At 60.8% G+C, this 54,481-nt stretch carries 53 protein-coding genes, 4 tRNA genes and 1 pseudogene; 35 read left to right on the forward strand and 23 right to left on the reverse strand.

Annotated features, from left to right (window positions below; all coding sequences use genetic code 11):
• The first annotated feature begins 268 nt into the window (after positions 1-268).
• The 3 genes from JMN22_RS24585 (at position 269) to JMN22_RS24595 (ending at position 2,035) form a co-directional block, all read left to right on the forward strand.
• Positions 269-610 carry a PA4575 family protein gene (locus JMN22_RS24585; protein ID WP_030140291.1) on the forward strand — a complete coding sequence of 114 codons (342 nt, stop codon included), beginning with the start codon at positions 269-271 and terminating at the stop codon, positions 608-610.
• A 121-nt stretch (positions 611-731) separates the two neighbouring features.
• Positions 732-1,220 carry a TIGR00645 family protein gene (locus JMN22_RS24590; RefSeq protein ID WP_003205748.1) on the forward strand — a complete coding sequence of 163 codons (489 nt, stop codon included), beginning with the start codon at positions 732-734 and terminating at the stop codon, positions 1,218-1,220.
• Between the two features lie 197 nt (positions 1,221-1,417).
• Positions 1,418-2,035, forward strand: a complete 618-nt coding sequence (locus tag JMN22_RS24595) for an FKBP-type peptidyl-prolyl cis-trans isomerase (RefSeq protein WP_003205746.1) — start codon at positions 1,418-1,420, stop codon at positions 2,033-2,035.
• A gap of 134 nt (positions 2,036-2,169) precedes the next feature.
• On the opposite strand, the gene JMN22_RS24600 is transcribed toward JMN22_RS24595, so the two are convergent.
• From JMN22_RS24600 to JMN22_RS24610, 3 genes are all read right to left on the reverse strand, one after another.
• Positions 2,170-2,427 carry a PA4570 family protein gene (locus JMN22_RS24600; protein ID WP_003205743.1) on the reverse strand — a complete coding sequence of 86 codons (258 nt, stop codon included), beginning with the start codon at positions 2,425-2,427 and terminating at the stop codon, positions 2,170-2,172.
• Positions 2,428-2,630: 203 nt separating this feature from the next.
• Entirely contained in the window at positions 2,631-2,972 is a 342-nt protein-coding gene (locus tag JMN22_RS24605) for a zinc ribbon domain-containing protein YjdM (protein ID WP_030140290.1), read from the reverse strand.
• A gap of 236 nt (positions 2,973-3,208) precedes the next feature.
• Complete coding sequence (locus JMN22_RS24610) at positions 3,209-4,177, reverse strand: polyprenyl synthetase family protein (RefSeq protein WP_030140289.1); 969 nt, start codon at positions 4,175-4,177, stop codon at positions 3,209-3,211.
• Positions 4,178-4,429: 252 nt separating this feature from the next.
• Here JMN22_RS24610 and rplU point away from each other — a divergent pair, with 252 nt between their 5' ends.
• The 5 genes from rplU (at position 4,430) to JMN22_RS24635 (ending at position 8,353) form a co-directional block, all read left to right on the forward strand.
• Positions 4,430-4,744, forward strand: a complete 315-nt coding sequence (rplU, locus tag JMN22_RS24615; RefSeq protein WP_003176051.1) for a 50S ribosomal protein L21 — start codon at positions 4,430-4,432, stop codon at positions 4,742-4,744.
• 35 nt (positions 4,745-4,779) lie between these two features.
• The gene (gene rpmA / locus JMN22_RS24620) at positions 4,780-5,037 is read left to right on the forward strand and encodes a 50S ribosomal protein L27 (RefSeq protein ID WP_003205738.1); all 258 of its coding nucleotides are present in this window, start codon (positions 4,780-4,782) and stop codon (positions 5,035-5,037) included.
• Positions 5,038-5,227: 190 nt separating this feature from the next.
• Complete coding sequence (gene cgtA / locus JMN22_RS24625) at positions 5,228-6,451, forward strand: Obg family GTPase CgtA (protein ID WP_039593902.1); 1,224 nt, start codon at positions 5,228-5,230, stop codon at positions 6,449-6,451.
• 309 nt (positions 6,452-6,760) lie between these two features.
• Positions 6,761-7,879 (forward strand): glutamate 5-kinase, encoded by a 1,119-nt coding sequence (gene proB / locus JMN22_RS24630; RefSeq protein WP_198798113.1) that lies wholly within the window; start codon positions 6,761-6,763, stop codon positions 7,877-7,879.
• Between the two features lie 9 nt (positions 7,880-7,888).
• Positions 7,889-8,353 (forward strand): CreA family protein, encoded by a 465-nt coding sequence (locus tag JMN22_RS24635; RefSeq protein ID WP_198798114.1) that lies wholly within the window; start codon positions 7,889-7,891, stop codon positions 8,351-8,353.
• Positions 8,354-8,556: 203 nt separating this feature from the next.
• Here the strand turns inward: JMN22_RS24635 and rpsT are convergent, their stop codons facing one another.
• Positions 8,557-8,835 (reverse strand): 30S ribosomal protein S20, encoded by a 279-nt coding sequence (gene rpsT / locus JMN22_RS24640; RefSeq protein ID WP_003185593.1) that lies wholly within the window; start codon positions 8,833-8,835, stop codon positions 8,557-8,559.
• A 254-nt stretch (positions 8,836-9,089) separates the two neighbouring features.
• Between rpsT and murJ the strand changes: the two genes are divergently transcribed.
• The 6 genes from murJ (at position 9,090) to ispH (ending at position 16,598) form a co-directional block, all read left to right on the forward strand.
• Positions 9,090-10,628, forward strand: a complete 1,539-nt coding sequence (gene murJ / locus JMN22_RS24645; protein WP_030140285.1) for a murein biosynthesis integral membrane protein MurJ — start codon at positions 9,090-9,092, stop codon at positions 10,626-10,628.
• Positions 10,629-10,757: 129 nt separating this feature from the next.
• Positions 10,758-11,696: a bifunctional riboflavin kinase/FAD synthetase gene (ribF, locus tag JMN22_RS24650; protein ID WP_198798115.1), complete on the forward strand. Its 939-nt coding sequence runs from the start codon at positions 10,758-10,760 to the stop codon at positions 11,694-11,696.
• A gap of 13 nt (positions 11,697-11,709) precedes the next feature.
• The gene (gene ileS / locus JMN22_RS24655; RefSeq protein ID WP_198798116.1) at positions 11,710-14,541 is read left to right on the forward strand and encodes an isoleucine--tRNA ligase; all 2,832 of its coding nucleotides are present in this window, start codon (positions 11,710-11,712) and stop codon (positions 14,539-14,541) included.
• Entirely contained in the window at positions 14,534-15,046 is a 513-nt protein-coding gene (gene lspA / locus JMN22_RS24660) for a signal peptidase II (RefSeq protein ID WP_198798117.1), read from the forward strand. Before ileS ends, lspA begins: the two co-directional genes overlap by 8 nt.
• A complete protein-coding gene (gene fkpB / locus JMN22_RS24665; RefSeq protein ID WP_030140281.1) occupies positions 15,039-15,476 on the forward strand; it encodes an FKBP-type peptidyl-prolyl cis-trans isomerase in 438 nt (145 codons plus the stop codon). Before lspA ends, fkpB begins: the two co-directional genes overlap by 8 nt.
• A gap of 174 nt (positions 15,477-15,650) precedes the next feature.
• Positions 15,651-16,598: a 4-hydroxy-3-methylbut-2-enyl diphosphate reductase gene (gene ispH, locus JMN22_RS24670; protein ID WP_030140280.1), complete on the forward strand. Its 948-nt coding sequence runs from the start codon at positions 15,651-15,653 to the stop codon at positions 16,596-16,598.
• On the opposite strand, the gene JMN22_RS24675 is transcribed toward ispH, so the two are convergent.
• Entirely contained in the window at positions 16,552-17,091 is a 540-nt protein-coding gene (locus tag JMN22_RS24675) for a GspH/FimT family pseudopilin (protein ID WP_030140279.1), read from the reverse strand. The genes ispH and JMN22_RS24675 overlap by 47 nt on opposite strands.
• A 126-nt stretch (positions 17,092-17,217) precedes the next feature.
• On the opposite strand from JMN22_RS24675, the gene JMN22_RS24680 reads away from it, so the two are divergent.
• From JMN22_RS24680 to thiO, 7 genes are read left to right on the forward strand one after another with little or no spacing between them, the layout of a single operon-like run.
• Positions 17,218-17,697, forward strand: a complete 480-nt coding sequence (locus JMN22_RS24680; protein ID WP_030140278.1) for a GspH/FimT family pseudopilin — start codon at positions 17,218-17,220, stop codon at positions 17,695-17,697.
• A complete protein-coding gene (pilV, locus tag JMN22_RS24685; protein WP_030140277.1) occupies positions 17,694-18,155 on the forward strand; it encodes a type IV pilus modification protein PilV in 462 nt (153 codons plus the stop codon). The genes JMN22_RS24680 and pilV overlap by 4 nt, the downstream gene beginning before the upstream one ends.
• Entirely contained in the window at positions 18,152-18,865 is a 714-nt protein-coding gene (locus JMN22_RS24690; protein WP_198798118.1) for a PilW family protein, read from the forward strand. The genes pilV and JMN22_RS24690 overlap by 4 nt, the downstream gene beginning before the upstream one ends.
• A gap of 11 nt (positions 18,866-18,876) precedes the next feature.
• Positions 18,877-19,356 (forward strand): pilus assembly PilX family protein, encoded by a 480-nt coding sequence (locus JMN22_RS24695; RefSeq protein ID WP_198798119.1) that lies wholly within the window; start codon positions 18,877-18,879, stop codon positions 19,354-19,356.
• Positions 19,343-22,441, forward strand: coding sequence for a pilus assembly protein (locus JMN22_RS24700; RefSeq protein ID WP_198798120.1), 3,099 nt, complete (start codon positions 19,343-19,345; stop codon positions 22,439-22,441). The genes JMN22_RS24695 and JMN22_RS24700 overlap by 14 nt, the downstream gene beginning before the upstream one ends.
• A gap of 8 nt (positions 22,442-22,449) precedes the next feature.
• Entirely contained in the window at positions 22,450-22,854 is a 405-nt protein-coding gene (locus tag JMN22_RS24705) for a type IV pilin protein (protein WP_198798121.1), read from the forward strand.
• A 51-nt stretch (positions 22,855-22,905) separates the two neighbouring features.
• Positions 22,906-24,006 (forward strand): glycine oxidase ThiO, encoded by a 1,101-nt coding sequence (thiO, locus tag JMN22_RS24710; RefSeq protein ID WP_198798122.1) that lies wholly within the window; start codon positions 22,906-22,908, stop codon positions 24,004-24,006.
• A gap of 690 nt (positions 24,007-24,696) precedes the next feature.
• Here the strand turns inward: thiO and JMN22_RS24715 are convergent.
• The 4 genes from JMN22_RS24715 to JMN22_RS24730 all read right to left on the reverse strand — a co-directional run bounded on the left by JMN22_RS24715 (position 24,697) and on the right by JMN22_RS24730 (position 28,991).
• A complete protein-coding gene (locus tag JMN22_RS24715; RefSeq protein ID WP_030140271.1) occupies positions 24,697-26,043 on the reverse strand; it encodes a sigma-54-dependent transcriptional regulator in 1,347 nt (448 codons plus the stop codon).
• The gene (locus JMN22_RS24720; RefSeq protein ID WP_198798123.1) at positions 26,040-27,629 is read right to left on the reverse strand and encodes a two-component system sensor histidine kinase NtrB; all 1,590 of its coding nucleotides are present in this window, start codon (positions 27,627-27,629) and stop codon (positions 26,040-26,042) included. The genes JMN22_RS24715 and JMN22_RS24720 overlap by 4 nt, the downstream gene beginning before the upstream one ends.
• Entirely contained in the window at positions 27,619-27,852 is a 234-nt protein-coding gene (locus JMN22_RS24725) for a PP0621 family protein (RefSeq protein WP_030140269.1), read from the reverse strand. Before JMN22_RS24725 ends, JMN22_RS24720 begins: the two co-directional genes overlap by 11 nt.
• 122 nt (positions 27,853-27,974) lie before the next feature.
• The gene (locus tag JMN22_RS24730; RefSeq protein WP_030140268.1) at positions 27,975-28,991 is read right to left on the reverse strand and encodes an outer membrane protein assembly factor BamD; all 1,017 of its coding nucleotides are present in this window, start codon (positions 28,989-28,991) and stop codon (positions 27,975-27,977) included.
• Between the two features lie 151 nt (positions 28,992-29,142).
• Here JMN22_RS24730 and rluD point away from each other — a divergent pair, with 151 nt between their 5' ends.
• The 9 genes and pseudogenes from rluD to JMN22_RS26935 all read left to right on the forward strand — a co-directional run bounded on the left by rluD (position 29,143) and on the right by JMN22_RS26935 (position 36,013).
• Positions 29,143-30,105 (forward strand): 23S rRNA pseudouridine(1911/1915/1917) synthase RluD, encoded by a 963-nt coding sequence (rluD, locus tag JMN22_RS24735; RefSeq protein ID WP_030140267.1) that lies wholly within the window; start codon positions 29,143-29,145, stop codon positions 30,103-30,105.
• Positions 30,102-30,827, forward strand: a complete 726-nt coding sequence (pgeF, locus tag JMN22_RS24740) for a peptidoglycan editing factor PgeF (RefSeq protein WP_198798124.1) — start codon at positions 30,102-30,104, stop codon at positions 30,825-30,827. The genes rluD and pgeF overlap by 4 nt, the downstream gene beginning before the upstream one ends.
• Before the next feature lie 131 nt (positions 30,828-30,958).
• Positions 30,959-33,523: an ATP-dependent chaperone ClpB gene (clpB, locus tag JMN22_RS24745; protein ID WP_198798125.1), complete on the forward strand. Its 2,565-nt coding sequence runs from the start codon at positions 30,959-30,961 to the stop codon at positions 33,521-33,523.
• A 299-nt stretch (positions 33,524-33,822) separates the two neighbouring features.
• A tRNA-Asn gene (locus JMN22_RS24750) sits at positions 33,823-33,898 on the forward strand.
• Positions 33,899-33,905: 7 nt separating this feature from the next.
• A tRNA-Pro gene (locus JMN22_RS24755) sits at positions 33,906-33,982 on the forward strand.
• Positions 33,983-33,987: 5 nt separating this feature from the next.
• A tRNA-Lys gene (locus tag JMN22_RS24760) sits at positions 33,988-34,063 on the forward strand.
• Between the two features lie 94 nt (positions 34,064-34,157).
• Positions 34,158-34,234: transfer RNA gene (locus tag JMN22_RS24765), tRNA-Pro, on the forward strand.
• 153 nt (positions 34,235-34,387) lie between these two features.
• Positions 34,388-35,158 (forward strand): annotated as a pseudogene (locus tag JMN22_RS26930) (MCP four helix bundle domain-containing protein); the annotation flags it as partial.
• Positions 35,150-36,013 carry a methyl-accepting chemotaxis protein gene (locus JMN22_RS26935; RefSeq protein WP_375154625.1) on the forward strand — a complete coding sequence of 288 codons (864 nt, stop codon included), beginning with the start codon at positions 35,150-35,152 and terminating at the stop codon, positions 36,011-36,013. The pseudogene JMN22_RS26930 and the gene JMN22_RS26935, both read left to right, overlap by 9 nt.
• Positions 36,014-36,223: 210 nt before the next feature.
• On the opposite strand, the gene JMN22_RS24775 is transcribed toward JMN22_RS26935, so the two are convergent.
• The 5 genes from JMN22_RS24775 to JMN22_RS24795 all read right to left on the reverse strand — a co-directional run bounded on the left by JMN22_RS24775 (position 36,224) and on the right by JMN22_RS24795 (position 39,929).
• Entirely contained in the window at positions 36,224-37,522 is a 1,299-nt protein-coding gene (locus JMN22_RS24775) for an NAD(P)/FAD-dependent oxidoreductase (protein ID WP_198798127.1), read from the reverse strand.
• 69 nt (positions 37,523-37,591) lie between these two features.
• The gene (locus JMN22_RS24780; RefSeq protein ID WP_003185543.1) at positions 37,592-37,765 is read right to left on the reverse strand and encodes a DUF3094 domain-containing protein; all 174 of its coding nucleotides are present in this window, start codon (positions 37,763-37,765) and stop codon (positions 37,592-37,594) included.
• Between the two features lie 52 nt (positions 37,766-37,817).
• A complete protein-coding gene (locus JMN22_RS24785; protein WP_198798128.1) occupies positions 37,818-38,345 on the reverse strand; it encodes an MOSC domain-containing protein in 528 nt (175 codons plus the stop codon).
• Positions 38,342-38,968, reverse strand: a complete 627-nt coding sequence (locus JMN22_RS24790) for a DUF1780 domain-containing protein (RefSeq protein WP_030140261.1) — start codon at positions 38,966-38,968, stop codon at positions 38,342-38,344. The genes JMN22_RS24785 and JMN22_RS24790 overlap by 4 nt, the downstream gene beginning before the upstream one ends.
• Before the next feature lie 67 nt (positions 38,969-39,035).
• A complete protein-coding gene (locus JMN22_RS24795) occupies positions 39,036-39,929 on the reverse strand; it encodes a LysR substrate-binding domain-containing protein (RefSeq protein ID WP_030140260.1) in 894 nt (297 codons plus the stop codon).
• Between the two features lie 141 nt (positions 39,930-40,070).
• Between JMN22_RS24795 and JMN22_RS24800 the strand changes: the two genes are divergently transcribed.
• From JMN22_RS24800 to JMN22_RS24810, 3 genes are all read left to right on the forward strand, one after another.
• On the forward strand, positions 40,071-40,484 hold the full coding sequence (locus JMN22_RS24800; protein ID WP_030140259.1) for a tautomerase family protein: 414 nt from the start codon (positions 40,071-40,073) through the stop codon (positions 40,482-40,484).
• A gap of 71 nt (positions 40,485-40,555) precedes the next feature.
• A complete protein-coding gene (locus JMN22_RS24805; RefSeq protein ID WP_030140258.1) occupies positions 40,556-41,242 on the forward strand; it encodes an energy-coupling factor ABC transporter permease in 687 nt (228 codons plus the stop codon).
• Positions 41,243-41,305: 63 nt separating this feature from the next.
• Complete coding sequence (locus JMN22_RS24810; protein WP_030140257.1) at positions 41,306-41,521, forward strand: hypothetical protein; 216 nt, start codon at positions 41,306-41,308, stop codon at positions 41,519-41,521.
• 71 nt (positions 41,522-41,592) lie between these two features.
• Here the strand turns inward: JMN22_RS24810 and yacG are convergent, their stop codons facing one another.
• Genes yacG through pilB form a run of 5 tightly spaced genes read right to left on the reverse strand, consistent with a single transcriptional unit; the run spans position 41,593 to position 46,210 of the window.
• Positions 41,593-41,799 (reverse strand): DNA gyrase inhibitor YacG, encoded by a 207-nt coding sequence (yacG, locus tag JMN22_RS24815; protein ID WP_030140256.1) that lies wholly within the window; start codon positions 41,797-41,799, stop codon positions 41,593-41,595.
• Positions 41,796-42,419: a dephospho-CoA kinase gene (gene coaE / locus JMN22_RS24820; RefSeq protein WP_030140255.1), complete on the reverse strand. Its 624-nt coding sequence runs from the start codon at positions 42,417-42,419 to the stop codon at positions 41,796-41,798. Before coaE ends, yacG begins: the two co-directional genes overlap by 4 nt.
• A complete protein-coding gene (locus tag JMN22_RS24825) occupies positions 42,419-43,288 on the reverse strand; it encodes a prepilin peptidase (protein WP_030140254.1) in 870 nt (289 codons plus the stop codon). Before JMN22_RS24825 ends, coaE begins: the two co-directional genes overlap by 1 nt.
• Position 43,289: 1 nt before the next feature.
• Positions 43,290-44,507 (reverse strand): type II secretion system F family protein, encoded by a 1,218-nt coding sequence (locus JMN22_RS24830; RefSeq protein WP_030140253.1) that lies wholly within the window; start codon positions 44,505-44,507, stop codon positions 43,290-43,292.
• A 2-nt stretch (positions 44,508-44,509) separates the two neighbouring features.
• Positions 44,510-46,210: a type IV-A pilus assembly ATPase PilB gene (pilB, locus tag JMN22_RS24835; RefSeq protein WP_030140252.1), complete on the reverse strand. Its 1,701-nt coding sequence runs from the start codon at positions 46,208-46,210 to the stop codon at positions 44,510-44,512.
• Positions 46,211-46,436: 226 nt separating this feature from the next.
• Between pilB and JMN22_RS24840 the strand changes: the two genes are divergently transcribed.
• Together JMN22_RS24840 and JMN22_RS24845 are read left to right on the forward strand one after the other, a co-directional pair.
• The gene (locus JMN22_RS24840) at positions 46,437-46,859 is read left to right on the forward strand and encodes a pilin (RefSeq protein WP_030140251.1); all 423 of its coding nucleotides are present in this window, start codon (positions 46,437-46,439) and stop codon (positions 46,857-46,859) included.
• Positions 46,860-47,203: 344 nt separating this feature from the next.
• Positions 47,204-47,557: a BON domain-containing protein gene (locus tag JMN22_RS24845; protein ID WP_030140250.1), complete on the forward strand. Its 354-nt coding sequence runs from the start codon at positions 47,204-47,206 to the stop codon at positions 47,555-47,557.
• 315 nt (positions 47,558-47,872) lie between these two features.
• Here JMN22_RS24845 and JMN22_RS24850 read toward each other — a convergent pair whose 3' ends face one another.
• The 4 genes from JMN22_RS24850 to acs form a co-directional block, all read right to left on the reverse strand.
• Positions 47,873-48,172 carry a DUF2845 domain-containing protein gene (locus JMN22_RS24850; RefSeq protein ID WP_198798129.1) on the reverse strand — a complete coding sequence of 100 codons (300 nt, stop codon included), beginning with the start codon at positions 48,170-48,172 and terminating at the stop codon, positions 47,873-47,875.
• Position 48,173: 1 nt separating this feature from the next.
• Positions 48,174-51,107 carry a DUF748 domain-containing protein gene (locus JMN22_RS24855; RefSeq protein ID WP_030140248.1) on the reverse strand — a complete coding sequence of 978 codons (2,934 nt, stop codon included), beginning with the start codon at positions 51,105-51,107 and terminating at the stop codon, positions 48,174-48,176.
• Between the two features lie 118 nt (positions 51,108-51,225).
• A complete protein-coding gene (locus tag JMN22_RS24860) occupies positions 51,226-52,242 on the reverse strand; it encodes a class I SAM-dependent rRNA methyltransferase (protein ID WP_030140247.1) in 1,017 nt (338 codons plus the stop codon).
• 158 nt (positions 52,243-52,400) lie between these two features.
• Entirely contained in the window at positions 52,401-54,338 is a 1,938-nt protein-coding gene (gene acs / locus JMN22_RS24865; protein ID WP_030140246.1) for an acetate--CoA ligase, read from the reverse strand.
• Positions 54,339-54,481: the final 143 nt, after the last annotated feature.

Here is a 54,481-nt window from a genome sequence, read left to right on the forward strand (position 1 = left end):
CGCGAAAGCGGATTGTCAGTCGACATTGTCGTTGGCTGACACACCGCTTTCGCGAGCAAGCCCGCTCCCACAGTTCTTGTGGCTTCCTTAAAAAGTGTCACCAGTTTGGCGTCAATATTCACACTATGACCGCTCGGCGTATTCTGGTCTCGAAATCCTTCGGTGCCGGAACTTTTCTCCTATCCTCAGTTCAAGGATAACGAGAGCCATCATTGGATCGAAACAGCCCCTCCCGGGCTGAATACCGGATCTACCGAGGGGCGCCGCCATGTCGCGCAACCTTTGCCTTACTCGTCAATGCCTCGGGCTTGTCACCCGCATCGAATGCGCTGTTCGCCCCCTTGCCGGCGATACCGGCATGTGGACCGTGCTCTTCGCCGCTGGAATGGCCGGTGAGCAACCCTCCGCCATCAAGGCCCAAGGGCCGTTCCCCGGGCCGACAGCCGCTGAAACCATCCTCGATACCATCGTCCAGAGCCTGACGACCCATGGCTATGAGCTGGCGGATGATCCGCAGATCTGGTCCCTGCATATGCAGGCACAACTGCGGGAAATCAACGGAGGCCGTTGTCGCAACGTCGGCGGCTTCGAGTACCGTCCGCTTCAGTGACGCATGCCTGGGCAGTAAAAAATTGACACAAGCGCCGGACCCCGAGGGAGGGGGCGGCGTTTGTGGGGCGGATCGTGGCTGATATACTCGCCGCGTTTTTTCAGCCCTGGTATGAGATTCAATGGAACGCTTTATCGAAAATGCAATGTATGCCTCCCGTTGGCTGCTGGCGCCGATCTACTTCGGGCTGTCCCTGGGCTTGCTGGCCCTGGCGCTGAAATTCTTCCAGGAAGTCTTTCACGTCATTCCCAACGTCTTTTCCATGGCCGAGTCGGACCTGATCCTCGTGCTGTTGTCGCTCATCGACATGGCGCTGGTGGGCGGCCTGCTGGTGATGGTGATGATTTCCGGCTACGAGAACTTCGTCTCGCAACTGGATATCGGCGATGACAAGGAAAAGCTCAACTGGCTGGGCACCATGGACTCGTCTTCGCTGAAGATGAAAGTCGCCGCGTCGATCGTGGCCATTTCCTCGATCCACTTGCTGCGTATCTTCATGGACGCCAAAAACGTCGATCCCGAACACCTGATGTGGTACGTGATCATCCACATGACCTTCGTGGTGTCGGCGTTTGCCATGGGCTACCTGGACAAACTGACCAAGCACTGAGCCATCCTCAGTGCCGACGCAGCGCCCGCCTGTCGAGAAACAGGCGGGCGTTGTCGTTTGGAGGGGAGGGCGCGTGAGCGGTTCGTCCGCGCCATGGCATCTGTGCTAGTCTGCTCGCCCTTTTGGTTCCGGGCGCTCCGGGAGGCGCTGTGGCACACACGGCAACTCTCGAGCCGTCCGCACAGCGGAGCAGCATCATGTCCGAAGTTAACCTGTCCACCGACGAAACCCGCGTCAGCTACGGCATTGGCCGTCAGTTGGGCGACCAACTGCGCGACAACCCGCCACCGGGTGTGAGCCTGGACGCGATCCTGGCTGGCCTGACCGACGCGTTCGCCGGCAAGCCTAGCCGTGTGGGCCAGGACGAGATGTCCGCCAGCTTCAAGGTCATTCGTGAAATCATGCAGGCCGAAGCCGCCGCCAAGGCTGAAGCCGCTGCGGGCGAAGGCCGTGCGTTCCTGGCTGAAAACGCCAAGCGCGAAGGCATCACCACCTTGGCCTCCGGCCTGCAATTCGAAGTGCTGACCCAGGGTGAAGGCGCCAAGCCGACCCGTGAAGACCAGGTGCGCACGCATTACCACGGCACCCTGATCGACGGCACTGTGTTCGACAGCTCCTACGATCGTGGCCAGCCAGCCGAGTTCCCGGTAGGCGGCGTGATCCCAGGCTGGACCGAAGCGCTGCAACTGATGAACGCCGGCAGCAAATGGCGCCTGTACGTGCCGAGCGAGCTGGCCTACGGCGCTCAAGGCGTTGGCAGCATCCCGCCGCACAGCGTGCTGGTGTTTGACGTCGAGCTGCTGGACGTACTGTAAGACCCTGCCCGGTTTTACAGCCGGACAAATAAATGTGGGAGCGAGCTTGCTCGCGATGGCGGTCAGTCAATCGATATCGATGTTGAATGACACACCGCTTCGCGAGCAAGCTCGCTCCCACAGGGTCAGGTGCTTCATCCGTGGAACCTGCCGCTGAAATCACCCGTCGGGCGCAACGCCCGGGCGTAGCAGAACAGGAACAGGTTTCGCACCAACTCCTTGAGCACCAGCGGTTCGCTGGAGTTGAGGCTGTTAAGGTCCAGGTCTCCCTGGTCCTGCAGCTCATTCAAGGCTTCTTCTTCCAGTACCGCGCAGACTTCCCCGGTTTCCCGATGCAGGATCCTCAGGTAGGGATGTGGGCGGTCCAGCCAGGCATCGATCAAATAAGTCATGGTTCTCATCTCCTTGATGGGTTTGATGAGAATAATTCTTATTCGCTAAATAGCAAGTCTCTATTGGCGTGGCGATTGTTTTTCTGACGATGGGTCGTGATAGCGCGAATTGGCGCGGATTGGCCGAGCTTGCGCAAGAAGGGCTTAAGCGGGAAGGGCGGGGAGCCATCCCACGCGGGGCGCGGGATGGGATTACAGCAGGATCAGACTTTTCTGACGAACTCGGATTTCAGCTTCATCGGGCCGATGCCGTCGATCTTGCAGTCGATGTCATGGTCGCCATCGCACAGGCGGATGTTCTTTACCTTGGTGCCGACCTTGACCACCAGCGACGTGCCCTTGACCTTTAGGTCCTTGATCACGGTGATGGTGTCGCCGTCCTGCAGGACGTTGCCGACCGAATCTTTCTTCACGGTGTCGTCGGAAGGCGCTTCAGCTTCGCCGCTGGCAGACCATTCGTGGGCGCACTCCGGGCAGACCAGCTGGGTGCCGTCTTCGTAGGTGTATTCGGAATTGCATTTAGGGCAGGGAGGCAACGTGCTCACTAGGGTTCCTTGAGTATCAGGAGGGCAAAAGGGCGCACATTATATAGGGTTTTGTCGCGAAAGAGGGGGGGTACTGCGTTCGGAGAACCTGTAGCGAGGGGATTTATCCCCGCTGGGCTGCGCAGCAGCCCCAAGAGAGCTCAAACCAATCTACCTGGAACACCGGAATGTAGCTTTTAGGGCTGCTTCGCAGCCCAGCGGGGATAAATCCCCTCGCCACAAAAAAGGCCGGTGTGTCAGTGAGTACGGGCGACCGCAAACTCGCTCAGTTCCACCAGTGCATCGCGATACTCGCTGGCCGGCAGCGCATCGAGGCACTTGATCGCGCGGGCGACATAGTCCCGGGCCAGTGTCGCGGTGTATTCCAGCGAGCCGGAGGCTTCGACCGCGGCACGGATACGCTCCAGGTCTTCGATCCCGCCTTTCTGGATCGCCTGGCGCACCAGCGCTGCTTGTTCCGGCGTGCCTTCGCGCATGGTGTAGATCAGCGGCAGGGTCGGCTTGCCTTCGGCCAGGTCGTCACCGACGTTCTTGCCCAAGGTCTCGGCATCGCCCTTGTAGTCCAGCAGGTCGTCTACCAGTTGGAACGCAACGCCCAGGTGATCGCCGAAGGTGCGCAGGGCTTCGCTCTGCTCGGCGGTGGCGCCGGCCAGGGCTGCGGCGCTGTGGGTCGAGGCTTCGAAAAGCATCGCGGTCTTGCCGCGAATGACTTCCATGTAGGTTTCTTCGGTGGTGCTGGCATCGCGCACCTTGGACAGCTGCAGCACTTCGCCCTCGGCGATGATGCGCGTGGCCTGGGACAGGATCTTCATCACCGGCATCGAACCCAGCTCGACCATCATTTCGAACGAGCGCGAGTACAGGAAGTCGCCCACCAGCACGCTCGGGGCGTTGCCCCACATGGCGTTGGCGGTCGAGCGGCCACGGCGCATGCCGGACATGTCGACGACGTCGTCATGCAGCAGCGTCGCGGTGTGCAGGAACTCGATGGTGGCGGCCAGCAGGCGCATGTCGTCGCCTTCGCGACCCAGGGCCTTGCCGCACAGCAGCACCAATAAAGGACGCAGGCGCTTACCGCCAGCCGAAGTGATGTAGTCGCCGATTTTCGATACCAGCGGCACGCGGGAAGTCAGCTGCTTCTTGATGATACCGTCGACGGCACTAAAATCGTCCGCCACTGCGCGGTAGAAAGCTTGGGGTTGCATCAGCGACAGGCGCTCCAGAAGGGTTGCGCGGCATGCTAGGACCCACGTCCTGGCCTGTCAAGGCGCATGCTTCTGCAGTGCGGGGCGGCTACTTGCAAGGCTCGGTCAGCTTGCGTACAATCGCGCACCCTGAACTTCCTGGGCAGCACCTGCCTTACGCAATTGCATCCGGGCCTTCCAGCCCATGCAGCCATGCCAGCCAATACCTCTTCTTATAAAGCGCTGGGTGAGCAGGATTATCGGAGAAATACCATGTCGTACGCAGTAATTGTTACTGGTGGCAAGCAATACAAGGTCGCCCCAGGTGAATACCTGAAGATCGAAAAACTGGAAATCGCTACCGGCGAATCCGTGACTTTTGATCGCGTTCTGTTGGTCGCCAATGGCGATGACGTGAATATCGGCGCTCCAGTCGTTGCTGGCGCTACCGTTGTGGCTGAAGTGATCTCCCAAGGTCGTCACGATAAAGTCCGCATCATCAAGTTCCGTCGCCGTAAGCACCACATGAAGCGTATGGGCCACCGCCAGTGGTACACCGAGATCAAAATCACCGGTATTCAGGCTTAATTTCAGCCTAATTCCTCACTAGGAGAATTGAACTCATGGCACACAAAAAAGCTGGTGGTAGTACCCGTAACGGTCGCGACTCAGAAGCCAAACGCCTTGGCGTGAAGATGTATGGCGGCCAGGCTATCAAAGCGGGCAACATCATCGTGCGTCAGCGCGGCACCCAATTCCACGCTGGCTACGGCGTTGGCATGGGTAAGGATCACACCCTCTTCGCTAAAGTCGAAGGCGTGATCAAGTTCGAAGTAAAAGGCGCCTTCGGTCGTCGTTACGTAAGCGTTATCGCAGCTTAATTGCGAGACCGCTGGAAAAGCCCTGTCTTGCGACGGGGCTTTTTCGTTTGTGGGGTGAGTCTCTTGCAAAACTGTTTGTATGGGCTGTCGGCGCTGCTGTTGGGCGTTTTTTGAGGTCGCTGCGCTCATTTTTGCAAGAGTCTTATGTCTTGTTTTTTTCGGCTCGTCCGTACGGCGAGAGGCGTGTGTCATGAAGTTTGTTGATGAAGTATCGATTCGAGTAAAGGCTGGCGACGGCGGCAATGGCTGCATGAGTTTCCGTCGGGAAAAATTCATTGAAAACGGTGGTCCGAACGGTGGTGACGGGGGCGATGGCGGCTCGATCTACATGCTCGCCGACGAAAACCTCAACACCCTGGTGGACTACCGTTACACCCGGCACTTCGATGCCGAGCGTGGCTCCAACGGCGGCAGCACCGACTGCACCGGCAAGAAAGGTGAAGACCTGATCCTGCGCGTGCCGGTCGGCACCACGGTGATCGACTCCGCCACCCAGGAAGTGATTGGCGACCTGACCAAGGCCGGCCAGCGTCTGCTGGTGGCCCATGGCGGTTGGCACGGCCTGGGCAACACCCGTTTCAAATCCAGCACCAACCGTGCGCCGCGCCAGACCACCCCTGGCAAGCCCGGCGAGCAGCGTGACCTGAAACTGGAGATGAAAGTGCTGGCCGACGTGGGCCTGCTGGGCTTGCCGAACGCCGGTAAAAGTACCTTCATCCGTTCGGTCTCTGCAGCCAAGCCGAAAGTCGCCGATTACCCGTTCACGACCCTGGTGCCGAACCTGGGTGTGGTCAGCGTTGATCGCTGGAAGAGCTTCGTGATCGCCGACATCCCGGGGTTGATCGAAGGGGCTTCCGAAGGTGCGGGCCTGGGGATTCGCTTCCTCAAGCATTTGTCTCGTACCCGCCTGTTGCTGCACCTCGTCGACATGGCGCCGCTGGATGAAACCAGTGCTGCCGATGCTGCCGAAGTCATCGTCAACGAGCTGACCAAGTTCAGCCCGGCCCTGGCCGAGCGCGACCGTTGGCTGGTGCTGAACAAGTGCGACCAGATCCTCGAAGAAGAGCACGAGGAGCGGGTCAAGGAAATCGTTGATCGCCTGGAGTGGGAAGGTCCGGTCTATGTGATCTCGGCCATTGCCAAGGAAAACACCGAGCGCCTGTGCCACGACATCATGCGTTACCTGGAAGATCGCGCCGACCGCCTGGCCAACGACCCGGCCTACAAGGAAGAGCTGGCAGAGCTCGACCAGCGCATCGAAGACGAGGCTCGCGCGCAGTTGCAGGCGCTGGACGACCAGCGTGCGTTGCGCCGCAGTGGCGTCAAGTCGGTCCATGACATCGGCGACGACGATTGGGACGAAGAAGATGTGGATGACGAGGACGGTCCGGAAATTATCTACGTCCGCGACTGATCGTGTGCCGATGCAAGTTGCTTGAGATCAAAACCTGTGGGAGCGAGCTTGCTCGCGAAGGCGGTGCGTCAGCCAGCATCCATGCTGCTGACCCAATGCAATCGCGAGCAGGCTCGCTCCCACACGGATTCTCGGGGAGGCTGGCATCCAGGGCAGGTTTAACTGGATCAGTGCGGTGTTATCATCGTAACCAGCCGGTTTCCAAGGCGCCGCTCAATCGAGCGGCGTTTTGGTATCTGTAGAACGCAAATACGAATAATCCCATGGGCGGCGCTGGGTCGCGCCGTTCGCTGGCAAAGGTTGAAGAAAATGCGGAGCAAGGTGACGGGTGCGCAGCGCTGGGTCGTGAAGATCGGCAGTGCACTGCTGACAGCGGATGGCAAAGGCCTGGATCGCCAGGCAATGGCGGTGTGGGTCGAGCAGATGGTGGCCTTGCATGAGGCTGGCGTCGAACTGGTATTGGTCTCGTCCGGGGCCGTGGCCGCCGGTATGAGTCGCCTGGGCTGGACGTCGCGACCCAGCGCGATGCATGAGCTGCAGGCTGCTGCCGCCATCGGCCAGATGGGCCTGGTCCAAGCCTGGGAGTCGAGCTTTGCCGAGCATGGCCGCCACACGGCGCAGATCCTGCTGACCCATGACGACCTGTCCGACCGCAAGCGCTACCTCAATGCCCGCAGTACGTTGCGAGCGCTGGTGGAGCTGAAAGTCATCCCGGTGATCAACGAGAACGACACCGTAGTCACCGACGAGATCCGTTTTGGTGACAACGACACCCTGGCTGCATTGGTGGCGAACCTGGTGGAGGCGGACCTGCTGGTGATTCTCACGGACCGCGACGGCATGTTCGATGCCGATCCGCGCAACAACCCTGACGCCAGGCTGATCTACGAAGCCCGTGCCGACGACCCGGCGCTGGATGCGGTTGCCGGTGGTACGGGCGGGGCGCTGGGGCGCGGTGGCATGCAGACCAAGCTGCGCGCTGCGCGTCTGGCGGCCCGTTCCGGTGCTCATACCATCATTGTCGGCGGGCGCTTGGAGCGGGTGCTGGATCGCCTGAAGTCAGGCGAGCGCATCGGCACCTTGCTCTCGCCAGAGCGCGGCATGCTGGCGGCGCGCAAGCAATGGCTGGCTGGGCATCTGCAAACCCGTGGCACGTTGGTGCTGGACGCGGGTGCCGTGTCGGCCTTGTCCCAAGGCAACAAAAGCCTGCTGCCGGTAGGTGTGAAGCTCGTCCAGGGCAGTTTCCGCCGCGGTGAAATGGTCGTGTGCGTGGCGCCGGACGGTCGCGAGATCGCCCGTGGCCTGGCTAACTACAGCGCGCTGGAGGCGCAGAAAATCATCGGTCAGTCGTCTGATGCGATTGTCGGCTTGTTGGGTTACATGGCGGAGCCCGAGCTGGTCCACCGTGACAACCTGATCCTCGTCTAAGGAAAAATCATGGGTTTGGCAAAAGGATTGATCGGCTTGCTGTTGGCAGTGCCGCTGCTGGCTTCGGCTGAAGAAATCGGTCAGGTGTCCACCGTGTTCAAGTTTGTCGGGCCGAACGATCGGATCGTGGTCGAGGCGTTCGACGACCCTAAGGTGGATGGTGTGACCTGCTACCTGTCGCGAGCCAAGACTGGGGGTGTAAAAGGCGGCCTGGGTCTGGCCGAGGATCGCGCCGAGGCGTCCATCGCCTGTCGCCAGGTTGGGCCCATCAGCTTCAAGGGTGAGCTCAAGGATGGTGAGGAGGTGTTCCGCGAGCGCACTTCGCTGGTGTTCAAGACCATGCAAGTGGTGCGGTTCCTCGACAAGAAGCGCAATACCCTGGTGTACCTGGTCTACAGCGACCGCGTTATCGAGGGCAGCCCGCAGAATGCGGTGACCGCTATTCCGATCTTGCCTTGGGTTCGGGCTCAATAACCTGCACTAAATGCCCTTGTGTGGGGGCGATGGTGCGGCAATCCGACCTGCTCGCGAATACGGTGTGTCAGCTAGCATCAATGTCACTGGCAGATCGCATTCGCGAGCAGGCTCGCTCCCACAGTTTTTATTTGAGGTGCGGCTGGTAAATCCCAGGCAATAAAAAACCGACCCTGAGGTCGGTTTTTTAATGAGCGCGTCGCTTAGGCAGCAGCGGCAACGTTCAAGGCCTTTACGTGGCCATTCAGGCGGCTCTTATGGCGAGCAGCCTTGTTCTTGTGGATGATGCCTTTATCGGCCATGCGGTCGATAACTGGCACAGCCAGAACGTAAGCAGCTTGTGCTTTTTCAGCGTCTTTTGCGTCGATGGCCTTGACTACGTTCTTGATGTAGGTACGGACCATGGAACGCAGGCTGGCGTTGTGGCTGCGACGCTTCTCAGCCTGTTTTGCACGTTTTTTGGCGGAAGGTGTGTTGGCCACCGTCGAGCTCCTCGAAAGACTTTTTAGGAAATAGCAAACAAAATAGGCCGCGAATCATGCCGATGAGTTGAGGTCTTGTCAAGGGCGGGTGACACGTTCCGCTGAATGGCAGGTGCGGCGCACCGAATGATTTCTTTCCGGCGTGCGACCTGTAAACTCGCGGGCTTTGGCGCTGTGCTGTTTAGCGGCGCGGAGTATCGCACAAGTGGGCGCATTGTTCGCCTGCTGTTTATCGACAGGCAAAAACTCTTTTCATGAACCTGCTCAAATCGTTGGCTGCCGTCAGCTCTATCACGATGCTTTCCCGCATCCTGGGATTCGTTCGCGATACGTTGATCGCCCGGATATTCGGTGCCGGAATGGCCACCGACGCCTTCTTCATTGCGTTCAAGTTGCCCAACCTGTTGCGGCGGATCTTCGCCGAAGGGGCGTTTTCCCAGGCCTTCGTGCCGATCCTGGCGGAATATAAAAGCCAGAAGGGCGACGAAGCGACCCGTACCTTCATTGCCTACGTCACCGGTCTGCTGACGCTGGTGCTGGCCTTGGTCACGGCCGCCGGCATGCTCGCCGCGCCCTGGGTGATCTGGGCCACTGCACCAGGTTTCACCGACACGCCGGAAAAATTCCAGCTCACCTCTGACCTGTTGCGGGTGACCTTTCCTTATATATTGCTGATTTCCCTGTCGTCCCTGGCCGGCGCGATCCTCAACACCTGGAACCGTTTCTCCGTGCCGGCCTTCGTGCCGACGCTGCTCAACGTCAGCATGATCATCTTCGCGGTGTTCCTGACGCCGTACTTCGATCCGCCGGTGATGGCGCTGGGTTGGGCGGTGTTGGCGGGCGGCCTGGCGCAGTTGCTCTACCAACTGCCGCACCTGAAGAAGATCGGCATGCTGGTGCTGCCGCGGCTGAACTTGCGCGACAGCGGCGTGTGGCGGGTCATGAAGCAGATGCTGCCGGCCATCCTCGGCGTCTCGGTGAGCCAGATTTCCCTGATCATCAATACCATTTTTGCCTCGTTCCTGGTGGCGGGCTCGGTGTCGTGGATGTATTACGCCGACCGCTTGATGGAGTTGCCATCCGGCGTGCTGGGCGTGGCGCTGGGCACGATCCTGCTGCCGACCCTGGCCAAGACCTACGCCAGCCAGGATCGCCATGAGTATTCGCGGATCCTCGATTGGGGCCTGCGCCTGTGTTTCGTACTGGTCCTGCCTTGTGCCCTGGCGCTGGGGATCCTGGCCGAGCCGCTGACGGTTTCGCTGTTCCAGTACGGTCAATTCAATGCATTCGATGCCCTGATGACCCAACGGGCGCTGATCGCCTACTCGGTGGGGCTGCTCGGGATCATCGTGATCAAAGTCCTCGCGCCGGGCTTCTACGCCCAGCAGAACATCCGTACGCCGGTGAAAATCGCCATCTTTACCCTGTGCATGACCCAACTGTTCAACCTGCTGCTCATCGGTCCGCTGGCCCACGCCGGCCTGGCGCTGGCGATCAGCGCGGGTGCCTGTCTAAACGCCGGGCTGCTGTTCTATCAACTGCGCAAGCAGAAGATGTATCAACCGATGCCGGGCTGGGGCAAGTTCGGGCTCAAGTTGCTCGTCGCCGTGGCGGTGATGTCGGCGGTGCTGCTGGTCGGGATGCATTTCATGCCGGCTTGGGGCGAAGGCGTGATGCTCGAGCGTTTCCTGCGCCTGGGTGTGCTGGTCGTGGCGGGCGTGGTGGCGTATTTCGGCATGTTGCTGTTGATGGGCTTCCGTTTGCGCGACTTCAATCGCAAGGCCTTGAGCTGACAGGTTGCCCCTGATAATCCAGGGGCGGGCGGCGGTTTTGTCGGTTCGATCACTTTGGGTTACGGTGTTGCCTGTCACCGACCGCCGGGTGTGGTTATAATCGGCCACTTTATGAGCAAGAAGCGCGTTATGCAGCTGGTTCGAGGCCTCCACAACCTGCGTCCCCGGCATCGGGGCTGTGTCGCCACTATTGGCAACTTTGACGGTGTTCACCGTGGCCACCAGGCTATCCTGGCGCGGCTGCGCGAGCGTGCGCTGGAATTGGGCCTGCCCAGTTGCGTGGTGATCTTCGAGCCGCAACCCCGGGAATTTTTCGCCCCGGACACCGCTCCGGCCCGGCTGGCCCGGTTGCGGGACAAACTGCAATTGCTTGCGGCCGAAGGCGTCGACCGGGTCCTGTGCCTGGCTTTCAACCAGCGCCTTAGCCAGCTCAGTGCCGCCGAATTCGTCGATACCATCCTGGTGGATGGCCTCGACGTGAAGCATCTGGAAGTCGGTGACGATTTCCGTTTCGGTTGCGACCGGGCAGGGGATTTCGATTACCTGCAACAGACCGGCGTCGCCCGGGGCTTCACCGTCGAAGCGGCGCAGACCGTCGAGATGGATGGTTTGCGCGTCAGCAGCACCCAGGTCCGCAACGCCCTGGCGGCTGCCGACTTCGCATTGGCCGAGCGCTTGCTCGGCCGGCCGTACCGGATTGCCGGGCGGATCCTGCACGGACAGAAGCTGGCGCGCCAATTGGGCACGCCAACGGCCAACGTGCAACTCAAGCGCCGTCGTGTGCCGCTGACCGGGGTGTTCCTGGTGAGTGTCGACATCGACGGCAAGACCTGGCCCGGCGTCGCCAACATTGGCGTTCGTCCTACGGTGCAGGGGGATGGCAAGGCCCATCTCGAAGTACACATTCTGGATTTTGCCGGCGATCTGTATGACCGGCGTTTGACGGTGGTTTTCCACCAGAAGCTGCGTGAAGAGCAGCGTTTTGCCTCTCTGGAGGCGCTCAAGACGGCGATCCATGCAGATATCGCCGCCGCCCGTGCCCTTGTCGCAACCAGCGCCAATCGCTAATGAAGAGCCTTAAATGACCGACTATAAAGCCACGCTAAACCTTCCGGACACCGCCTTCCCAATGAAGGCCGGCCTGCCTCAGCGCGAACCACAGATTCTGCAGCGTTGGGACAGCATTGGCCTGTACGGAAAGTTGCGCGAGATTGGCAAGGATCGTCCGAAGTTCGTCCTGCACGACGGCCCTCCGTACGCCAACGGCACCATCCACATCGGTCACGCGCTGAACAAGATTCTCAAGGACATGATCATCCGCTCCAAGACCCTGTCGGGTTTTGACGCGCCGTATGTCCCGGGCTGGGACTGCCATGGCCTGCCGATCGAACACAAGGTCGAAGTGACCCACGGCAAGAACCTGGGCGCGGACAAGACCCGCGAGCTGTGCCGTGCCTACGCCACCGAGCAGATCGAAGGGCAGAAGTCCGAATTCATCCGCCTCGGCGTGCTGGGTGACTTCGCCAATCCGTACAAGACCATGGACTTCAAGAACGAAGCCGGCGAAATCCGTGCCCTGGCGAAAATCGTCGAGGGCGGCTTCGTGTTCAAGGGCCTCAAGCCGGTAAACTGGTGCTTCGATTGCGGTTCGGCCCTGGCCGAGGCGGAAGTCGAGTACGAGAACAAGAAGTCCTCGACCATCGACGTCGCGTTCCCGATCGCCGATGAAGACAAGCTCGCCGCGGCTTTCGGCCTGGGCAAGCTGGCCAAGCCGGCCTCGATCGTGATCTGGACCACCACCCCGTGGACCATCCCGGCCAACCAGGCGCTGAACGTCCACCCGGAATTCAACTACGCCCTGGTCGATGTCGGCGACAAGCTTCTGGTGCTGGCCGAAGAGCTGGTCGAATCCTGCCTGGCCCGCTACAACCTCGAAGGTTCGGTGGTCGCCACCGCGCCAGGTTCGGCGCTGGAACTGATCAATTTCCGCCATCCGTTCTATGACCGCTTGTCGCCGGTGTACCTGGCCGACTACGTGGAACTGGGCGCGGGCACCGGCGTGGTCCACTCCGCGCCGGCCTATGGCGTCGACGACTTCGTGACTTGCAAGAAATACGGCATGGTCAACGACGACATCCTCAACCCGGTGCAGAGCAATGGCGTGTACGTGCCGTCGCTGGAGTTCTTTGGCGGCCAGTTCATCTGGAAAGCCAACCCGGCCATCGTCGACAAGCTGACCGAAGTCGGCGCGCTGCTGCACACCACCGTCATCGAACACAGCTACATGCACTGCTGGCGCCACAAGACCCCGCTGATCTACCGCGCCACCGCGCAGTGGTTCATCGGCATGGACAAGCAGCCCACCAGCGGCGACACCCTGCGCCAGCGTTCGCTCAAGGCCATCGAAGAGACGCAGTTCGTTCCGGCCTGGGGCCAGGCGCGCCTGCACTCGATGATCGCCAACCGTCCGGATTGGTGCATCTCCCGCCAGCGCAACTGGGGCGTGCCGATCCCGTTCTTCCTGAACAAGGAAAGCGGCGAGCTGCACCCGCGCACCGTCGAGCTGATGGAAGTCGTGGCCCAGCGCGTCGAAGCCGAAGGCATCGAAGCCTGGTTCAAGCTCGATGCCGCCGAGCTGCTGGGCGACGAAGCACCGCTGTACGACAAGATCAGCGACACCCTGGACGTCTGGTTCGACTCCGGCACCACCCATTGGCACGTACTGCGCGGTTCGCACCCGATGGGTCATGAGACCGGCCCGCGCGCCGACCTGTACCTGGAAGGTTCGGACCAGCATCGTGGCTGGTTCCACTCGTCCTTGCTGACCGGTTGCGCCATCGACAACCACGCGCCGTACCGCGAGCTGCTGACCCACGGCTTCACCGTCGACGAGTCCGGCCGCAAGATGTCCAAGTCCCTGGGCAACGTGATCGCGCCGCAGAAAGTCAACGACACCCTCGGCGCCGACATCATGCGCCTGTGGGTCGCGTCTACCGACTACTCCGGCGAGATGGCCGTTTCCGAGCAGATCCTGCAGCGCAGCGCGGACGCCTACCGGCGCATCCGTAACACCGCGCGCTTCCTGCTTTCGAACCTGACCGGCTTCAACCCGGCCACCGACCTGCTGCCGGCCGAAGACATGCTCGCGCTGGACCGCTGGGCCGTGGACCGTACCCTGTTGCTGCAACGCGAATTGCAGGAACACTACGGTGAGTACCGTTTCTGGAACGTGTATTCCAAGATCCACAACTTCTGCGTCCAGGAGTTGGGTGGTTTCTACCTCGACATCATCAAGGATCGCCAGTACACCACCGGCGCCAACAGCAAGGCGCGCCGTTCCTGCCAGACCGCGCTGTTCCACATCAGCGAAGCGCTGGTGCGCTGGATCGCGCCGATCCTGGCGTTCACCGCCGATGAGTTGTGGGAATACCTGCCGGGCGAGCGCAACGAGTCGGTGATGCTCAACACCTGGTACGAGGGCCTGACCGAACTGCCGCAAGGCTTCGAGCTGGACCGTGCGTATTGGGATCGCGTGATGGCGGTCAAGGCTGCGGTCAACAAGGAAATGGAGATCCAGCGGGCGGCCAAGGCCGTCGGCGGCAACCTGCAAGCCGAAGTGACCCTCTATGCCGAAGATGCCTTGAGCGCCGACCTGGCCAAGCTGGGCAACGAACTGCGTTTCGTGCTGATCACCTCCACCGCCAGTGTCGCGCCGTTGGCGCAGGCTCCGGCCGACGCCGTGGTGACCGAAGTGAGTGGCCTGAAGCTCAAGGTGGTCAAGTCGAGCTTCGTCAAGTGCGCCCGTTGCTGGCATTGCCGCGAAGACGTCGGTGTGAACCCGGAGCACCCGGAAATCTGCGGTCGTTGCGTCGACAACATCAGCGGCAGCGGCGAGGTTCGCCACTATGCCTAATGCAGCGGGCCGTTTCGGTCGGTTGGGCTGGCTCTGGTTGAGCTTGCTGGTGCTGGTCATCGACCAGGCCAGCAAGTACTACTTCGAGAACGCGTTGACCATGTACCAGCAGATCGTGGTCATTCCCGACTACTTCAGCTGGACCCTGGCCTACAACACTGGCGCGGCGTTCAGCTTCCTGGCCGACAGTTCGGGCTGGCAGCGCTGGCTGTTCGCGCTGATTGCCGTGGTGGTCAGTGCCGTGCTGGTGGTCTGGCTCAAGCGCCTGGGGCGTGACGAAACCTGGCTGGCCGTGGCGCTGGCGCTGGTCCTCGGCGGCGCGCTGGGCAACCTCTACGATCGGATTGCCTTGGGCCATGTGATCGATTTCATCCTGGTGCATTGGCAGAACCGCTGGTATTTCCCGGCGTTCAACTTTGCCGACAGCGCCATCAGCGTGGGCGCCGTGATGCTCGCCCTGGATATGTTCAAGAGCAAGAAAACCGGAGAAGCCGTCCATGACTGAGCAGCGTATCGCTCAAAACACCGAAGTGAAGCTTCACTTCGCCCTGCACCTGGAAAACGGCGACACCGTTGACAGCACCTTCGACAAGGCTCCGGCGGTGTTCAAGGTCGGCGACGGCAACCTGCTGCCCGGTTTCGAAGCGGCAATCTTCGGTTTCAAGGCCGGCGACAAGCGAACCGTGGTCGTTCCGCCGGAAAATGCCTTTGGTCAGCCCAACCCGCAAAACGTGCAGACCATGCCACGCTCGCAATTCCAGGACATGGAACTGTCGGAGGGCTTGCTGGTGATCTTCAATGACGCGGCCAATACCGAATTGCCGGGTGTGGTTAAGGCATTTGACGATGCCCAGGTGACCGTTGATTTCAATCATCCACTGGCGGGCAAGACCTTGAATTTCGAAGTGGAAATTCTTGAGGTCAAGGCGGTTTAGGATTTAACAGGCAGTTCCTGCTGCCACCCGATTCACTGTGGGAGCGAGCTTGCTCGCGATGGCGTCGGATCAGTCAATATTAACGTTGGCTGATATACCGCCATCGCGAGCAAGCTCGCTCCCACACTGGATTGCATTGATTCAATCTCTTGCGCGCAAGACACGAGGCACAGCATGCAAATCAAACTCGCCAACCCCCGTGGCTTCTGCGCCGGCGTGGACCGGGCGATCGAAATCGTCAACCGCGCCCTGGAAGTGTTCGGGCCGCCGATCTACGTGCGCCATGAAGTGGTGCACAACAAGTTCGTCGTCGAGGACCTGCGCAGCCGCGGGGCTATTTTCGTCGAGGAACTGGACCAGGTGCCGGACGACGTCATCGTGATCTTCAGTGCCCACGGTGTTTCCCAGGCGGTGCGTACCGAAGCCGCCGGCCGTGGCCTGAAAGTCTTCGACGCCACCTGCCCGCTGGTCACCAAGGTCCACATCGAAGTGGCGCGCTACAGCCGTGACGGCCGCGAATGCATCCTGATCGGCCACGAAGGTCATCCGGAGGTCGAAGGCACCATGGGCCAGTACGACGCCAGCAACGGCGGCGCCATCTACCTGGTCGAAGACGAGGAAGATGTGGCGGCCCTGCAGGTACGCAACCCGGAGAAGCTCGCCTTCGTCACCCAGACCACCCTGTCCATGGATGACACCAGTCGCGTCATCGACGCCTTGCGTTCGCGCTTCCCTGCCATTGGCGGGCCGCGCAAGGACGACATCTGCTACGCGACCCAGAACCGTCAGGACGCGGTCAAGCAACTGGCCGACGAATGCGACGTGGTCCTGGTCGTCGGCAGCCCGAACAGCTCCAATTCCAATCGCCTGCGTGAGCTGGCCGAGCGCATGTCCACCCCGGCCTACCTGATCGACGGCGCCGAAGACATGCAACGCAGCTGGTTCGACGGCGTCGAGCGGATCGGCATTACCGCCGGTGCCTCCGCCCCGGAAGTCCTGGTGCGCGGTGTGATCCAGCAATTGCAGGCCTGGGGTGCAACCGGGGCTGACGAGCTGGCCGGTCGCGAGGAAAACATCACGTTCTCGATGCCGAAGGAACTGCGCGTCCGCTCCCTGCTTTGAGTCCTTTTGCACACAGGGCCTGCTCGGCCTCGATACTTTCCAGGCGGACGCGGCCGGACGGCGCCAATATCACTTGGTGATGGCTGACCGGCCGGCGTTTGGCGCACACATGCAGCGTGCCGGCCTGGAATGAGCCATTGGAATGCAGGGCCTCTCCCTGGCTGCCGAACCTGATCCTGCGCTTGACCGTCGAGTTGCCAACTACCCGAGCGCTGCTCCTGCGCTCCTTCAACAAGGTCTTCTCCTTGTCGTCCAGCATGATCCGCCAGCCTTTGCTCCAATCGTTATCTATTGCGTGTATCAACACCCGGCAGTTACGCGTGATGGCTTCACTGCGGGCGCTGCGCAATCCGCTGAGCAGTAGCTGCGCGGTGTCCTCGCGTTCGATGGATTCGATCAGTTGGGTGTAGCTTGTACTGGCCAACGGCAGAACAATTGCGGCAATTGCCAGTCCGATGAGCAGTTCGATCAGGCTGAAGCCTTGTTGATACATGACGTCTCCTCCCTGGAGTACGAAAACGACGCGATCCTGGCGTCCTGATTGAAACAACCACCCACACGGCGGTGGTTTGTTCTAGCGTGTAATGGCAGGTATAGCCGACGGCAACGGAGGGCATCGATGGATCTTCGTACAAAAGGTTTCACGCTGATCGAGGTGCTGGTGGCCCTTGGCGTGATGCTGCTGCTGATTACCATGGCGGTACCGTCGTTCACCGGTTCGCTGCAAGGCACCAAGGCCGATACCGAAATCGGTGACCTGCAGCGGGCCTTGAACTTCGCCCGAATGGAAGCGATCAACCGTGGCATCACCACGCGCGTTCGTCCGACCACGCAGGGTGGTGCCTGGAACGGCGAACTGATCGTGTACGACAACACTGGCAATCCGCCCAACCCGAATGTATTGCGGGTTGTTCCAGCGATGGGCAGCGGCGCGACTCTGACGCTAACCTCAGATGTGACCAGTATCGATTTCAACAACCTCGGCGGATTATCGGGCCTGGCCGTGCCGGTGAGCTTCAATTACGTAAGGGGGGCGCAAAGCAGGACGCTGAATGTTTGCCTCAACGGACGAATCGTATTGAATGGAAATTGCGGATGAAGGGTTGCAGTAAAAAGGCGCAGGAGGGCATGACGCTGATCGAAGTGCTGGTGGCAGTGCTGATCCTCGGGGTGGGCTTGCTGGGCGCGGCGATGATCCAGCTCAATGCGCTCAAATACACCGACAGCTCGCGCATGACCAGCCAGGCCAGCTTCATTGCCTATGACCTGCTGGACCGCATCCGCGCCAATTCTGGCGCCGACTACACCATCGCTCCACCCGGCTCACCCAACCTCAACGTGGCCCGGGACCAGGATCTGTACGACTTCAAGACCAACATCGTCGCCTTCGGCGGCGCCACCGCCACCGGCACCGTGGCACTGAACCAGCGGGTCTACACCATCACCATTTCCTGGGATGACGCTCGGGCCGCCAACACGACCGACGCGGCCGAGGCGCGGCGCAGCTTCGTGCTGACCAGCCGTGTCGCCGTCGATCCGGTGGCGGCGACGCCATGAACGGACGCAGCCGCGGCTTCGGCCTGATCGAATTGATGATCGCGCTGGTCATCAGCCTCATCGTGGTGTTGGGCGTCGTGCAGATTTTCATCGCGGCCAAGAACACCTATGTCAGCCAGAACGCTGCTGCCGTCATGCAGGAGGACGCACGGTTTGCCTTGAGCAAGATGGTCCAGGAGATTCGCATGGTCGGCATGTTCGGTTGCCTGGCGACCGTCATCGATGCTTCCACGGATAACAGTTTCGCGGCCAGCCAGATCACGCCGATCCGCTGGGACAACGCGAACCGCAGGTTGACCCTGGTGACGGCGGACATTGGCAGTGGCGGTAACGCACCGACCTGGACCGTGGTCTCCGATTGCCGCACCTCGGCAACGGCCTATTCCAACGCCCGCGCGCCCGCGACGGGTCAGTTGGCCTTCCCGATTCGCCGACTGATCTACGGCTTCAACAACAATCAGCTACTGCTGGGCACAGGCCCCGGCACTCCGACCATGGCGGTGCTGGTGGACAATGTACGGGCATTCAACGTGACATTCGGCATGGCCGGCAGTGCGACGGACACCGCTGCCACCAGCTACAGCGCCAACCCGAGCGACCCGGCGCTGATCCGCAGCGTACGCCTGACCCTGACGCTGTTCGATCCGCGGAACACCGTGCGCGACCAGACCTTCAATGTGGTCGCCGCTTTGCGGAACCGGCTGCTATGAAGGGGCGATCGATGATTTCGATAGGGCACCGACACGGCCAGCGCGGCATGGCATTGCTGGTCAGCCTGGTCTTTTTGTTGCTGCTGACGTTGATCGGCCTTTCGTCCATGCAGAGCGCCACGCTCCAGGAAAAAATGACCAGCAGTGTCATGCAGCGCAACCAGTCGTTCCAGCTGGCCGAGGCCGCGCTGCGGGTGGGGGAGAGCGCGGTGCAGGTCGAGACGTATTCATTGCCGGTCTGTACCACCACGGCCCAATGTGCGCCACCGGCGGAGTCGGCGACGGTAACGGTGGCAGGGCGCAACTCGGCGTCGGGCGTGCTCTGGGTGGCCGCCGCCGGTGGGTTTTATGGCGTGCAGAACATCGGCACGACGCTTACGGCGGTCAACGTGCCGATCAATACCTCGGCGACGCTGTACCGGATCACCGCGGTGGCTGTGGTGGGCAACAACCAGCGCAGCGTGGTGGAGAGCATCTATGCGAAATATTAGGGCGCTGCTGGGAGCGGTGTGGGGGGCGTTGCTCAGCCTTTACCTGGCGGCGCCGGTCTATGGCTTCACGCCTTCGGAATCGCCCCTGTTGAGCGCGGCGGCGGTGACGCCCAACGTGATGCTGCTGATCGATGACTCGGGGAGCATGAACAATATTATCTGGGCGGCGGGGTTTGATCCGGCGATCAGTCGTCCAACTGTCGAGGTCTGCACCGATGATAGAAGTTGCAGCAGTAGCAACAGGCGGAGTCTTGCGGCGGAGGACGGAAACGTCTTGCTCGCGAGTCTATTTCGTGGAGGCTGCTCTACTGGTTGGTACGGCTTTTATCGGTCTGGTGTTGGTGTGGTTTGCTTGCGGTTACCCGATCCTGTCGGCGGCGAAAACACCCGTTACACAGCGAAATACCTGTCTTATCTACTGACTCTGGCCAACGGATCGAGCCGGGACTTCACCACCGGCTCAATTCCTAACGACTATCGAATCAACGTCGCACGGGATGTTTCCAATGACCTGGTGACCGGTAATCGTGCCTTGCGTATAGGCCTTGCTACCTTCAATCCACCTAACAGCAGCAACTCTGGGCCGGGGGGCTACATCTCTCGCGCGGTCAGCGACTTGTCGCCGGTCAGCGGTAGCGTGACTCAGACTCAGGCCAATACAAACTACACCGCGCTGATCAACGCCATCAATGCTTTGGGCGCCGTTGCCAATACCCCACTGGCCGAAAGTTATTACGAAGTCACCCGTTATTTCAGAGGCATGGCGCCTTACTACAACGGCACGCCCAGCACCTACACCAGCCCGATCCAGTACCGCTGCCAGAAAAATTTTGGGGTGGTGATCACCGATGGTTTGCCCACCTATGACCGAACGTTTCCTACCAACGACCCGTTGGGAGGAAGTCGTTTGCCGAACTGGGATGGCATCAGCACCAACGATGGCGATAGTCCGAGTGGTGACGGCGAGGGCGATACGCTGTACTTGGACGACATAGCCAAATTCGCTTTTGATATCGACATGCGCACCACCGGCACTGATGTCACAGGGAAAAGCTGGGACGGCGCTGAGTTTCGTCGGCAGTATCTAAACACCTATACCGTGGGGTTTGCCGTCACCAACCCGATGCTTTCCGACGCGGCCCGCTACGGTGCGGGCAAGTATTACCAGGCCACCGACAGCGAGGGCCTGAACTCCGCGCTGTCATCGGCCCTGAGCGACATCACCTCCAAGGCCGGCTCGGGGGGCGGCGGCACCAGTAATGGCGCGACGCTGTCCAGCACCTCCAGTTACTACCAGACCACCTACGACCCCAAGGACTGGCGTGGCACCATCAAGGCGTTCGGCTTTACCTCGACCGGTACGGTCAACACGGCGGCGATGCAATGGACCACCGACACGGCCATCGTGCCCGGCGCCACGGCGCCGATCTATCAGTCCTGGAACACCGCCACCAACGTGCCGATCACGCTGGCCTACGGCAACTTCTCGCCGGCCCAGCAGACCAGCCTGAGCCAAGGCTTGCCCACCGGTATCACCGGCAACGACCTGGTGGAGTGGAGCAAGGGCACCAACAAGACGGGCTTGAAAATACGCAGCGTCTTGCTCGGGGACATTATCAACTCCCCGTTGGTGCTGGCCTCACCCAACGACCAGACCGCCTCGGACCTGGTGGGCGACACCAGCTACAGCACCTACCTGGCGACCAAGGCGACAAACATGAGCGCCAGCCTGGTGGTGAACGGCAATGACGGTTTTTTCAGCGTGATCAACAGCACGAATGGAACCCGGCGTTATGCCTACATGCCGTCGAGCGTGCTGCCTTCGCTGGAGATGATCGCTGATCCCACCTATATCAATGGCGTGAGCCACAAGTTTTTGGTGGACGGGCAGGTCGGTGTATTCGATGCGCAACTGGGCAGCGTCTGGAAAACCCTCGCCCTGGGCGGCACCGGTGCCGGTGGCCGGGCGTTTTATGCGGTGCAATTGTTCGATGCGTCGGCGGGTAACGCGATCCGGGCACTTTGGGAAATCAGCGCGCCAGCCATCGCCAACACGGGCCATCCCTTCAACGACCTGGGCTACGCCTACGCACGGCCTGAAGTGGCGCGCCTGGCGGACGGTCGCTGGGCCGCGTTCATTTCCAACGGTTATGGCAGCAATAGCGGCGTGGCGGCGTTGTACGTGGTGGACATTCGCGACGGTTCGCTGATTCGCAAAATTGTCGTCAACAGCAGCGAAACCGATAACGGCCTGTCGTCGGTCAAGCTGCGGGTCAATTCCCAGAACGTGGTGCAAGCCGCCTACGGCGGTGACTTGAAAGGGCGGATGTGGAAGTTCGACCTCAGTGGCACCTCCCCGACCACCTGGGGCCTGGCGTTTGCTGGCCAGCCATTGTTTACCGCCCCTGGTGGGGCTACCCAGCCGATCACTGCGCAGCCTTTGTTGGCGGACAATCCCCAAGGCGGCATCCAGGTATTTTTCGGCACTGGCAAGTTCAACGAATCGGCCGACAAGCTCAACAAGGACCTGCAAGGGTTCTATTCGATCTGGGATGCGATCGGCGGCGGGGGGCAAATCACCGTGGCGAGCCTTCAGGCCCAATCGATCACCAATATTTTTTCCGGGACGACGGGGCAGTTCGTGACCACCAGCCAGACCGATGTCGCCTATCCCACCAAGAAGGGCTGGTACTTGCCGCTGGTGTACAACAACGCCTTGACCGGGGAGCGGGTCATCAACCCAGCCAGCCTGGTGCTCGGGCGTGTTGTCTTCACGACCGCCGCCGTTGATACCACCGACCCGTGCGCCAGCTTCGGTACCGGCAAGCTGATCGAAGTGGATGCGTTCAACGGTAAGATGCTCAACTATGCGGTGCTCGATACCAATAACGATGGTTCGATCAATACCCTCGACACGATTTCCGCTGGCGTGGTGTTCACGGGCGGGATCCCGACCTTGAGTGCCGTCGTCAGCGCCAATGGGGCAACCAACATGGTCGTGAATGACTCCGGTGGAGGTATCACCGACCTGCTGACCAAGTCCGTCGGTGGCAGCCGTCGTATCATGTGGCGGCAAATACAGTGAGGTAAGGCATGCACAAATCCAACCGAGGTTTCACCTTGATCGAAATCATGATCGTCATCGCGATCATCGGTATTGTGATCACCGTCGGCTATCCGAGCCTGACCGAATACATGAAAAAGGCCCGGCGCACCGAGATCGCCTCGCTGTTGTCGGAGCAGGCGCAGATCCTCGAGCGCTACTACTCGAGGAACAACGCCTACACCAACGCGACTGGCCTGAGCGCCGGTAATGATTCGTACACCATTACTCCGACGACGCTGACGGACCAGAGCTTCATCTTGAAGGCAGTGCGCAAGGGCGGCTCGCCCATGGCGGCGGACAAATGTGGTGACTTCGTGATCACCAATACCGGCGTACGAAATGTGGAGAACGCCGCCGCTGGCGTGACCGCCAAGGATTGCTGGGGCCGCTGATTTTTTTCCGGACGTAGTTTGCGTCCATTGTCTTATGAGTCGAAACAGAACATGACCAGGCAACAGCAAATGGTGATTGTCGGCGGCGGAGTCATTGGCCTGCTGACCGCATTCAACCTCGCTTCGGAAGGGCAGCGCGTGGTGCTGCTGGATCGCTCCGGCGTCGGTCAGGAGGCCTCCTGGGCGGGTGGCGGTATCGTTTCGCCCCTTTATCCCTGGCGCTATAGCCCGGCGGTTACCGCGTTGGCCCATTGGTCGCAGGATTTTTATCCACAACTGGGCGAGCGCTTGTTCGCCGCTACGGGCATTGATCCGCAGGTGCATGTCACCGGGCTGTATTGGCTGGACCTCGACGACCAGGAAGAAGCGCTGGCCTGGGCCAAACGGGAAGGGCGCCCGCTGCGGGCTGTGGATATCTCGGAGGTCCACGATGCGGTCCCGGTGCTGGGTTCGGGATTTTCCCGGGCGATCTACATGGCCGATGTGGCTAACGTGCGTAATCCCCGGCTGGTGAAATCCCTTAAGGCGGCCTTGCTGGCGATGCCCAATGTCACGCTTCACGAACACTGTGAAGTCAGCGGATTCATTCGCGACGGTGAGCGTGTGGTGGGGGTGAATAGTTCTGCTGGTGAGGTTCGCGGCGACCAAGTGGTATTGGCCGCTGGCGCCTGGAGTGGCGAGCTGCTCAAGACGCTGGGCTTGAAGCTGCCGGTCGAGCCGGTTAAAGGGCAGATGATCCTGTACAAATGCGCGGAGGATTTTCTGTCGAGCATGGTCCTGGCCAAGGGGCGCTACGCGATCCCGCGTCGTGATGGGCACATCCTGGTCGGCAGTACGCTGGAGCGCGAGGGCTTTGACAAGACCCCGACCGATGTCGCGCTGGAAAGCCTCAAGGCTTCGGCGGTGGCGCTTATTCCCGAGCTTGCCGATGCCGAGGTGGTAGGGCATTGGGCGGGGTTGCGGCCCGGGTCGCCGGAGGGGATTCCTTATATCGGCGAAGTGCCGGGGTTTGCGGGGCTTTGGTTGAACTGTGGGCATTATCGCAATGGGCTGGTGCTGGCGCCGGCTTCGTGTCGGTTGTTTGTGGATGTGATGTTGGGGCGGGAGCCGGTGATTGACCCTGTGCCTTATGCGCCGGCGGGGCGGTTGTAAGGTTCGGTTTTGATACTGCACCTATACTCAGACCCAATTGTGGGAGCGAGCTTGCTCGCGAAAGCATTCTCACAATCGATGAAGATGTTGAATGTGCCGGCCTCTTCGCGAGCAAGCTCGCTCCCACAGGTTTTTGGGTTGTGTGCAGATGTGTGAATACCTGCAAAACCATGTGGGAGCGAGCCTGCTCGCGAAAGCGGTGGTTCAGCTAAATAAATCCTGGCTGACGCCGCGCTCTTGCTCTTGCTCTTGCTCTTGCTTTGGATCTTGATCTTGATCTTGGCGCCCCGTTAAACCACGCTGGCCGAACGCAGGCATTGCGCAGTGGGCATCCCGGCATGGATGCCGGGATAGCCGCGCAGGGCCATGGATGGCCCATCGCGGCGGGCCCACGGAGCAATGCCGGAGTGAGGGCACACCGAGCCTAGGCGAGGTGCCGAGTGGTGGGGCAGAGCGTTTTTGGTTACTTTTGGCGCTCTTTCCAAAAGTGACCCGCTGTAAGAGCGGAACCGCCAGCAGCCGTTACCGCAGAAACGGATATACACACCGCCTCACAGCCAGCCAACCAACCTTTGTGGGAATGGTCGGACAACTCCTGGTCCAAGCCGAATTCTCCGACGAGTTCTGGCGGTTGCCGTGACCGGGCGGTAGACGACGCTCTGCGGTAATCACACCCCCCCCCGCTATGAGCTAATCCAACCCCAACTTCTTCAACCGATACCGCATCGACCGAAACGACAACTTCAACCGCTGTGCCGCCGCCGTGCGATTCCAGCGGGTCTCTTCAAGCGCCTGGAGGATAACCTTGCGTTCGACGTCTTCCAGGTAATCCTCCAGGTTGTCGACCCGCACCAGATCCGGGTTAGCCACATCGCCAGCCACGTTGCTCTCGGCAAGGCGCAGGTCATCGGCCTCGATCTGATGGTGTTCGCAAAGGGTATAGGCCCGTTCCAGCATGTTCTCCAGCTCCCGCACGTTGCCGGGGAAGCGGTAATTGCGCAGGGCATCGAGTGCCGCAGGATGCAGCTTCGCCGCCGGGTTACCGGTGCTCGCGGCCAGGCGCTGGAGCATGTAGTTGGCCAGCGGCTCGATATCTTCACGACGTTCGCGCAGGGGCGGGACGCGCAGTTCAATGACGTTCAGTCGGTAATACAGATCCTGGCGAAAGCGCCCGGCCGCGACTTCGGCGTCGAGGTCTTTGTGAGTGGCGCAGAGAATTCGCACGTCCATCACTTCTTCCTGCTGGCCGCCGACGGCGCGCACGGCTTTTTCCTGGATGGCGCGCAAGAGCTTGACCTGCATCGCCAGCGGCAGGTCGGCCACTTCGTCGAGGAACAGCGTCCCGCCGTGGGCGGCCTGGAACAACCCGGGTTTGTCTTCGATGGCGCCGCTGAAGCTGCCTTTGCGGTGGCCGAAAAACTCGCTTTCCATCAGTTCAGTGGGAATTGCCCCACAGTTGACCGGCACGAAAGGCTGGCTGGCGCGCGGCCCTTGTTCATGGATCAGGCGGGCGACCAATTCCTTGCCACAGCCCGACTCGCCGCTGATATAGACCGGCGCCTGGCTTCGGGCCAGTTTTTCGATTTGCTTGCGCACGCCGCGCATCGGCGGCGAATCCCCCAGTAGAACGCGTTCGACGGTCGCGCCGGGCGTGGTGCCCGGTGACAGGCGCAGGGCGCTGCCGACCAATTCCCGCAGGCGAGCTAGATCGACTGGCTTGGTCAGGAAATCGAAGGCGCCTGCCTTGAGGGCATCGATGGCGACTTCCAGGCTGCCATAGGCGGTGATCATCGCCACGGGCAGTTGGGAATACCGTTGCTGGATATGTTTGACCAGCTCCAGGCCCGTGCCATCGGGCAGGCGCATGTCGGTCAGGCACAGGTCGAAGGCTTCGGCCGCCAGCAGGGATTGGGCCTCGCTGAGATTCTTGGCGCTGCGGGTGTCGAGTTTCATCCTGCCCAGGGTGATCTCCAGGAGTTCGCGGATGTCCGGCTCGTCATCGACGATCAGGATTCGTTGCCGTGAGCGTGTATTCAAATCTGTTTCCGTCCGTGAGCAAAGGTGATGCGGAAGCAACCGCCGCCTTGGCGTGGTTTGAAGTCTAGGCGGGCCTGGTTGCTTTCGCACAGCTCACGGGACAGATAGAGCCCAAGGCCGGTGCCTTGGCTGCTGGTGGTGAAAAAAGGTTCGAACAGGTGCGCCTGCTGGTCCGGCGTTACGCCAGGGCCGTTGTCGATGATGTCCAGCGTGGCCAGTTGGCTATGGGGATCGATGAACAGCTTCAACCAGGCCTCGGCCTTGTCATGGGCCAGCGCGCTGTGGCGCCAGGCGTTGCGCAACAGGTTGTCGAGCACTTGGGTCAGTTGGTCGGGGTCCATGAGCGTGATGTAGTCGCCGGGGTCGATGCTCAGGTGCAGTTGTTGGTGTCCTTCCGCGCTTTCGCGGGCCTGCCGGACGAATTGCTCGAGGCAGCTACGCAGATCCAGGCGTTGGGGGGCGGTTTGCTGGCGACGGGACAGTTGCAGGACGTTTTCGATGACGCGATTCATTCGTTGGGAGTGATCTTGAATAATCTGCGTCAGACGCCGGTCCGCGTCGTTCAGTTCCTCGGACTCGCGCAGCAATTGCGCGGCGTGGCTGATTGCCCCCAGCGGATTGCGGATTTCATGGGCGATACCGGCGGTGAGACGCCCCAACGATGCCAGCTTCAATTGCTGGGCGTGTTGGGCCACCTGGGCCAGGTCTTCGAGAAATATCAGGATCTGTTGCTGATCCTCTGCCCCGAGGGCGATGAAGCTGGGTTGCAGGGTCAGGCCCGTGCTGCTGATGGTCAGGCTTTGCGGGCGCAGGCTGGGGTTGTTCAACCACCCCTGCAATCGCTCGACCAAGGCGCTGGAATAATCGTCGATCCGTTGGCCGACCAGGTCATGCATGCCCAGCAGGTTCAAGGCGCTTTCGTTGGCCAACTGAACTCTGCGTTGGCGATCCAGGACCAGGATGCCGGTGCGCATGCGCTGCAGGATCAGCGCATTGAGGGCTTCGAGGCTGAGCACTTCGCTGGCTTTTTGCTCGGCCAGGGTTTCGCTGGCTTCCAGTCGTCGGGTCAGGCGTTGCACCAGCAACGCGGCGGCGAAGCACAGGGCGCCCAGGGTGCCTGCTTGCAGATAGCTGCTGGGTCGGCTCGAATCGCTGAGACCGAGCACGAACGTCGAGCCAACGATGCCCAGGGTGGCGACGGCGGCAATCAACAGGCCGATCCGGCCGCGCAGCAAGGTATTGCTGATCGCCACCGAGACGATGATCAGGTTGCCAATGGCGCTGGGGGCGCCGCCCGCGACGAAGAACAGCCACGACAGCAACAGGACGTCGGTCAAGGCCAGGCCGAACAACTGGGCAGGACGACGGGTGTTTTCCAGGAACACCACCAGCAGGATGTTCAGTACCAGGTATAACCAGCTGCCGCTGCGCAGCAGATCGTCGTTGGCGAACTCCAGCAGGCGGTTATCCATGTTGCTGGAAATCAGCAGCACCAGGGTGATGCCGATGCTGAGGCGGTACAGGTGATACAGACGCAGCAGGCGCTGCGCCTGTTTGACGCGAGGGAGCGGGGCTTCAGCGCTCACGAGTGCCTGGGCCTTGCTCAAGGTGAGCCTGGCTGCAATACCATTGCTGTTGGAGGGGCAATGCGCGATCCCGTGGCAGGTGCACGCCGCAATGGGCGCAACGAACCATGGGCGGCGCATCCTGTTCACGGGTTGCGTTGGGCGCGGAAGTGCTGGCCTTGAATTTGCGCCAGAACCATACCGCGGCGGCAATCAGGGCGATCCAGAACAGTAGACGAAGCATGATGGGCGGCTTTTTGGCTAGAGATCAGGCAGTTTAGCCAAGGACTGGAACGGCGCACAGCGCAATAAAACCCAGGCACAAAAAAGGAGACTTGCAGGTCTCCTTTTTTGTCAGGCCAAGTCTCAGTCGAACAGGCCGAATGTCATGTAGCTGAACCAGGAGCGGTCGCCGGACTCGTTCTCAGGCTCCGGTTCTTCGATCACGTCGCCGTTTTCGTCCTTTGGCTTGAGCTCGTTCGGAATGGCTTCCTTGGCGTCCTGGAACTGGCGCTGTACGTCCTGGTTGGCGCGGGTTTCGCCCGGCGGCAGCGGCGGACGGGATTCGATCATGCCCAGGGTCGCCTTGCTCAGCCACGAACGGTTGTCCGCCTCATCGACGCGCGGCGTGAACTGGCCGTCGACCAGGGAAGGGTGGTCCGGATAGTTCAGCTTCAGGGTTTCCAGGCTGGTGGCCGCGAGCTCATCCAGGTGCAGGCGCTGGTAGGCTTCGGTCATCACCGCCAGGCCGTCGCCCACCGATGGGGTTTCCTGGAAGTTTTCCACCACATAGCGGCCACGGTTGGCGGCGGCAACGTAGGCCTGGCGGGTCAGGTAGTAGTCGGCCACGTGGATTTCGTAGGAAGCCAGCAGGTTGCGCAGGTAGATCATGCGCTGCTTGGCATCAGGCGAGTAGCGGCTGTTGGGGAAGCGGCTGGTCAGCTGGGCGAACTCGTTGTAGGAGTCGCGCGCGGCGCCCGGGTCACGCTTGGTCATGTCCAGCGGCAGGAAGCGCGCCAGCAGGCCGACGTCCTGGTCGAAGGAGGTCAGGCCCTTGAGGTAGTAGGCGTAATCGACGTTCGGGTGCTGCGGGTGCAGACGAATGAAGCGCTCGGCGGCGGACTTGGCCGCTTCCGGCTCGGCGTTCTTGTAGTTGGCGTAGATCAACTCCAGCTGCGCCTGGTCGGCGTAGCGACCGAACGGATACCGCGACTCCAGCGCCTTCAATTTGGCGGTGGCGCTGGTATAGCTGTTGTTGTCCAGGTCGTTCTGCGCCTGTTGGTACAGTTCGACTTCGCTCAGGTTTTCGTCTACGACTTCCTTCGACGAGCAAGCAGCAGTCAATGCGAGGATGGCGATCAGCAGCAGGTGTTTCACTTGCATGGCGGCTTGCGTCCCTATGACGGCCGCTGTCTTGGGCGGGGCCGTCCTGTTATGATGAGCGCCCCGTTGAAAAGCCTCGGGGCAAAAGACGCCGTATTTAACCACAAGCGCGCAGCCGAAACCAAAGGCTGTGCCGACGCCCAGTCCGAGCATGTCCGATAAAATAGAACTTCGCGCAGAGGTGCCGTCCGATTTGGGCGGCCAACGCCTCGATCAAGTCGCCGCCCAACTCTTCGCCGAGCACTCGCGCTCGCGCCTTTCCGCCTGGATCAAGGACGGCCGCCTGACGGTGGACGGGGCGGTCATCCGTCCGCGCGACATCGTCCATGGCGGCGCCATCCTCGAGCTGACCGCCGAGCAGGAGGCCCAGGGAGAATGGGTCGCCCAAGACATCGCCCTCGACATCGTCTATGAAGATGACGACATCCTGGTGATCAACAAGCCCGCGGGCCTGGTGGTGCACCCGGCGGCCGGTCATGCCGATGGCACCCTGCTGAACGCCTTGCTGCACCACGTGCCGGACATCGTCAATGTCCCCCGCGCCGGTATCGTGCATCGTTTGGACAAGGACACCACCGGCCTGATGGTGGTCGCCAAGACCATCCAGGCGCAGACACAACTGGTCACGCAGTTGCAAAGCCGCAGTGTCAGCCGCATCTATGAATGCATCGTGATCGGCGTGGTCACCGCGGGTGGCAAGATCAACGCGCCGATCGGCCGTCACGGCCAGCAGCGCCAGCGCATGGCGGTAATGGAAGGCGGCAAGCAGGCGGTCAGTCATTACCGCGTGCTGGAGCGTTTCCGTTCCCATACCCACGTGCGGGTCAAGCTGGAAACCGGTCGGACCCACCAGATTCGCGTGCACATGGCCCACATCAACTTCCCGTTGGTGGGCGACCCGGCCTACGGTGGTCGCTTCCGCATTCCGCCGGCTGCCAGCCAGACCATGGTCGAATCGCTGAAGAATTTCCCGCGCCAGGCGCTGCACGCACGTTTCCTGGAACTGGATCACCCGACGACCGGCAAGCGCATGAGCTGGGAGTCGCCGTTGCCGGATGATTTCGTCTGGCTGCTGACCTTGCTGAAGCAGGACCGCGAGGCGTTCATCGGATGAGTGACTGGCTGATACCCGACTGGCCCGCGCCGGCCCGGGTCAAGGCCTGCGTCACCACCCGCGAGGGCGGCGTCAGCCTGGCGCCGTTCGACAGCCTCAACCTGGGCGATCATGTGGGCGACGACCCTACGGCTGTTGCCGAAAACCGTCGTCGCCTCACTGATCGGTTCGTCATGCGTCCGGCCTGGTTGCAGCAAGTCCATGGAATTGACGTGGTCGAGGCTGATCCGACTCGGGTCGTCACTGCCGATGCCAGTTGGAGCGCCACGCCGGGCATCGCTTGCACGGCGATGACGGCGGATTGCCTGCCGGTATTGTTCTGCAATCGTGCCGGCACCCATGTCGCGGCAGCCCATGCCGGTTGGCGGGGGCTGGCCAACGGTGTGCTGGAAGCTACGCTCGACAGCCTGCAGCAACCCAGCGAAGAGATACTCGCCTGGCTCGGCCCGGCCATTGGCCCGCAAGCCTTTGAGGTCGGCCCGGAAGTGCGCGAAGCCTTCATCGCCCATCTGCCTTCGGCGGACCAGGCCTTTGCGCCAAGCCCCAATGCCGGCAAATTTCTCGCCGATATCTACGCGTTGGCACGGCTACGCCTGGCGGCACGCGGCGTAACAGCCGTCTATGGTGGCGGTTTGTGCACCGTGACCGATCCTCGCTTCTATTCCTACCGGCGCAATCCCCGCACCGGTCGTTTCGCCTCCCTGATCTGGCTTGAACGCTAGACTCCCCTGATCTGTATCAACAGCGCGCTGCTTGAATCTTCCAGAATCGACCACATCTATAACGGTATCTGGCAGGTTTCTTCATTCAGGATGTTTCTCTAGGTCCGGCCTGCTCATTAGGAAGGTGACCCATGCGTATTGATCGTTTAACCAGCAAATTGCAATTGGCGCTGTCCGATGCCCAGTCCCTGGCCGTCGGCCTGGACCATCCCGGTATCGAACCGGCGCACTTGATGCAAGCCATGCTCGAACAGCAGGGCGGCTCGATCAAGCCACTGCTGATGCAGGTGGGCTTTGACGTCAACAGCCTGCGCAAAGAGTTGGCCAAGGAACTCGACCAACTGCCCAAGATCCAGAACCCCACCGGCGACGTGAACATGTCCCAGGACCTGGCGCGGTTGCTCAACCAGGCCGATCGCCTGGCCCAGCAGAAGGGCGACCAGTTTATTTCCAGCGAGTTGGTGCTGCTCGCCGCGATGGACGAGAACAGCAAGCTCGGCAAATTGTTGCTCGGCCAGGGTGTGAGCAAGAAAGCCCTGGAAAACGCCATCAATAACCTGCGTGGCGGCGATGCGGTCAACGACCCGAACCACGAGGAAGCCCGCCAGGCCCTGGATAAATACACCGTCGACCTGACCAAGCGCGCCGAGGAAGGCAAGCTCGACCCGGTGATTGGTCGCGACGATGAAATTCGCCGCACCATCCAGGTGCTGCAACGTCGTACCAAGAACAACCCGGTGCTGATCGGTGAGCCTGGCGTGGGCAAGACCGCCATTGCCGAAGGCCTGGCCCAGCGCATCATCAACGGCGAAGTGCCCGATGGGCTGCGGGGCAAGCGACTCTTGTCCCTGGACATGGGGGCGCTGATCGCTGGCGCCAAATACCGCGGCGAGTTCGAAGAACGGCTCAAGGCCCTACTTAATGAACTGTCGAAGCAGGAAGGGCAGATCATTCTGTTCATCGACGAGTTGCACACGATGGTCGGTGCCGGCAAGGGCGAAGGCTCGATGGACGCCGGTAACATGCTCAAGCCTGCGCTGGCTCGCGGCGAGCTGCATTGCGTCGGTGCGACCACGCTGAACGAATATCGCCAGTACATCGAGAAAGACGCGGCCCTGGAGCGGCGCTTCCAGAAAGTGCTGGTGGAGGAGCCCAGCGAGGAAGACACCATCGCGATCTTGCGTGGCCTCAAGGAGCGCTACGAAGTCCACCACAAAGTGGCGATCACCGATGGCGCGATCATCGCGGCGGCCAAGCTCAGCCATCGCTATATCACCGACCGCCAGTTGCCGGACAAGGCCATCGACTTGATCGACGAGGCCGCCAGCCGTATCCGCATGGAAATCGACTCCAAGCCGGAAGTGCTGGATCGGTTGGAGCGGCGCCTGATTCAGCTCAAGGTCGAGTCCCAGGCCTTGAAGAAGGAAAGCGACGAAGCGGCGAAGAAACGCCTGGAAAGGTTGCAGGAAGAAATCGTTCGTCATGAGCGTGAATACTCCGACCTCGAGGAGATCTGGAACTCGGAAAAAGCCGAAGTCCAGGGTTCGGCGCAGATCCAGCAGAAGATCGAACAGTCCCGCCAGGAACTGGAAGCGGCTCGCCGCAAGGGCGACCTCAACCGCATGGCTGAGCTGCAGTATGGGGTGATCCCGGACCTGGAGCGCAGCCTGCAGATGGTCGACCAGCACGGCAAGAGCGAAAACCAGTTGCTGCGCAGCAAGGTCACCGAGGAAGAAATCGCCGAAGTGGTGTCCAAGTGGACCGGCATTCCGGTCTCGAAGATGCTCGAAGGCGAGCGCGACAAGCTGCTGAAGATGGAAAGCCTGTTGCATCAGCGTGTGATCGGCCAGGAAGAAGCGGTGGTGGCGGTGTCCAACGCCGTGCGCCGGTCCCGCGCCGGGTTGTCTGACCCTAATCGTCCGAGCGGCTCGTTCATGTTCCTCGGCCCGACCGGCGTGGGTAAGACCGAATTGTGCAAGGCGCTGGCCGAATTCCTCTTCGATACCGAGGAAGCCATGGTGCGCATCGACATGTCCGAGTTCATGGAGAAGCACTCCGTGGCGCGGCTGATCGGCGCTCCACCGGGCTATGTCGGTTATGAAGAGGGCGGCTACCTGACCGAGGCCGTGCGTCGCAAGCCGTACTCGGTGATCCTGCTCGATGAAGTCGAGAAGGCGCACCCGGATGTGTTCAACATCTTGCTGCAAGTGCTGGAGGATGGTCGCCTGACCGACAGCCACGGCCGTACGGTGGATTTCCGCAACACGGTGATCGTGATGACCTCCAACCTGGGTTCGACGCAGATCCAGGAGCTGGTGGGCGATCGCGAGGCGCAACGTGCCGCAGTGATGGATGCGATCTCCACCCACTTCCGGCCGGAGTTCATCAACCGTGTGGACGAAGTGGTGATCTTCGAGCCGTTGGCCCGGGATCAGATCGCCGGTATCACCGAGATCCAGCTGGGGCGCCTGCGCAGCCGCCTCGCCGAGCGCGAGCTGAAGCTGCAACTGAGCGACGAGGCGTTGGACAAGCTGATCGCGGTGGGTTACGACCCGGTCTACGGCGCGCGGCCGCTAAAGCGAGCGATCCAGCGCTGGATCGAAAACCCGCTGGCGCAGTTGATTCTGTCCGGTCGCTTCATGCCGGGCGAAACCGTGACCGGTACGGTGGAGAACGACGAAATCGTCTTCAACTGAAGGCCGGCACAGCCGGATATTGGAATGGCCTCGACTTACGAGGCCATTTTTTTCATCAGGTCGTTGAACTCAAAGGAAAAGGCTTGTAAAGTGCGCCCCGCAGTACGTCACCCCCGGGGTCACTTCTCAGCGAGAGGCAACCCAAAATAAGTTGCAAATCATTGTCTTGAAAGCAATTTAAGGGGTTGACAGAGGTTTTGAAAATTGTAGAATAGCGCGCCTCAGACACACGAACGCAGCGATGCAGGCGGGTAGAAGAGGTTGAAGCTAGCTTCAATGCAGTAACTTGAAATATCAGTTCCGTGATAGCTCAGTCGGTAGAGCAAATGACTGTTAATCATTGGGTCCCAGGTTCGAGTCCTGGTCACGGAGCCATTTCAATCGGGGTATAGCGCAGTCCGGTAGCGCGCCTGCTTTGGGAGCAGGATGTCAGGAGTTCGAATCCCCTTACCCCGACCATATTTGGGTCGTTAGCTCAGTTGGTAGAGCAGTTGGCTTTTAACCAATTGGTCGTAGGTTCGAATCCCACACGACCCACCATTTTTGAAACCAGCTCGCTGGAATCGAATCTTAAGATCAGAGGCCAAAAGCGCTGATCGAGGAAGGCGACTTGCAAGGGTCGCCTTTTTTTTACCGGGGTATAGCGCAGTCCGGTAGCGCGCCTGCTTTGGGAGCAGGATGTCAGGAGTTCGAATCCCCTTACCCCGACCATATTGAAAATCCTCGTATCGAAAGATACGGGGATTTTTTTTGCCTGCGAAAAATGCCGATGGCATCAAGTCGTCGTACAACCTGCCGATAACCCGCCGAGAGGGCATGGACCGACGCCCTTACTTTTGGCTAACAACAAGAAAGGCGCCCGTTATGTTTCTTCGTCAATTGAATATCGCACCCCGTGCCGCGCTGGGTTTTGCCTTGATCGCCCTGTTGGTGGCGTTGCTCGGGGTGTTTGCGTTGGGGCAGATGTCGAGCATTCGCGACAGTGAGGTCGCGGTGGAGACTCAATGGCTGCCGAGCATCCGCGGGGGTGATGAGATCCGTGAGTGGATGCTGCGGATCCGTACCATTTCCCTGCGCATGGCCCTGGATCAGGACCCGAAGAACGTTGCTGTGTACCGCGGACAAATGGACACGCGCGACAAGGAACTGAGCGAAAAAATCGCGGCGTACGAAAAGCTCGTTGTGACGCCTGAAGGCAAGGCCCTCTATGATCAGTTCAAGCAAACCTTTGCCGCTTACCGTGCCGGTATCGCGCAATCGTTCATCCTGGCGGAGCAGGGCCGTCGGGATGAACTGATCAAGCTGTTGTTGGTGGACATGAAAACCGTGGTGGATGGCTCGGGCAAGCAGCTCAACGACCTTGCGGAGTTGTTCTCCAAGCAAGTGTCCATCGAGAGCCAGAAATCCCAGGAGCATTACGTCAATTCGCGAATGATCGTCAGCCTGTTCGTCGTGCTGGCTGCCCTGGCCACCGTTGTGCTGGCGATGTTGTTGACGCGCAGCATCGTCAAGCCTCTGGGCGAGGCGTTGAATGCGGCCGAGAACGTGGCCCGGGGCGACCTGACCCGGCCTATCGAGACCCACGGCAACGATGAAGTGAGCCGCTTGCTCAAGGCTCTGGCGACCATGCAACAGAACCTTCGGCAAACCTTGCAGAGCATCAGCGGCTCGGCAACACAATTGGCGACCGCTGCCGATGAGCTGAACGCCGTCACCCTCGACAGCACCCAGAGCCTGCAACAGCAAAACAACGAAATCGAACAGGCCGCCACCGCCGTCACGGAAATGACCACTGCCGTGGAAGAAGTCGCGCGCAACGCCGTGTCCACCTCCGATGCCACTCGCCAATCCAGCGAATCGGCGACGTTGGGCCAGGAGCGGGTCAGCGACACCGTCGAGGCCATCAGCGCGCTTGCCAGTGATGTACAAGTGACCGGTGGCCTGGTGCAGTCGCTGGCGAGCCAGTCCCAGGACATCGGCAAGGTGCTGGATGTGATCCGGGCCATTGCCGAGCAGACCAATCTGTTGGCGCTCAACGCGGCCATCGAAGCGGCCAGGGCGGGGGAGAGCGGTCGTGGTTTTGCCGTGGTTGCCGACGAAGTGCGAGCGCTGGCGTATCGCACGCAGCAATCGACCCAGGAGATCGAGCAGATGGTCCAGGGCATGCGCAACGGCGCCACCCAGGCGCTGGATTCCATGCAGGCCAGTTCCAGTCGCGCGGCGAGCACGTTGGCGATGGCGGAGCGGGCAGGCGAGGCATTGCAGACCATCACAGCGTCGGTGCATCAAATCCACGAGCGCAACCTGGTGATCGCCAGCGCCGCCGAGGAACAGGCGCAAGTGGCCCGCGAAGTGGATCGTAACCTGGTCAATATCCGTGATTTGTCCGTGCGCTCGGCCACCGGCGCGGACCAGACCAGCGCGTCCAGCCACGAGCTGTCGCAACTGGCGAATTCACTGCGCACGATGGTGCAGCGGTTTCAGGTTTGAATGATTGGCCGCGCAGATTGAGTTTTATCGTTTGGATACTGTTGACTGCACGGCCGCCTTCGCGAGCAAGCCCGCTCCCACAGTTGATCGCGTACTCGTGAACTACTCGATCTCCTGTGGGAGCGGGCTTGCTCGCGAAGACCATGGAACAGGCGATGCATCTCTATAGCTCAGCGCCACCACACGCGGCTGGCGCTTCGCTTTTTATCCTCAGTGCAGTTTCAACCGCGGCTCAGTCCCGCGCCCGATCTTGCTGCCCAGCATCAGCATCGCCGTGCGGAACATCCCGTACAGCGCCATCTGGTGCATGCGATACAGCGACACGTAGAACATCCGCGCCAGCCAGCCTTCGAGCATCACGCTACCGGTCAGGTTGCCCATCAGGTTACCCACCGCCGAGAAGCGCGACAGCGAGATCAGCGAACCGTAGTCGGTGTATTTGTATTCCGGCAGGGCCTTGCCTTCGATCCGCAATTTCAGCGATTTCGCTAGCAGCGAGGCTTGTTGGTGCGCGGCCTGGGCGCGGGGTGGAACGTTGCGGTCGCTGCCCGGTTGCGGGCAGGCGGCGCAGTCGCCGAAGGCAAAGATGTTCTCGTCGCGCGTGGTCTGTAGCGTCGGCAGCACCTGCAGCTGATTGATCCGGTTGGTCTCCAGCCCATCGATGTCCTTGAGAAATTCCGGCGCACGAATCCCGGCCGCCCAAACCTTCAGGCTCGCGTCGATCACTTTGCCATCCGCCGTAACCAGGCTGTCAGCAGTCACCTGGCTGACGGCGGCGTTGGTCATGACGTTGACCCCAAGTTTTTCCAGGGTCTTGTGCACCGGTCCGCCGATACGCTCGGGCAACGCTGGCAAGACCCGTGGACCCGCCTCGATCAAGGTGATGTGCATGTTTTCCGGTTTGATCCGGTCCAGGCCGTAGGCATGCAATTCGTGGGCGGCGTTGTGCAGCTCGGCCGCCAGTTCGACGCCCGTCGCGCCCGCGCCGACGATGGCGACGCTGATGCGCTCGACGACGTCGGTCTGCCCGGCATGGGCGCGCAGGTAGTGGTGGAGCAATTGCTGGTGGAAGCGCTCGGCCTGTTTGCGAGTATCAAGGAACAGGCAGTGTTGCGCCGCGCCCTCGGTGCCGAAGTCGTTGGTGGTGCTGCCCACTGCGATTACCAGTGTGTCGTAGCCCAGCTCCCGGGCCGGTAACAGCTCCACGCCCGCCTCGTCATAGGTGGCGGCCAGTTGGATTTTCTTGTTCTCGCGATCCAGGCCGCTCATGCGCCCGAGCTGGAACTCGAAGTGGTTCCATTTCGCCTGGGCGACGTAGTTGAGTTCGTCTTCGGAGGAGTTCAAGGAACCGGCAGCCACTTCGTGCAGCAGGGGTTTCCAGATGTGGGTCAGGTTCGCGTCGACCAGCATCACACTGGCCGTGCCGCGCTTGCCCAGAGTCTTACCCAGACGGGTAGCCAACTCCAGGCCGCCGGCGCCGCCGCCAACGATGACAATACGATGAGTCATGGGGATATCTCGCAAGGCTAAAGGAATTCGGTGCCGTTACCTGCGCGAGCATCAGCGACAAAAAGCGGCTCATAGCGTCAGGTAACTGATCAGTCGGCTCAACAGGCCCAGGCCGATGGTCACGGCCAGTACCACCACCAGGAGCATCCACGGCCGAAAAGGCCGGCGCTCGACTCGGTGCTGGGACAGTTGCAGGTACTCTTCGACATGCTTCTGGTCATCTGGGTTCAGGCGACTGGTCATAAAGGCCTCGTCAGGTAGACGTTGCGGGATGTGAAGACGTTACAGCGTCCGGCTAGCCGGCATTGAAAGCCGCGTAGCCGCTCGCCGGAACGGGTTCGACGATCAGGCTGTCGTCCAGGCGAATGATTCCACTTTTTAACACTCGGGCGGTGATTCCGCCATGGCCGCGTACCGCCTGGAATGTACCTTCGCCAAGGTTTCGCTCCAGCCGTGCGCAGGGCTGGCACCAGCCGGTGGTTTCGAAAATGGCCTGGCCGATGCGAAAGCGCCGGCCCTTGAGGCTGAACAGGTTGATCCCGCTGACTACGATATTGCGCCGCAGCTCTCGCGGCAGTATGGGCTGATCGTCGGGACGGCCCATCAGCGAGCTGATCACGCCCAGGTGCTCCCACTGGATCAACGTCACCTGCCGCGCATTGCGCACGCCGGGGCGCGCATGATCGCCGGTGAGACCGGCCTCCAGGCGCGCCTCCACGGCGTCCAGCTCGATCATCGGCGCGTGACCCTGGGGCCGCACACCGATCCAGCGCACGCGGCCCTGTTGCGGCACGGCGGCGATCAGTTCCTGCAAGGGGCTCACAGGCTGATCCCGACATCGAAGACGATGCTGCGACCCAGGTTGCCCCGCAGGAAATCCGGCGCATCGGGATGGGCGAACAGTACGCGGGCGAAGGTCGGCCCCACCAGCGACAAGGAGCGCCAACCCTGGCGCAGGTATTCGGTCGGCGGCGGAAAGTGGCTGTTGAGGTCCAGCACTTCGCGCTTGAGGCTGGCGAACGCGATGATGTCCAACTCTCCCAGGTCCATGCCGCGCTCGGTGTAGTTGTGGGCTTTCTTGCGCAGGGTCGGCGCCAGCCGCATCAGGAATTCGTTGGCGGGGATCCGCCGGGGCTTGGCCTCGCGGCGCACCAGTTGGCTCAGGGAGAAGGCGCTGCGGCGACGCTGTAGTTCATCGCGCCATTCGTCATTGAGGCGACGGCCTTCGTCGAGCACAAAGAACACTTCGAAGTTGGCATCGCGGAACAAGACGTCTGGCGGCTCCCCGGCCGGCGCAAACTCGTCGGCGCGATAGGGCACGTTCAGCCCTTGCAGCAGGCGCTGGCAGACCCAACGCTCACGCTCCCATTTGCGGGCATTGGAGAGAAAGGCGTTGGCCTGCTCGGCAGCGATCGTCAGCAGGCGTAAATAATCGGAATCATCCATGAGCCCAAGCTTAGCGTTCAAATGTGTTGATAAAAAATAAAGCGTGTCGCTGAGGGCAAATTATCGCTCAGGCAGGGCCTGGCGGGCCGTCCTGTTCAGCCTGATGCGCCAGCCAGGCGCAGAACAGCTCCAGTTTCTTGCTGTGTTGCCCGCTTCGCTTCGCCAGGTAGACATAACGGCTCGGATAAAAGCCAAACGGTGCCACCAGGCGGCCAAGGCGAATATCGTCGGCCACCAGATGCCAAGGGGCGACGCAAATCCCCAAGCCGGCAATTGCCGCTTCCAAAGTAAAGTAATAGTGCTCGTATTCCAGTCCGGTCGGGGGCGTGTCCCGGTAGCCAACCGCGTTGGCCCAGTTTGCCCAGGCGTCTGGACGCGTTCGGGTATGCAGCAGCGGATGACTGAAGATCGAGCTCAGATCGGTGAGTTGCAGGCGTGCGGCTAATGCCGGCGACAAAACGATGCCCAGTCGTTCAGGAAACAGCAGGACCGTATTTTCTGGTTCGCCAATGACGTCCTGCTCCGCGGTGATCATCACGTCATAGCGATCCCGGCCCGGATCGGCCCCAGCGACCGGTGAGCTCAAGCGAATCTTGATATCCGGGTAAGTCGAGTTGAAGTCGAACAGGCGAGGTATCAACCACTTGACGGTAAACGTGCTGAAGCAGGAGACGTCCAGGGTGCCTGTCGCGGTATCGCGGACCCGGCCCACTGCCGCCTCGATCTGGTCCAGCGCGGCCGTCAATTGAGGCAAGAGTTCTTTGCCGGCCGTGGTGAGCTGCGGCTTGTTCTTGGGCCCTTCGAACAGATCGACGCCAAGGCTCAGTTCCAACTGGCGTACCTGGCGACTCACAGCGCCGGGCGTGACGGAAAGCTCTTCGGCAGCGGACGTCATTTTCCCGAGTCGAGCCGCAGCCTCGAAGGTACGCAACGCATTCAATGGGGGCAGGCGACGTCTCATGAAGTGACTTTAACTCAAATACTCCGGCCGCATAAATCGTTATCGGCGAACGTGAGGTTTGCGCAAAATCGCTGGGCTTGCGCTTATCCGCACACTGTTCAGGTGGTGGACTATTCGAGAATCCAATTGAGAGCAACTCACATGCCGTTTGTACGTACAGCTGTCACCAAAAGCACCAGCCAGCAACAGCGCCAACGCATCGTCGATGGCATACACCAAGCGTTGGTCGACGGCATTGGTATGCCCCAGGATGAATTGTTCAACCTGGTGACGGACTATGATCCGCAACAGTTCTTCTACAGCCGAACTTTCAATGGTGTGGCTCGTTCAGACAATTTGATCGTGATTGAGATTACGATGCGCAGAGGCCGCAGCGATGCGATGAAGCGTGACCTCTATAAAGGCATCGCTGACAATCTCGCCGGCCAAGCCCAGGTTCGCCCGCAAGACGTGTTCATTTTCATGCACGAAAATGACTATTCGGATTGGTCGGTGGGCTTCGGCAAGTTTGCAATGGCATTGGTGCAACAGCCTGGGAGCATCGTTACTGAATAGCGAACGAGCTGCCTGTTGAACCGGTGCTCGAACCCGCGCTGTACCACGTTCACGCCTTCGCAGGAGTTGCCATGATCGGTGCCGAACTGCTCTCACCGCAGACCCTGACGGTCGGCTGGCTGGTTTACGTGCCGGTGCTGGCTTGGGCAGTGGCGCGGGCGCGGTGGGTCGAGTTGTTTACTGACAGCCGTCGCCAGCATTTGCTGTTCGGCACGGTGCTGGCGTTGTTCCTGTTATGGCTGGTGCGGCGAGACTTCGACACGGGCGTCTCGTATCACTTCCTCGGCATGACCGCCGTCACCTTGCTGCTGGACTGGCCGCTGGCGATCCTCGGTGGGCTCTGTGCGCAGCTCGCGCTGGTGCTGCTGGGCCGTCAGGACATGATGGCGGTCGGCATCAATGGCGCGTTGTTGATTCTCCTGCCGGTGCTGATCACTGAAGGTTGCGCCGTCCTGGTGGAGCGTGCCCAGCCGCGCAATCTGTTTGTGTATATCTTCTGTTCCGGGTTTCTCGCCGCCGCGCTTTCGGCGCTGGGGTGCCTGTTGCTGGGGCTTGGCCTGCTCTGGTACGACGGCATCTTCGTCATGCCGTACTGGCTGGAGGACTTCATCGGTTACCTCTGGCTGATCATCTTCCCCGAGGCCTTCATCAACGGCATGGTGGTCAGCGCGCTGGTGGTGTTCAGTCCCGAATGGCTGGAGACCTTCAACCGCACGCGCTACCTGTCGGCGCCCTGGAACGATGAGGACAAGCCTTGATTCACGTCAAGGCTGCACCGCCTGCCGCGCTGCATGCTTTGGAAAATTTCCAGGAGTGCAACCATGAGTGTTTATGAGTGGGCGAGGCAAGAAATCCGGCGCAGTCACGACGCGGCCATGGAGATCGGCTTTGACCCGGGTTTGAGCCTGCGGGCCTTGCTCAGCGCAATCGTGCAGCAGAGCAAGACCGTACGCAGTGTCGACGATTTGGCCGATGAGTTGAGTTTCCTCGCGGAAAATCTCGACGACAGCCAGGATTACGGGTTCATGCGGCCTTAGGGGGTGAATGCTGCCCGATGACTCTGTGGCGAGGGGATTTATCCCCTCGCCACAATGATTCAGGCCAGGCCTTAGTGATGCGAGCGGGGATTGAAGTCTTCGCTGAACAACTCATCCTCGGCGTCCGGGGCCACCGGAATCTTGTGTTCTTCCGATGCCCAGGCGCCGAGGTCGATCAGCTTGCAGCGATCCGAGCAGAACGGCCGGAATTTGCTTTCAGGGGTCCATTCGACCGGGGCGCCACAGGTTGGGCAATCAACGATTGGGGGTTGGCTCATGATTGGCCTCCACGCAAGGTAAGGTAAAAGTGATGCAGGCGCTCGACCTCGCTGTACAGCCAGGCGAGGTCGCGGTCGTTGACCACCACATCGTCGGCATGGCTCAGGCGATCCTGTCGACTTGATTGGGCCTTGAGGATCGCCTGGACCTGCTGCTCGCTGGTCTGGTCGCGCTGCAAGGTGCGTTCGACCTGCAATTGTTCAGGTGCGTCGATCACCAGGATCCGCTGGGTCATGGCGTACTGCCCCGACTCGATCAATAGCGGTGACACCAGGATCGCATAGGACGATCTTGCCTGGGCCAGATGATGGGCGATCTCTTCGGCAATCAGCGGGTGCAGCAGGGCTTCCAGCCAGCGGCGCTCCTCGGCATTCTCGAAGATGAGCGTGCGCAGCGCGGCTCGATCCAGCGCGCCGTCCGCTTGCAGCACACCCGGGCCAAAGTGCTCGGCAATTTTTCCCAGCGCCGGGCGTCCGGGTTCGACGACCCAGCGCGCCGCATGGTCAGCGTCGATGACGTGCACGCCCAGGTCGATGAAGTGCTGGGCCGCCGCGCTCTTGCCGCTGCCGATGCCTCCGGTCAGGCCGAGAATCCAGGGTTTTTCCGCGGAGCTGTTCATTAGAAACCGACTGAGTGCCAATAGAAGTCGGTTATTTGACCACCCCAGAGCAAGGCAATCCAGCCGGCAATCGCCAGATAGGGTCCGAAGGGGATCTGTGTCGATGTCGGTGCGTTGCGCATGCGCAGCATGACGACGCCGACGACGGCGCCCACCAGCGAAGACAGCAGCAGCGTCACTGGCAGGATTTGCCAGCCGCCCCAGGCGCCCAGCATCGCCAGCAGCTTGAAGTCGCCATAGCCCATGCCTTCCTTGCCGGTCAGCAACTTGAACACCCAGAACACCACCCACAGCACCAGATAACCGCCGACAGCGCCCCATAATGCCTGGTTGAGGGACACGAACAGCCCGAAGCTGTTGACGATCAAGCCCAGCCACAACAAGGGCAGTACGAGAGAGTCGGGCAGCAATTGATGCTCGGCGTCGATCAGGCTCATGGACAACAAGCCCCAGCTCAGCACCATCGCCATTGCCGCATGCCAGCCGAAGCCGAAATGCCAGGCGACGAACGCAGACAGGGCGCCGCAAGCCAGCTCGGTCAATGGGTAGCGCTTGCCGATGGGGGCGGCGCAACTGGAGCAGCGCCCGCGCAACGCCAGGTAGCTGAGCAGTGGAATATTTTCCCAGGCGCGGATGCGGTGGCCGCAGTGCGGGCACTGGGAATGGGGCAGCATCAGGTTGTAGACCGGGCCGGGAGCTTCGGCCGGCAGGCCGAGCAAGTCCTGGGCTTGTAGCCGCCATTCACGGTCAAGCATCTTCGGCAGGCGCCAAACCAGCACGTTGAGAAAACTGCCAATGATCAGCCCGAGCAGCAGTGCCGTCAGCACGAAAGCCAAGGGGTAAAGCAGGAAGAATTCGCTCAAGGGCATGTCAGATCGCAGAGCCGAGTTGGAAGATGGGCATGTACATGGCAACCACCAGGCCACCGACGACCACCCCCAGGATCACCATGATGAAGGGTTCCATCAGGCTGGTGAGGTTGTCCACCAGATTATCCACTTCGGCTTCGTAAAAACTCGCCACCTTGTCGAGCATGTCATCCAGCGCGCCGGATTCCTCGCCAATGGCCGTCATCTGGATCGCCAGGTTGGGGAAGATGCCGGAGGCACGCATGGAAAAATTCAGCTGCATGCCGGTCGAGACGTCTTGTCGAATGCGAAGCACCGCACGCTTGAATACCACGTTGCCGGTGGCGCCCGACACCGAGTCGAGGGCTTCGACCAGCGGCACGCCGGCGGCGAATGTCGTGGACAGCGTACGGGCATAGCGAGCCACGGCGGACTTGTACATCAGGGTGCCCACCAGGGGCAGCTTGAGCAGCCACTTGTCCCGCCAGTCACGGAATGCCTGGGAGCGCTTCAGCGCATATTTCACGCCGAAAAATCCACCCACCAACCCACCCAGCAGTATCCACCACCATTCCTGCAAGAATTCCGACAGGCCGATGACCATCAGCGTGAAGGCCGGCAATTTTGCGCCAAAGCCTGCGAATACCGACTCGAACTGCGGCACGACCTTGATCAGCAGGATGCTCGTGACCACGGCCGCGACAGCTACCACGGCCGCGGGATACGTCATGGCTTTCTTGATCTTGGCCTTGAGGGCCTCGCTTTTTTCCTTGTAGGTCGCGACCCGGTCCAGCAGCGTATCGAGTGCACCGGCCTGCTCGCCGGCGTCCACCAGGTTGCAATACAACTCATCGAAATACTGCGGGCATTTGCGCAACGCCGCAGCAAAGCTGTTGCCGGCGGCGACCTCCTGTTTCACCTCGTCCACCAGCTTGCGCATGTTGGCGTTGTCGAAGCCTTCGCCAATGATGTCGAACGCTTGCAGCAACGGCACGCCAGCCTTGAGCATCGTCGCCATCTGGCGTGTGAAGAGGGCGATGTCCAACGGCTTGATGCGCTTGCCCTTGCTGAATATCGAAGTGGATTTCTTGCGCACCTTGCCTGGATTGATACCCTGTTTGCGCAGTTGCGCCTTGATCAGCGCCGGGCTCTGGCCGGTCAGTTCGCCGGACATTTTCGTGCCTTTGCGGTCCTTGCCTTCCCACACGTAGACGTCGGTTTTTACTGCCTTGACCGCCATGTTCAATCCTTGGTGACCCGGTTGATTTCTTCGAGGCTGGTGACGCCTTGCATCACTTTGGCCAGCCCCGACGTACGCAGGTCGTTGAAGCCGTCCTTGCGCATTTGCAGGTCGATTTCCAGGGAGTTGCCCTCGGCCATGATCAACCGTTGCAGCTCCGGCGTGTTCTTGACCACTTCGTATACCCCCACGCGACCTTTGTAGCCGTTGTTGCACTGTTCGCAACCGACCGGCTCATAGATCGTGAATGAGCCGATGCGTTCCCGGGGGAAACCTTCCTTGAGCAGGGTTTCCTCGGGAATCTCGATGGCTTTCTTGCAATGCGTGCACAATTTTCGCGCCAAGCGCTGGGCGATGATCAGGTGCACCGCCGTGGCGATGTTGAACCCTGGGATGCCCATGTTATGCAGGCGGACCAGGGTTTCGGCGGCGCTGTTGGTGTGCAGGGTGGACAGCACCAGGTGCCCGGTCTGGGCGGCCTTGATGGCGATTTCGGCGGTTTCCAGGTCGCGGATCTCGCCGACCATGATCACATCCGGGTCCTGGCGCAGGAACGAGCGCAGGGCATGGGCGAAATCCAGGCCTTGGCGTGGGTTCACGTTGACCTGGTTGATGCCTTCCATGTTGATTTCCACCGGGTCTTCGGCGGTGGAAATATTGATGTCCACGGTGTTGAGGATGTTCAAGCCGGTGTAGAGCGACACGGTCTTGCCCGAACCGGTCGGCCCGGTCACCAGGATCAGTCCCTGCGGCTGCTTGAGGGCGGCCATGTACAAGTCTTTCTGTTCCGGCTCGTAGCCCAGGGCATCGATGCCCATTTGCGCACTGGAGGGGTCGAGGATCCGGATCACCACTTTTTCGCCCCAGAGCGTGGGCAGGGTGTTGACCCGGAAGTCGATGGACTTGGTTTTTGACAGGCGCATCTTCAGGCGACCGTCCTGGGGTTTGCGCCGCTCGGAGATGTCCAGGCTGGCCATGACCTTGAGTCGCGCGGCAATACGGTTGGCCAGTTGGATGGGGGGCTTGGCGACTTCTCGCAGCATGCCGTCGGTGCGCACCCGGACCCGGTAGGTTTTTTCATAGGGTTCGAAGTGCAGGTCGGAAGAGCCACCCTTGATGGCATCCAGCAGCATCTTGTTGACGAAGCGCACCACCGGCGCATCGTCGCCGTCCTGTCCGACGATGCTGTCCTGCTTGCGATCATCGGTCGACTCGATGTCCAGGCCGTCGAGGTCGACGTCGGCCATGCCCTCCAGGCCGGTGCTGCTGGACTCGAAGAATTTCTCGATGGCATCGCTGAGCTTGTCGTCTTCCACCAGGATGGCTTCGGTGGTCAGGCCGGTGCTGAACTGGATGTCGTTGATGGCTTGATGGTTAGTGGGGTCGGAAATGCCCACGTACAGCTTGTTGCCGCGCCGCCACAGCGGCAGGGCGTGATGCTGGCGCACCAGTTTTTCGCTGACCAGGCCTGCGGGCTGGTTGTCCTTGTCGAGGCTGTTGAGGTCCAGCAGGGCTATACCGAAATGCTCCGAGGCGATTTCCGCCACCTGCCGGCTCTGGATCAGTTTGTTCTGCACCAGGTAACTGACCAGGGGCACTCGATTGCGCTGGGCCTGTTGAAAAGCCTGCTGCGCGCTTTGTTCGGTGATCAGTTCGGCCAGCACCAATTGCTTGGCCAGGCCGCTGAGGGCGATGTCATTCATGGGGATACCGGACGCGGGCTGTTCATGATTTATAGCCTAGTCAAGCATAGGCGGCTGACCAGCGAGCAGAGGTGACAAAAAGCGTCAGATAGTGCGGTTGTTGGGGTAGGACGGCGGGCCTTTGCGGCGGGGAAGGCCTTGGCTGGATGGGCTTTCCAGGGTTGGCACGTGCCCTGCAACGGCCGCTTCAGGTCATGAGATTTCGACTCATGCATGGGAGATGTCTATGAACAAGCAAAAGGGTTTTACGCTGATCGAGCTGCTGATCGTGGTGGCGATCATTGGGATCCTGGCGACGTTTGCGTTGCCGCAGTATTCGAAGTATCAGGCGCGGGCGAAGGTGACGGTCGGGTTGGCGGAGGCTTCTTCGTTGAAGGTGCCGGTTGAAGACCTTCTGAATAAAGGTACGACGCCAACCGCTGCCAACACGGGCGTACCGGCATCAAGCAATAATTGCACAATGGCTGTCTCAGGTGATGCTGCTGCCGGGACCGCCACCGTCACTTGCACCATCAAGGAAGCGCCTTCTTCCATTGTTGGTAAAACGATCACTCTCAGTCGTGCCGGAACGGGCGCCTGGACCTGTGCTTCTAATGTTGCTGAAGAGTTCTTGCCAGCGGGCGGCTGCACCGTAGCGGCTGCACCGTAAATACCTCATCCACCTGAGGCTCAAGTCCGTCACCATGGCGCAAGATTGCTTGCGCCGTCTGGCTTACATTAAGGGCTGCTACGCAGCCCAGCGGGAGCAAGCTCCCTCGCCACGGAAAATCTTGTTAATTCATAACGTTAGCGAACGGCTTAAACCCGCAAGTTGCATGTACCAAAATCCCCGGTCATGCAATTTGCATGATTGTGAAAACAACCGCTTCGCTTAACTATTTGATTTTTCAGGAAATTTCTTTTGTTTCAAAACTGGCACAGCCTTCGCACTACTCCTGACAACCTGCCGCGATGCACTTTCGGCAGTTTCTGAGAAAAACAGGAGTTACTCGTATGAAGAAGTTCGCTATCACTGCCGCTGCTGCCACTGCACTGACCCTGACCATGGCTAGCGCTTTCGCCGAGACCACTCAAGCAACTCAGGCCCCGATGATGCTGGCTGCGGGCGAAGTGACAGAGGCTAAGGAAGACGTTTCCGATACCTGGATCACCACCAAGGTCAAAGCCGACCTGGTCACCGAGAAAGGCATTCCAGGCTCCGACATCAAGGTTGAAACCAACAAGGGTGTTGTGTCGCTGTCTTCGACCACTGTCTTGAGCGATGCGCAGAAAGACACCGCCGTCGCGATCACCAAGAAAATCAAAGGCGTCAAAGCCGTATCGGCTGATGGCCTGAAATCCGAGTAAGGAAAGGCTTCTCGCCTGGACGGGAGAAGGCGCGGCAAGCGGGCCGGGTTATACGCTTGCCGTCGCTTTGGAGTTCATGCGAAAGGCCACACGGACGTGGCCATTACAGGCCCCCGGCATTCGTGCCGGGGGCCTGTTCTATTCTGGGAGAGAGCATGTGAGCCAGTCAGGGAAACCGGGTAGTCCCTTTCGCGAGCAGGCTCGCTCCCACATTTGATCGCATTCTTCCAGAAACAACCCGGCCCCTGTGGGAGCGAGCCTGCTCGCGAAGGCGTCGGCACTGTCGCTGCAGATATCCTGGAATAGCCCAGCCCATCACCGCCCACGCTTGCTGGTGATCTGCACCAGCCGGTTCCCCTCGAAGCGCAAATACTGGTACATCCCGCTGTTGGGCCCGTAGGTCCATTCCTCCACCGGATATTCTTCCCGGCGGTTGACGCTGCGTTTGTAGCCCAGGTCATCACGCGCCGCAGGCTGACCACATTTTTGCAGCACCTCGCTCGAACGATCCCCGACGCTGATCAACTGGCTGCCGCAACGCAATGTATCGGCGGCCGAGGCCTGGCCGGCTGCGAGTAGCAGCAGGCTCAGGCTGAGTCCGTACAGATCCTTCATTTCATTCGGCATCCAGATGCATGGGCGTTATCACGGTACCGTCTTTTTCGGCCTGGCCCAGGCTCGCGTCGATGAAGTACACCCGGTCATCGGCCAGCTTGCCTTTGTCCACCAGGAAATCCTTGATGCTGCTGGCGCGCTCCTGGCCCAGTTCACGCAACAGCAGGTCGCTGCCGCTCCAGAACGTGATGACCCCTTCCCGGAGTTTCTCGATGCGGGCCTTCTTGTCCAACTGCGTCCATTCAGCCGGTGGCTGGGTTTTCAGGCGAGTGCGGTAGATTCCTTCCAGCAGGGGAGGTTTTTCATCTTCCGGTACTTGCAGCAACGAAGCCTTGGCCGGGACTTTGTCGCCCCGGCGCTGCAGCATCTTGTAATAGGTGTATTGGTATTCGCGTTCCAGGCGCTGGCCGGCGAGCAGCGGACCGTCGCTGCTTTCGGCGGCGGTGCCTTCGATTTCCAGGCGCAGTTCGGGACGCTTGCCCAAGGCTTCGGACAGCTTGAGCAGCACGCTTTCGTTTTCCTTGCTCAATTCGCTGGACCCCGGTGCGAATGCCACGCTCCCCAGGTCTTCCGAGCCACCGCCGGCCACCAGCCCGCCGATGAGCTTGAATGGCGCCTGGGCTGCGCGGACCACCAGGTTGCGCAGGGTCTGCCAGACAATCGGCATCACGCTGAACTGCGGGTCGTTGAGGTTGCCGGAGACCGGCAGTTCGATGGTAATCCTGCCCTCGGAGTCCTTGAGCAAGGCGACGGCCAGCTTGAGCGGCAGGCTGACGGCGTCTGGACTGTCGACCTTTTCACCCAGTTGCAACTGCTCGACCACGACTTTGTTGTCGGCCTGGAGCTGGCCCTTGGTGATCCGGTAATGCAGGTCGAGATTGAGCCGGCCCTTGCGGATGCGGTAGCCGGCGAACTTGCCGGAGTAGGGCGTCAGGGTGGTCAGCTCGACCCGTTTGAAACTGGTGGCGATGTCGAGGCTCGCCATCGGGTCGAAGGGATTGACCGCGCCCTTGATAGTGACGGGTGCATAGCGGTCGACCTTGCCCTTCACATCCACGCTGGCCGGCTTGGCCTGGCGGCTGTCGATGGTGCCGATCTCGCCGTTGAGCTGCTGGATGGCCGTGGCGAAGTTTGGCGTCAGGCTGAAGTCGGCGAAGTTGGCCGAGCCGTCGTTGATGGCGATGCCGCCGATATGAATACCCAGCGGCTTATCCTTCGAGGCCGGTTTGGCCGCCGCGTTCTTCGCAGGGCCGTCGGCCGGTTGTGGAATCAACAGATCGTCGACGCTGGTGGTGCGATCTTCGTTGATCATGAAGCGCGCATAGGGCTGGAACAGGTTGACCTTGTCGATCGACAGGCTGTCGCCATGCTGGTAATTGAGGCCCTGGACTTCCAGGCGCTGCCATTTGAGAAAGTCACGGGTCTTGAGGGTGTCGAGAGTGTGCAGCTGATCAACCTGGGCGCGACCGGTGACCGCGAATGCCAGGGGTTCGGTGTTCTTGAGGTCCACCACCAGATCACTGCCGAGCATCCCGGAGCGCAGCTCCAGGCGAATGAACGGATTGATGTAGGCTTGGGCGACTCGCAGGTCAATGTCTTGCGTCTTGACGTTGAGCTTCGCAGTGACGGGGTTCAGGTTGACCACGCCGTCGGCGAGGATCTTGCCCTGCTTGCCCAGCCCGGTATCCAGCTTGAGGTTGAAAGGCGAGCCATTGAGGGTGTCGTAGTTCTGCAGGTCCAGGTTAAGTGGGCCGACCTCCAACGCGACGGCCGGCTGTGCCTGGCGGTCGGCCAGGTGCACTTGGTAATTACGCAGTTGCACATCTTTCAACAGCACCTGCCACGGCTTGCTCGGTGCTGTCGGCTCAGGCTTGGGCGAGTCGGCGGCTGCCGGTGCGGACGCCGGTTCGACCTTGGCCTTTGGCTTGGCTGGCTGGCTGGCGAAGAGCTTCTGCCAGTCCAATTGTCCGTCCGCTTCCCGCGCGGCCCAGGTTTCGAGTTTCTGGCTACGAACCTTGCCGACGATGACCTGCTGCTTCGCCAGGTCCAGGGAAGTTTCGCTGACGTCGAGACGTTCAAGCCTGGCCAGGGGACGACCATCCGGTGCCTTGATGGCGAAAGGGGCGACACTGATAGCCGTGTTGTTGAGCAGCAGTTCCGTGCCCTTGGCGAGGTTGAGTTTGTAGTCGGTGCTGAGGTTCAGCACGCCGTTTTCCAACACCAGGGGCACCGCGTCACGCACATAGGGCCACCAGGCTTTCATCTGGCCATCGGTGACTTTCAGCGTCCCTTTGGAGGCAATCGGCGCCAGGCTGAAGTTGCCCTTCCAGTCGATCTGCCCGCCCGCGGGACCCGCGGCAACGAGGGTCATGTCTGCGCTGTCGTCGGGCAGGGTGCTGAGGTTCTTCAGTTCGAAATCGAGGGTGTCGTAGAGAAACTCGATGGGTTCGCTGGGCCGCAGGTCCTGGAAGTGAACGTAGCCGCTGGCGAGTTTGATCCGGTCCACTCGCAAGGGAAATGGCTTGGCCTCGGGATCGGCTGGCGTTGGCTCGCTGGGCGGCAGTTTGAACAGGCCCAGCAGGTTCAACTGACCGTCCTTGGCGAATATCACTTCGGTCTTTGGCTTGTCGAGCTCGATGTCGGCCAGGTGCAGGGCGCCGGACCAAATGCTGTCGAGCTGCAGGTTCGCGTAGAGGCGTTCAAAGCCAACCTGCTCCTTGCCCGGCTCGCCGACCATCAAGCCCCACACAGTCACTTCAAGGCTGAAAGGATTGAGTTCGATGCGCTGGATCTGGGCCGGCACCGTCGCGTGGGCGGCCAGTTGCTGGTTGGCGATACGCAGGGCAATGCCCGGCAATATCAGGAAGCCCAACAGGCTGTAGAGGGCCAATGCGGTCAACAGGGCGCCGAGAGCGCGAATCAATCCTTTGGGCATGTGTGGCTTCGTCTGGTGTGAATCGGAGTGCCTTGGAGTATGGCATGCGTTTACGGTTCCGAAGCCACTGTGTTTTATGAGATTTGTCCGTTTTTTTTGTGGGATTGCTGGGGCCTGCTCAGAACTGGAGAATCAATGTTTTGAGCGGTGGCTGCCGATCCTGTGACGGAAAATCGTCGCCGGGCGCCAGCACGCTCCATTCGCGTACCGGCCGACCGATCTTCTGCGCACACCGCAACACCTGTTCGCGCCAGTCGTCCATGGATACCTTCGCCAGGTTGTTGCAGCAGATCAGCACGCCATCGTCGGCGGTGGTGAGCAGCGCTGGCTTGAGCAAACTCTGGTAATCGCGCAACAGATCGACGGTGCCAAAGGCGCTTTTGGCCCAGGCGGGCGGATCAAGTAGCACCAGGTCATATTGGCGCGGTTCCAGGCGAACATAGCTGGGCAGTTTCTGCCCGCGCCGCTGGCTGATGGGCAGGCCGGCCAGTTGACGAATCGCCGGGAAATAATCCGACTGTATGAACTCCATCGTCGGCAGCTCCGGGTTGAGCAAGCCGTTCTCGCGTCCCACCGCCAGGTTGCCTTCGGCGAAATCCAGGTTGCAGACCTCCCGCGCTCCGCCAGCCGCTGCGCTGAGGCCTACGCCGCAGGTGTAGGCAAAGAGGTTCAGGACGCTTTTGCCCCGGCTGTGGTCCTTGACCCAGCCGCGTGCGTTGCGCAGGTCGAGGAACAGCAACGGATCCTGGCCGGCATGACGCCCGCGAACGCGGTAGTTCAAGCCCCATTCATGCCCGATGAGGTCTTGCAGGGCGGCCTCGTCAGCCTGGTAGACGCTGTCCTGGCGGTCGATGCGAGAGTTGCCCCGGGAGCGATCGTTGTAGACCAGCAGGCTGTCCAGGCCCAGGCGTTCGTTGACGATGCCGTGCAGTTGCAGCAGCTCATCTCGCTCCAGCGACTGATGAAAACTCTGCACCAGCAGTTGCGGGCCGTAGCGGTCGACGGTCAGGCCGGGCGCGCCTTCCTGGCTGCCGTGGAACAGGCGATAGCAGTCGGTGCCTTGCCGGTGCAGTTGGTCGAGCAGGGCCTGGCGCTGTTCGAGGGCGGCGCGCAGCGCCAGATTCAAGGAAGACATGCCGGGCGCGCCTTAGAGAAATGAGGCGCGGGAGTTTAACAGTTATGGCTGGCGTGGTCGTTGTGGGAGCGAGCTTGCTCGCGATAACAGTGGGTCAGAGACATCGGTATCAACTGATACACCGCCATCGCGAGCAAGCTCGCTCCCACAAGGAATCATCAGCGGTTCAGGCGCTTGTCGATCAGGCCCTCCACCACGCTCGGGTCGGCCAGGGTCGAGGTGTCGCCGAGGCTGTCGAGTTCGTTGCAGGCGATCTTGCGCAGGATCCGTCGCATGATCTTGCCCGAACGAGTCTTGGGCAGGGCCGGCGCCCACTGGATCAGCTCCGGTTTGGCAAAACTTCCGATTTCCTTGCTGACATGGGCCAGCAACTCCTTCTTCAGCTCATCGTTGGCCTCGACACCGTCCATCGGGGTGACGAAGGCATAGATGCCCTGGCCCTTGAGGTCGTGGGGATAACCGACGACCGCCGCTTCGGCAATGCTGTCGTGCAGCACCAGGGCGCTTTCCACCTCGGCGGTGCCGATACGGTGGCCCGAGACGTTGATGACGTCGTCGATGCGTCCGGTGATCCAAAAGTCGCCGTCTTCGTCGCGCCGGGCGCCATCACCTGTGAAGTAATAGCCAGGGTAGGGCTTGAAGTACGTATCGACCATGCGCTGGTGATCGCCATAGACGCTGCGAATCTGTGCCGGCCAGCTCGACTTGATCGCCAGCACGCCGCTGCCCGCGCCGATGATTTCCTTGCCAACCTCATCCAGCAGCACCGGTTGCACGCCGAACATCGGTCGCGTGGCGCAGCCTGGCTTGAGCCGTGGCGCGCTCACCAGGGGGCTGAGCATGATGCCGCCGGTCTCGGTCTGCCACCAGGTATCGACAATCGGGCAACGCTGTTCGCCTACAACGTTGAAATACCATTCCCACGCCTCGGGGTTGATCGGCTCACCGACACTGCCGAGCAATCGCAGGCTCTTGCGAGAAGTTTCCTGCAGGGGCGCTGCGCCTTCGCGCATCAGTGCACGCAGGGCGGTTGGCGCGGTATAGAAAATGTTGACTTGATGCTTGTCGATCACCTGCCAGAACCGCGAACTGCTCGGATAACTCGGCACGCCCTCGAATATCAGCGTGGTGGCACCGTTGGCCAGCGGACCGTAGACGATGTAGCTATGGCCAGTGACCCAGCCGACGTCGGCGGTGCACCAGAAGACTTCGTTGTCACGGTAATCGAGTACGTACTTGAAGGTCATCGCCGCTTGCAGCAGATAACCGCCAGTGGTGTGCAGCACACCCTTGGGCTTGCCGGTGCTGCCGGAGGTATAGAGGATGAACAACGGGTCTTCGGCGTCCATTGGTTCAGGCGGGCAATCGTCGCTCACCTCATGTGTGGCCTGGTGATACCAGAGGTCCCGTCCTTCGACCCAGTTCACCTCGCCCTGGGTGCGCTCGACCACCAGCACGGTGCTGACGTTCGGGCAGCTTTCCAGCGCCTTGTCGACATTGCGCTTGAGCGGTATGAAACGCCCGCCGCGCACGCCTTCATCGGCGGTGATGACGGTGCGGCAATCGGCATCGAGAATCCGGTCGCGCAGTGAATCCGGCGAAAAGCCGCCGAACACCACCGAATGCACCGCACCGATACGTGTGCAGGCGAGCATCGCGTAGGCCGCTTCCGGAATCATTGGCATGTAGATGCAGACCCGGTCGCCTTTCTTCACGCCACGGCTTTTCAGCACGTTGGCCAGGCGACACACGTGATGATGAAGTTTTCTGTAGCTGATTTCTGCCGATTCGGCGGGGTTGTCGCCTTCCCAGATGATCGCGGTCTGGTCGCCGCGCGTCGCCAGGTGTCGGTCGATGCAATTGGCGCTGACGTTCAGCGTGCCGCCGGCGAACCAGCTCGCGTCGCCGTTCTTGAGGTTGTAGCGCTGGACGGTCTGCCACGGGGACATCCAGTCGAGAAAGCGCGTGGCCTGCTCGGCCCAGAAGGTGCTGGGGTGTTCGATGGATTCTTTGTAGAGCCGCTTGTACTCGTCCTGACTCAGTTGCGCAGCCCGGCGGACGGCATCGGCGTGGGGGTACTGGCTGATATCGAACATGACGGTTCCTTATTCTTGTTTTGCGACAAGGTATAAAGATGCGCTCGGTGGCCCGTGGGTTCAAGTCATGCACAAAGCAACTGTGGGAGCGGGCTTGCTCGCGAAGACGGTGGATCAGTCAACATCTTAGTTGACTGATCCAC

It is taken from the genome of Pseudomonas sp. HB05 (assembly GCF_016756915.1).
GTDB lineage: Bacteria > Pseudomonadota > Gammaproteobacteria > Pseudomonadales > Pseudomonadaceae > Aquipseudomonas > Aquipseudomonas alvandae.

What these genes read in the sequence shown, in the direction of transcription:
- JMN22_RS24585 (WP_030140291.1), top strand. Translation starts at nt 269, where the DNA reads ATGTCGCGCAACCTTTGCCTTACTCGTCAATGCCTCGGGCTTGTCACC.
- JMN22_RS24590 (WP_003205748.1), top strand. Translation starts at nt 732, where the DNA reads ATGGAACGCTTTATCGAAAATGCAATGTATGCCTCCCGTTGGCTGCTG.
- JMN22_RS24595 (WP_003205746.1), top strand. Translation starts at nt 1,418, where the DNA reads ATGTCCGAAGTTAACCTGTCCACCGACGAAACCCGCGTCAGCTACGGC.
- JMN22_RS24600 (WP_003205743.1), bottom strand. Translation starts at nt 2,427, where the DNA reads ATGACTTATTTGATCGATGCCTGGCTGGACCGCCCACATCCCTACCTG.
- JMN22_RS24610 (WP_030140289.1), bottom strand. Translation starts at nt 4,177, where the DNA reads ATGCAACCCCAAGCTTTCTACCGCGCAGTGGCGGACGATTTTAGTGCC.
- rplU (WP_003176051.1), top strand. Translation starts at nt 4,430, where the DNA reads ATGTCGTACGCAGTAATTGTTACTGGTGGCAAGCAATACAAGGTCGCC.
- rpmA (WP_003205738.1), top strand. Translation starts at nt 4,780, where the DNA reads ATGGCACACAAAAAAGCTGGTGGTAGTACCCGTAACGGTCGCGACTCA.
- cgtA (WP_039593902.1), top strand. Translation starts at nt 5,228, where the DNA reads ATGAAGTTTGTTGATGAAGTATCGATTCGAGTAAAGGCTGGCGACGGC.
- proB (WP_198798113.1), top strand. Translation starts at nt 6,761, where the DNA reads ATGCGGAGCAAGGTGACGGGTGCGCAGCGCTGGGTCGTGAAGATCGGC.
- JMN22_RS24635 (WP_198798114.1), top strand. Translation starts at nt 7,889, where the DNA reads ATGGGTTTGGCAAAAGGATTGATCGGCTTGCTGTTGGCAGTGCCGCTG.
- murJ (WP_030140285.1), top strand. Translation starts at nt 9,090, where the DNA reads ATGAACCTGCTCAAATCGTTGGCTGCCGTCAGCTCTATCACGATGCTT.
- ribF (WP_198798115.1), top strand. Translation starts at nt 10,758, where the DNA reads ATGCAGCTGGTTCGAGGCCTCCACAACCTGCGTCCCCGGCATCGGGGC.
- ileS (WP_198798116.1), top strand. Translation starts at nt 11,710, where the DNA reads ATGACCGACTATAAAGCCACGCTAAACCTTCCGGACACCGCCTTCCCA.
- lspA (WP_198798117.1), top strand. Translation starts at nt 14,534, where the DNA reads ATGCCTAATGCAGCGGGCCGTTTCGGTCGGTTGGGCTGGCTCTGGTTG.
- fkpB (WP_030140281.1), top strand. Translation starts at nt 15,039, where the DNA reads ATGACTGAGCAGCGTATCGCTCAAAACACCGAAGTGAAGCTTCACTTC.
- ispH (WP_030140280.1), top strand. Translation starts at nt 15,651, where the DNA reads ATGCAAATCAAACTCGCCAACCCCCGTGGCTTCTGCGCCGGCGTGGAC.
- JMN22_RS24675 (WP_030140279.1), bottom strand. Translation starts at nt 17,091, where the DNA reads ATGTATCAACAAGGCTTCAGCCTGATCGAACTGCTCATCGGACTGGCA.
- JMN22_RS24680 (WP_030140278.1), top strand. Translation starts at nt 17,218, where the DNA reads ATGGATCTTCGTACAAAAGGTTTCACGCTGATCGAGGTGCTGGTGGCC.
- pilV (WP_030140277.1), top strand. Translation starts at nt 17,694, where the DNA reads ATGAAGGGTTGCAGTAAAAAGGCGCAGGAGGGCATGACGCTGATCGAA.
- JMN22_RS24690 (WP_198798118.1), top strand. Translation starts at nt 18,152, where the DNA reads ATGAACGGACGCAGCCGCGGCTTCGGCCTGATCGAATTGATGATCGCG.
- JMN22_RS24695 (WP_198798119.1), top strand. Translation starts at nt 18,877, where the DNA reads ATGATTTCGATAGGGCACCGACACGGCCAGCGCGGCATGGCATTGCTG.
- JMN22_RS24700 (WP_198798120.1), top strand. Translation starts at nt 19,343, where the DNA reads ATGCGAAATATTAGGGCGCTGCTGGGAGCGGTGTGGGGGGCGTTGCTC.
- JMN22_RS24705 (WP_198798121.1), top strand. Translation starts at nt 22,450, where the DNA reads ATGCACAAATCCAACCGAGGTTTCACCTTGATCGAAATCATGATCGTC.
- thiO (WP_198798122.1), top strand. Translation starts at nt 22,906, where the DNA reads ATGACCAGGCAACAGCAAATGGTGATTGTCGGCGGCGGAGTCATTGGC.
- JMN22_RS24725 (WP_030140269.1), bottom strand. Translation starts at nt 27,852, where the DNA reads ATGCTTCGTCTACTGTTCTGGATCGCCCTGATTGCCGCCGCGGTATGG.
- JMN22_RS24730 (WP_030140268.1), bottom strand. Translation starts at nt 28,991, where the DNA reads ATGCAAGTGAAACACCTGCTGCTGATCGCCATCCTCGCATTGACTGCT.
- rluD (WP_030140267.1), top strand. Translation starts at nt 29,143, where the DNA reads ATGTCCGATAAAATAGAACTTCGCGCAGAGGTGCCGTCCGATTTGGGC.
- pgeF (WP_198798124.1), top strand. Translation starts at nt 30,102, where the DNA reads ATGAGTGACTGGCTGATACCCGACTGGCCCGCGCCGGCCCGGGTCAAG.
- clpB (WP_198798125.1), top strand. Translation starts at nt 30,959, where the DNA reads ATGCGTATTGATCGTTTAACCAGCAAATTGCAATTGGCGCTGTCCGAT.
- JMN22_RS26935 (WP_375154625.1), top strand. Translation starts at nt 35,150, where the DNA reads ATGCAACAGAACCTTCGGCAAACCTTGCAGAGCATCAGCGGCTCGGCA.
- JMN22_RS24775 (WP_198798127.1), bottom strand. Translation starts at nt 37,522, where the DNA reads ATGACTCATCGTATTGTCATCGTTGGCGGCGGCGCCGGCGGCCTGGAG.
- JMN22_RS24780 (WP_003185543.1), bottom strand. Translation starts at nt 37,765, where the DNA reads ATGACCAGTCGCCTGAACCCAGATGACCAGAAGCATGTCGAAGAGTAC.
- JMN22_RS24790 (WP_030140261.1), bottom strand. Translation starts at nt 38,968, where the DNA reads ATGGATGATTCCGATTATTTACGCCTGCTGACGATCGCTGCCGAGCAG.
- JMN22_RS24795 (WP_030140260.1), bottom strand. Translation starts at nt 39,929, where the DNA reads ATGAGACGTCGCCTGCCCCCATTGAATGCGTTGCGTACCTTCGAGGCT.
- JMN22_RS24800 (WP_030140259.1), top strand. Translation starts at nt 40,071, where the DNA reads ATGCCGTTTGTACGTACAGCTGTCACCAAAAGCACCAGCCAGCAACAG.
- JMN22_RS24805 (WP_030140258.1), top strand. Translation starts at nt 40,556, where the DNA reads ATGATCGGTGCCGAACTGCTCTCACCGCAGACCCTGACGGTCGGCTGG.
- JMN22_RS24810 (WP_030140257.1), top strand. Translation starts at nt 41,306, where the DNA reads ATGAGTGTTTATGAGTGGGCGAGGCAAGAAATCCGGCGCAGTCACGAC.
- yacG (WP_030140256.1), bottom strand. Translation starts at nt 41,799, where the DNA reads ATGAGCCAACCCCCAATCGTTGATTGCCCAACCTGTGGCGCCCCGGTC.
- coaE (WP_030140255.1), bottom strand. Translation starts at nt 42,419, where the DNA reads ATGAACAGCTCCGCGGAAAAACCCTGGATTCTCGGCCTGACCGGAGGC.
- JMN22_RS24825 (WP_030140254.1), bottom strand. Translation starts at nt 43,288, where the DNA reads ATGCCCTTGAGCGAATTCTTCCTGCTTTACCCCTTGGCTTTCGTGCTG.
- JMN22_RS24830 (WP_030140253.1), bottom strand. Translation starts at nt 44,507, where the DNA reads ATGGCGGTCAAGGCAGTAAAAACCGACGTCTACGTGTGGGAAGGCAAG.
- pilB (WP_030140252.1), bottom strand. Translation starts at nt 46,210, where the DNA reads ATGAATGACATCGCCCTCAGCGGCCTGGCCAAGCAATTGGTGCTGGCC.
- JMN22_RS24840 (WP_030140251.1), top strand. Translation starts at nt 46,437, where the DNA reads ATGAACAAGCAAAAGGGTTTTACGCTGATCGAGCTGCTGATCGTGGTG.
- JMN22_RS24845 (WP_030140250.1), top strand. Translation starts at nt 47,204, where the DNA reads ATGAAGAAGTTCGCTATCACTGCCGCTGCTGCCACTGCACTGACCCTG.
- JMN22_RS24850 (WP_198798129.1), bottom strand. Translation starts at nt 48,172, where the DNA reads ATGAAGGATCTGTACGGACTCAGCCTGAGCCTGCTGCTACTCGCAGCC.
- JMN22_RS24855 (WP_030140248.1), bottom strand. Translation starts at nt 51,107, where the DNA reads ATGCCCAAAGGATTGATTCGCGCTCTCGGCGCCCTGTTGACCGCATTG.
- JMN22_RS24860 (WP_030140247.1), bottom strand. Translation starts at nt 52,242, where the DNA reads ATGTCTTCCTTGAATCTGGCGCTGCGCGCCGCCCTCGAACAGCGCCAG.
- acs (WP_030140246.1), bottom strand. Translation starts at nt 54,338, where the DNA reads ATGTTCGATATCAGCCAGTACCCCCACGCCGATGCCGTCCGCCGGGCT.